This window comes from Pantoea sp. X-Soil-TKNS-1211, assembly GCF_059730495.1.
The window spans coordinates 1-57,362 of the sequence record NZ_AP035953.1; the positions used below are offsets into that span (position 1 = coordinate 1).

The following is a 57,362-nucleotide window of genomic DNA, read 5'->3' on the forward strand; positions in this document are numbered from 1 at the left end:
CGTGATGCTTTTCTGAGCTGTGTATAAGTAGCCATTTTGATCTCAGCTTATACGGATCTGGATCACCGATCATGCACAGCAAACGATCCTGACCAACCTGCTGTTGGCTAACCCTTTTTTCAGGTTATCAACAGAAGCGGGCGATCCTAATAAGAGATCTAACAAGAAGATCATCTAAAAGAATAAAGATCCTTTCTTTTAAACCACAGGATCCCACCGCTTTCACCGCAGACAGAATTTCAGTAGAATCCACCGCCCAGGGCAATGATCCCTGTCCGAATATTAACGAGGTACCACTTCATGTTTTATCCAGATCCTTTTGACGTCATCGTAATCGGTGGTGGTCATGCGGGCACAGAAGCCGCGATGGCCGCTGCCCGAATGGGTCAGCAAACCCTGTTACTGACCCATGACATTGATAAGCTTGGACAAATGTCCTGTAACCCGGCGATCGGTGGTATCGGCAAAGGACACCTGGTGAAGGAAGTGGATGCCCTCGGCGGTTTAATGGCAACGGCAATCGACAAAGCGGGCATTCAGTTTAGGATACTAAACGCCAGCAAAGGCCCGGCGGTACGAGCGACCCGTGCCCAGGCTGACCGCGTGTTGTATCGGCAGGCGGTGCGCAGCGCACTGGAAAATCAGCCTAACCTGATGATCTTCCAACAGGCGGTTGATGATCTGATTGTGGAAAACGATCGTGTGGTCGGTGCTGTGACCCAGATGGGTCTGAAATTTCGTGCCAAAACCGTGGTGCTCACCGTTGGCACGTTCCTCGACGGCAAGATTCATATCGGTATGGACAACTACAGCGGTGGTCGTGCTGGCGATCCGCCATCCATTCCGCTGTCAAAACGCCTGCGTGCTCTGCCGCTGCGTGTTGGCCGCCTGAAGACAGGTACACCGCCGCGTATTGATGCCCGCACCATCGACTTCAGTCAGCTGGCTCCCCAGCATGGTGATAACCCGATGCCGGTGTTCTCCTTCATGGGCAGTGTGTCACAGCATCCACAGCAGGTGCCGTGCTGGATCACCTACACCAACGAACAAACCCATGATGTGATCCGTAACAACCTCGATCGCAGCCCGATGTATGCCGGAGTGATCGAAGGGATCGGGCCACGTTATTGCCCGTCGATCGAAGACAAAGTGATGCGATTTGCCGATCGAAATGCACATCAGATCTTCCTCGAGCCGGAAGGGCTGACCAGCAACGAAATTTACCCGAACGGTATTTCGACCAGTCTGCCATTTGATGTGCAGATGCAAATCGTCCGTTCGATGAAAGGCCTGGAAAACGCGAAAATCGTGCGTCCGGGTTATGCCATTGAGTACGACTTCTTCGACCCACGCGATCTGAAGCCGACGCTGGAGAGCAAATATATCCAGGGTCTGTTCTTCGCCGGCCAGATCAACGGCACCACCGGTTACGAAGAAGCGGCGGCGCAGGGATTACTGGCTGGTCTGAATGCCGCCCGTCAGTCAGCTGACAAAGAGGGTTGGGCGCCGCGTCGCGATCAGGCTTACATGGGCGTACTGGTTGACGATCTCTGTACGCTGGGAACCAAAGAACCGTACCGTATGTTTACCTCGCGTGCTGAATATCGTCTGATGCTGCGTGAAGACAACGCCGATCTGCGTCTGACCGAAGCCGGTCGCGAAATGGGTCTGGTGGATGATACTCGCTGGGCGCGTTACAACCAGAAACTGGAAGCGATTGAGCTGGAACGCCAGCGTCTGCGTGATTTGTGGGTGCATCCGAAATCAGAAAACGTGGCGGAAGTTAACAGCATTATCGGCGCACCGCTGACCAAAGAGGCCAGCGGTGAAGATTTGCTGCGCCGTCCTGAAATGACCTATGCGTTACTGACATCGCTCAATAGCTATGGCCCGACGCTGGCAGACGAACAGGCGGCGGAGCAGGTCGAAATCCAGGTGAAATACGAAGGTTACATTGCTCGCCAGCAGGAAGAGATTGATCGTCAGCAGCGCAATGAGAATACCTTGCTGCCTGTTGATCTTGATTATCGTCAGGTGAGTGGTTTATCGAATGAAGTGATTGCCAAACTCAACGATCACAAACCCAGTTCGATCGGCCAGGCATCCCGCATTTCGGGTATTACACCTGCTGCAATCTCCATTTTGCTGATTTACCTGAAAAAACAGGGTCTGCTGCGTAAAAGCGCCTGATTTACCACGGGGCGGGCCAACTCGCCCCCGTTTATGGAATTCTCGTCGTGATTAACAAACTTTCCGCGCTGCTGAAAGCGGCAAACATTTCCCTCTCCGATCAACAAAAACAACAGCTGGTTGGTTATGTTGAGCTGCTGCATAAATGGAATAAAGCCTACAACCTGACATCGGTGCGCGATCCGCAGCAGATGCTGGTGCGCCATATTCTCGACAGCATTGTGGTGGAGCCGCATTTACAGGGTGAGCGCTTCATTGATGTCGGCACAGGACCGGGATTACCGGGCATTCCGTTGGCGATTGTGCGTCCGCAGGCACATTTTACGCTGCTTGATAGCCTGGGTAAGCGCGTGCGTTTTCTGCGCCAGGTGCAGCATGAGTTAGGACTCACTAACATCACGCCAGTGCAGAGTCGTGTTGAAGAGTTCCCGGCCGAGCCGCCTTTTGATGGCGTAATCAGCCGTGCTTTTGCTTCGCTTGAGGATATGGTGAACTGGTGCCATCATCTGCCTGCGGCACAAGGACACTTTTATGCCCTGAAAGGGGTGCGTCCGGATGATGAAATAACCACCTTACCAGCGGGTTTTGTAGTGCAACAGGTTTGTCCGTTGCTGGTCCCTGAGCTGGACGGTGAGCGTCATTTGGTGGTCATCGCTCGTCAATAGCCCCTGAAATGGTATGGATTAACACCAATCTATACCATTTGAGTTACTCCAGCGGCTGGATAAAAAATCAGCAATCAAACGCCAGACGATAAAGAGATTTATTCAGCAGGGCAGGGGAAGTGAGTTAACATTCCCGTTGGAAATTATCCGAAAAACTCTGTTACATTTAACGTTTAATTCACATTTCATTATCAGTTAGATCACTTCTCTGGGTGTATTTACGGAAAAGGATAGTCACGCCGGAAAATATAACTCTGCAATAAATCGGCGTGCGTAATATCAGTTTTACGTTTTTATTGCGCCGGGAGATGTCAATAGAGTGTTTTTATCGTTAATCCAATCGATATGGCCTGAATATATTTTTATCTTTTTGAAAAACATGAAATTACACCTGCATTGAAATCGATATTTCTTTGTTCAAAACAAAATCGCATCATGCCCATATGCTTATAATGTGATCTAAAGCACGCTTTAAAAGCAAGTCGCAGGCGCAATTTCACCTGCAGAATCCCTCTATCCTGGATGTGAATCTTTTGAAAAATAGCCCTCCGGAAAGAAATTTAAATAATTGTTCACCTTTTCGCTACTTAGCGATTGAAATCGCAGGTGCGGCCCGTATAATTTGCACGGCTTTTGCTGCTTGACTCAAATGAGTAAAGGCAGTCTTATACGACACGCGACATACCCCGTTTGGGGCAGGAGAGTTCAGCACCATGTCAGTGTCTCTTTACAGTGTGAAATTGGCCCGAACCGTGCTGCTTATTCAGCTGGTGACTTTTGTCGTAATCGGTGCGTTGTTTACCCTGAAAGATGTCATCTGGGGTGCCTCTGCCATCGCTGGTGGAGTGGCGGCCTGGCTGCCGAATGTGTTGTTTATGTTTTTAGCCTGGCGCCTGCAGGGGCAAACACCGGCCAAAGGGCGTGTAGCCTGGAGCTTCGCCTTCGGTGAAGTGTTAAAGGTGTTCGCCACCATTATTTTTCTCATTGTGGCGTTGGGTGTGTTTGGAGCGGTCTTCTGGCCTCTCGCAATCACCTGGTTATCGGTGCTGGTGGTGCAGATCGTCGCACCGGCTGTAATTAACAACAAAGGGTAAGAGGCATCATGGCTGCAGGAGAAATCTCTACTCCGCAAGAATACATAGGTCACCACCTGAATAACCTTCAGCTGGACCTGCGTACTTTCGAGTTAGTGAATCCGCACGACGCTCCCGCGACGTTCTGGGTATTAAATATCGATTCCATGTTTTTCTCTCTGGTGCTGGGACTGATCTTCCTGGTGTTGTTCCGTAAAGTGGCAAAAAGCGCCACCAGCGGTGTGCCAGGGAAATTACAAGCGGCTATCGAACTGGTTGTCGGTTTCGTTGATAACAACGTTCGCGACATGTACCACGGTAAAAGCAAACTTATCGCCCCGCTGGCTCTGACGATTTTCGTCTGGGTCTTCCTGATGAACTTCATGGATCTGCTGCCTATCGACCTGCTGCCGTTTATCGGTGAGCACTACTTAGGTCTGCCGGCGCTGCGCGTCGTGCCGTCTGCGGACGTGAACATCACGCTGTCTATGGCGTTGGGCGTATTTATTTTGATTCTGTTCTACAGCATCAAAATGAAAGGTGTAGGTGGCTTCGCCAAAGAGCTGACGCTGCAGCCTTTTAATCACCCGATCTTCATCCCCATCAACCTGATTCTTGAAGGTGTTAGCCTGCTGTCCAAACCGGTTTCACTCGGTCTGCGACTGTTCGGCAACATGTATGCGGGTGAGCTGATCTTTATCCTGATTGCCGGTCTGCTGCCGTGGTGGTCGCAGTGGGTGTTAAATGTGCCGTGGGCCATTTTCCACATCCTGATTATTTCGCTGCAGGCTTTCATTTTCATGGTCCTCACGATCGTCTATCTGTCGATGGCATCTGAAGAACATTGATTTTTTATCTCAACTACTTAGCTTTTAACTGAAACAAACTGGAGACTGTCATGGAAAACCTGAATATGGATCTGCTGTACATGGCTGCCGCTGTGATGATGGGCCTGGCGGCAATCGGTGCTGCGATCGGTATCGGCATCCTCGGAGGTAAATTCCTGGAAGGCGCAGCGCGTCAGCCGGATCTGATCCCTCTGCTGCGCACGCAGTTCTTTGTTGTAATGGGTCTGGTGGATGCTATCCCGATGATCGCTGTTGGTCTGGGTCTCTACGTGATGTTTGCTGTCGCCTAAAGCCTGTAGCCTTGTTTCTCACGGCACCCGGTGTGGTGAGAAACGGATTCTGCCGCTTATCATTGATAACGGCAGAGCAAGTTAACTTAATAAGAGGCATTGTGCTGTGAACATTAATGCAACAATCCTCGGCCAGGCCATCGCGTTCATCCTGTTTGTCGCGTTCTGCATGAAGTACGTATGGCCGCCGATTATGGCTGCCATCGAAAAGCGTCAGAAAGAAATTGCTGACGGCCTTGCTTCTGCTGAGCGCGCGAAGAAAGATTTGGATCTCGCGCAGGCCAATGCGACCGACCAGCTGAAAAAAGCCAAAGAAGAAGCCCAGGTCATTATCGAGCAGGCGAACAAACGCCGTGCACAGATTCTGGACGAAGCGAAAACTGAAGCCGAAACTGAACGTAACCGCATCGTGGCGCAGGCGCAGGCAGAAATCGAAGCCGAGCGTTCACGTGCCCGTGAAGAGCTGCGTAAGCAAGTCGCGTTGCTGGCATTAGCTGGCGCCGAGAAGATCATCGAACGTTCCGTGGATGAAGCTGCTAACAGCGACATCGTTGATAAACTGGTCGCTGAACTGTAAGGAGGGAGGGGCTGATGTCTGAACTGATTACTGTAGCTCGCCCCTACGCCAAAGCAGCTTTTGACTTTGCTGTTGAGCATCAAAGTATCGAACGCTGGCAAAATATGCTGGCGTTTGCCGCAGAAGTGGCTGGCAACGAACAGATGGCAGATCTCCTTTCTGGTGCTTTAGCACCGGAAGCCTTATCTGCTTCTTTCATCGCAGTCTGTGGTGATCAACTGGATGAATACGCCCAGAACCTGATTAAGGTGATGGCGGAAAACGGACGTTTGACAGCGCTTCCAGCTGTACTGGAACAGTTCATTCAACTGCGTGACGCGCACGAAGCGACGGCCGAAGTTGATGTGATTTCTGCCAGTACGCTGAGTGACAGCCAGCTGACTAAAATCAGCGCCGCGATGGAAAAACGTCTGTCACGCAAAGTTAAGCTGAATTGCAAAATTGATAAGTCTGTAATGGCAGGCGTGGTCATCCGTGCGGGTGATCTGGTGATTGATGGCAGCGTGCGCGGCCGTCTTGAGCGTCTGGCAGACGTCTTGCAGTCTTAAGGGGACTGGAGCATATGCAACTGAATTCCACCGAAATCAGCGAACTGATCAAGCAGCGCATTGCTCAGTTCAATGTCGTGAGCGAAGCTCACAATGAAGGTACTATTGTTTCTGTAAGTGACGGTATCATCCGCGTACACGGCCTGGCCGATGTAATGCAGGGTGAAATGATTGCCCTGCCGGGTAACCGTTACGCTATCGCCCTGAACCTCGAGCGTGACTCTGTAGGTGCGGTGGTGATGGGTCCGTACGCTGACCTCGCCGAAGGCATGAAGGTGAAGTGTACTGGCCGTATTCTGGAAGTGCCGGTGGGTCGTGGCCTGCTGGGTCGCGTCGTGAACACCCTAGGTGCTCCGATCGACGGTAAAGGCGCAATCGACAACGACGGCTTCTCGCCGGTTGAAGTGATTGCACCGGGCGTTATCGACCGTCAGTCCGTTGACCAGCCTGTTCAGACCGGTTACAAATCTGTCGATGCGATGATTCCAATCGGCCGTGGTCAGCGTGAGCTGATCATCGGTGACCGTCAGACCGGTAAAACTGCGATGGCAATCGATGCCATCATCAACCAGCGCGATTCAGGCATCAAATGCGTGTACGTCGCGATTGGTCAGAAAGCCTCTACCATCTCTAACGTGGTACGTAAGCTGGAAGAGCACGGTGCACTGTCTAACACCATCGTAGTTGTCGCTTCTGCTTCCGAATCTGCGGCACTGCAATACCTGGCGCCGTATGCCGGTTGTGCGATGGGCGAATACTTCCGTGACCGCGGTGAAGATGCGCTGATCGTGTACGATGACCTGTCTAAACAGGCTGTTGCTTACCGTCAGATTTCTCTGCTGCTGCGTCGTCCGCCGGGTCGTGAAGCATTCCCTGGCGACGTGTTCTACCTCCACTCTCGTCTGCTGGAGCGTGCATCACGCGTTAGCGCTGACTACGTTGAGCGCTTCACCAAAGGTGAAGTGAAAGGCCAGACCGGTTCACTGACTGCACTGCCGATTATCGAAACTCAGGCAGGTGACGTTTCTGCGTTCGTTCCGACCAACGTGATTTCAATCACCGATGGTCAGATCTTCCTGGAATCTAACCTGTTCAACTCCGGTATTCGTCCGGCAGTTAACCCGGGTATCTCGGTATCCCGTGTGGGTGGTGCTGCTCAGACCAAGATCATCAAGAAACTGTCCGGTGGTATCCGTACCGCACTGGCACAGTATCGTGAACTGGCTGCGTTCTCTCAGTTCGCTTCCGATCTGGACGATGCGACCCGTAAACAGCTGAGCCACGGTCAGAAAGTGACCGAGCTGCTGAAACAGAAACAGTATGCGCCGATGTCTATCGCGCAGCAGGGTCTGGTGCTGTTTGCTGCGGAACGTGGCTTCCTGAACGACGTTGAGCTGGCCAAAATTGGTAGCTTCGAAGCAGCGCTGCTGGCGTTTGCTGACCGTGACCACGCCGAGCTGATGGCTGAAATCAACCAGTCTGGTAACTTCAACAACGAAATCGAAGAGAAGCTGAAGGGCCTCCTCGAAACGTTTAAAGCAACCCAGTCCTGGTAATGTCTGGCGGCTTGTCTGAAAAGGCAGGCCGCAAGGCTTTGAGGAGAAGCTAATGGCCGGCGCAAAAGAAATACGTACCAAGATCGGAAGCGTGAAAAACACGCAGAAGATCACCAAAGCAATGGAAATGGTCGCCGCCTCCAAGATGCGTAAAACGCAGGAACGCATGGCGGCCAGTCGTCCGTATGCAGATACCATGCGCAAAGTGATTGGTCACCTTGCGTTAGGTAATCTGGAATACAAGCACCCTTACCTGGATGAGCGTGACGTTAAGCGCGTCGGCTACCTGGTCGTTTCGACTGACCGCGGGCTTTGTGGTGGTTTGAACATTAACCTGTTCAAGAAAGTGCTGGCAGAGATGAAAGCCTGGACCGATAAAGGCGTACAGAGCGATCTGGCTATTATCGGCTCAAAAGGGCTTGGGTTCTTCGGTTCTGTTGGTGGCAACATCGTGGCGCAGGTCACAGGCATGGGTGATAAGCCTTCACTGTCTGAACTGATCGGCCCGGTAAAAGTGATGTTGCAGGCTTATGATGAAGGCCGCATCGACAAGCTGTATATCGTCAGCAACAAATTTAATAACACCATGTCTCAGACTCCGACCATTACCCAACTGCTGCCGTTACCGCCAGCGGAAGGTGAAGAAGAGATGAAGGCGAAGACCTGGGATTACCTGTACGAACCCGATCCGAAGGCGCTGCTGGATACTCTGCTGCGTCGTTATGTCGAATCGCAGGTTTATCAGGGTGTGGTGGAAAACCTGGCCAGTGAGCAGGCCGCACGTATGGTGGCGATGAAAGCCGCAACCGATAACGGCGGAAATCTGATCAAAGAGCTGCAGTTGGTTTACAACAAAGCTCGTCAGGCCAGCATCACCCAGGAACTTACCGAGATCGTCTCGGGAGCCTCCGCGGTTTAACCAGGTTTGGAATTAGGTAGAGGATTCAAGATGGCAGCTGGAAAGATTGTCCAGATTATCGGCGCCGTAGTTGACGTCGAATTCCCTCAGGATGCCGTACCGCAAGTGTACAGCGCTCTTGAGGTTAAGAATGGTGATGCTCGTCTGGTGCTGGAAGTTCAGCAGCAGCTGGGTGGTGGCGTGGTTCGTACCATCGCCATGGGTACTTCTGACGGCCTGAAGCGCGGTCTGGAAGTCACCGACCTGAAAAAACCGATCCAGGTTCCGGTTGGTAAAGCGACCCTCGGCCGTATCATGAACGTGCTGGGTGAGCCGATCGACATGAAAGGCGACCTGAAAGAAGAAGACGGCAGCGCAGTAGAGGTTTCCTCTATTCACCGCGCAGCACCTTCTTATGAAGATCAGTCTAACTCGCAGGAACTGCTGGAAACCGGCATCAAGGTTATCGACCTGATGTGTCCGTTCGCTAAGGGCGGTAAAGTCGGTCTGTTCGGTGGTGCGGGTGTGGGTAAAACCGTAAACATGATGGAGCTGATCCGTAACATCGCGGCTGAGCACTCAGGTTACTCGGTATTTGCCGGTGTGGGTGAGCGTACTCGTGAGGGTAACGACTTCTACCACGAAATGACTGACTCCAACGTTATCGATAAAGTAGCGCTGGTGTATGGCCAGATGAACGAGCCGCCGGGTAACCGTCTGCGCGTAGCTCTGACCGGTCTGACCATGGCGGAAAAATTCCGTGATGAAGGCCGTGACGTTCTGCTGTTCATCGACAACATCTACCGTTACACCCTGGCCGGTACAGAAGTTTCTGCACTGCTGGGTCGTATGCCTTCAGCAGTAGGTTATCAGCCGACGCTGGCTGAAGAGATGGGTGTGTTGCAGGAGCGTATTACCTCCACCAAGACCGGTTCAATCACCTCTGTACAGGCCGTTTACGTTCCTGCGGATGACTTGACTGACCCGTCTCCGGCGACCACCTTCGCCCACCTGGACTCAACTGTTACTCTGAGCCGTCAGATCGCCTCTCTGGGTATCTACCCAGCCGTTGACCCGCTGGATTCCACCAGCCGTCAGCTGGATCCGCTGATCGTTGGTCAGGAGCACTACGATGTTGCGCGTGGCGTGCAGTCTCTGCTGCAACGTTACCAGGAACTGAAAGACATCATCGCCATCCTCGGTATGGACGAGCTGTCTGAAGACGACAAACTGCTGGTGGCACGTGCGCGTAAGATTCAGCGCTTCCTGTCTCAGCCATTCTTCGTTGCTGAAGTCTTCACCGGTTCTCCAGGTAAGTACGTAACGCTGAAAGACACCATCCGTGGCTTCAAAGGCATTATGGAAGGTGAATTCGACCATCTGCCAGAGCAGGCTTTCTACATGGTTGGCGCGATCGACGAAGCCGTGGAAAAAGCGAAGAAACTGTAATAACGGTTTCCCGGGAGGAATGATATGGCTATGACTTATCACCTGGATGTTGTCAGCGCGGAGCAACAAATGTTCTCCGGCCTGGTGCAGAAAATCCAGGTGTCAGGTAGCGAAGGTGAGCTGGGGATTTACCCTGGTCACGCCCCGCTCCTGACTGCCATTAAGCCTGGTATGATTCGCATCGTTAAACAGCACGGCGAAGAGGAGTATATCTACCTCTCTGGCGGCGTGCTGGAAGTACAGCCGGGTAGCAGCACCGTTCTGGCCGACACCGCGATTCGTGGTGAAGACCTGGACGAGGCGCGCGCGCTGGAAGCGAAACGTAAAGCAGAAGAACACATGAGTAGCAGCCACGGCGACGTGGACTATGCTCAGGCTTCTGCCGAACTGGCGAAAGCTATCGCGAAACTGCGTGTTATCGAGCTGACTAAAAAAGCGATGTAATCAGGCTTTATGCGTCACGAAATGCCAGCCCATTGGGCTGGCATTTTTTTTTGCCTGCGGTTCCGAAAAAACAAAAACAACGCGATAAATCGCGTCGCTACGGCGTCGCGAGCTTTTGCACCTGGCGTAGCGGCGCAATTTATTGCGCACTGCCTTTCGTCATCCTCTAATTTCGATCCGAGAAAAATGTAGTAATCTCAGAGGTAAACCTTAAACTTTCGAAAGCTAAAACTAAGCAGGATAGTTATGTCTACTAGTGCGATGAGTGTGGTGATTCTTGCTGCTGGCAAGGGCACCCGTATGTATTCGGATCTCCCCAAAGTTCTGCACACCCTGGCAGGAAAACCCATGGTTCAGCATGTGATTGACGCCGCCACCGGGCTGGGCGCACAGCAAATCCATCTGGTTTTCGGTCACGGCGGCGATCAACTCAAAGCTCAGCTTTCCGGCCACACCCTGAATTGGGTGCTACAGGCGCAACAGCTTGGTACCGGGCATGCGATGCAGCAGGCCGCGCCTTATTTTGCTGATGACGAAGACATTGTGATGCTGTACGGCGATGTACCGTTGATCTCGCTGGAGACGTTACAACGCCTGCGTGCAGCCAAACCGGCTGGCGGTATCGGCCTGCTTACCGTGGTGCTGGATAATCCGACCGGCTATGGCCGTATCGTGCGTGAAAATGACACCATCACCGGTATCGTGGAACAAAAAGATGCTTCGCCAGAGCAGCTGAAGATTCGGGAGATCAATACCGGCATCCTGATTGCCAATGGCGGCGATCTCAAACGTTGGCTCTCACAGTTGAACAACAACAACGCGCAGGGCGAGTTCTACATTACCGACATTATTGCCATGGCACATCAGGAAGGGCGTCTCATTCAGGCTGTGCATCCGGCACGTATCAGCGAAACCGACGGTGTGAATAATCGCCTGCAACTGGCCGCGTTGGAGCGCGCATACCAGGCTGAACAGGCCGAAAAACTGTTGCTGGCGGGTGTGATGTTGCGTGATCCGGCACGTTTCGATCTGCGTGGCACACTCAAGCACGGACGCGATGTTGAAATTGATACCAATGTGATTATCGAAGGCAACGTCACGCTGGGCGATCGTGTGAAAATCGCAGCAGGTTGCATCATCAAAAACAGCGTGATTGCTGATGATTGTGAAATCAGTGCGTATTCAGTGATCGAGGATGCAAATCTGGCTGCGGCCTGCACCGTTGGTCCCTTTGCGCGTCTGCGTCCCGGAAGCGAACTGGGGGAGAAGGCGCACGTCGGCAACTTTGTGGAAATGAAAAAAGCCACCCTCGGTAAAGGTTCTAAAGCCGGTCACCTCTCCTACCTCGGCGACGCTGAGATTGGTGATGATGTGAATATTGGCGCGGGCACCATCACCTGTAATTACGATGGTGCGAACAAATCCAAAACCATCATTGGTGACAACGTGTTTGTGGGTTCCGATACTCAGCTGGTGGCCCCGGTTACGGTTGCCAGTGGTGCGACTATCGCCGCAGGCACTACGGTAATGAAAGACGTACCCGCCGCTGTTCTGGTCTACAACCGTAAAGAACAAAACCAGAAAGCAGGCTGGAAACGCCCGGAAAAGAAAAAGTAATTTTTAATGGCCGACAAAGATCGGCCTGTTAGCAGTAACTATAACTACATCCCCACTCTCTACAAGGCTCGGGGAACCGGTCATGCCGGATATCAGGTCAGATGACAACGCAATGGCAGAAAGCCATGAAGTCAGGAAACTATTATGTGTGGAATTGTTGGTGCAGTAGCACAGCGCGACATTGCAGAGATTCTGTTGGAAGGTCTGCGTCGTCTTGAGTATCGCGGTTACGATTCGGCGGGTTTGGCCGTCGTTGACGCCCAAGGCCATGTGACGCGCCTGCGTCGCCTTGGCAAAGTGCAAAAGTTGGCTGAAGCGGCTGAACTGCAGCCGTTGATTGGCGGCACCGGTATCGCCCATACCCGCTGGGCTACCCACGGTGAACCCTCAGAAGCCAATGCGCATCCGCATATCTCTGAGCACATCATCATTGTGCATAACGGCATCATTGAGAACCATGAACCGTTGCGTGCGCAGCTGATTGAACACGGCTACGTGTTTGCGTCAGAAACAGACACCGAAGTGGTGGCGCATCTGGTGCACTGGGAACAGAAGCAAGGCGGTTCGCTGCGTGAAGTGGTGCTGCGGGTGATTCCGCAACTGCGCGGTGCTTATGGCATGGTGATCATGGACAGCCGCGATCCCTCACTGCTGGTGGCAGCCCGTTCCGGCAGTCCGTTGGTGGTTGGCCGTGGCGTCGGTGAAAACTTTATTGCCTCCGATCAGCTGGCTCTGCTGCCGGTGACACGTCGTTTCATCTATCTGGAAGAGGGCGATATCGCTGAGATTACCCGCCGCGAAGTGACTATTGTTGATCGCAATGGCACGCCGGTAACTCGCGCCGAGATTGAATCCAACGTCCAGTATGATGCCGGTGACAAAGGGATTTACCGCCACTACATGCAGAAAGAGATTTATGAACAGCCGATGGCGATCAAAAACACCTTAACCGGTCGTTTCAGCCACGGTGAAGTCGATCTCAGCGAGCTTGGTCCGCAGGCGGAAACCTTGTTGAGCAAGGTTGAGCATATCCAGATTATCGCCTGCGGCACCTCATACAACTCCGGTATGGTTTCGCGTTACTGGTTCGAATCACTGGCAAACATACCCTGTGATGTCGAAATTGCCTCTGAATTCCGCTACCGCAAATCGGCGGTGCGTAAAAACAGCCTGCTGATCACCTTATCGCAGTCGGGTGAAACCGCCGATACGCTGGCGGCGCTGCGTTTGTCGAAAGAACTGGGTTACCTCGGTTCGTTGGCTATCTGTAACGTCGCCGGTTCCTCGCTGGTGCGTGAATCTGATTTGTCGCTGATGACCAAAGCGGGCACCGAGATCGGTGTCGCCTCCACCAAAGCCTTTACCACTCAGCTCACGGTGTTGTTGATGCTGGTGGCGAAACTGGGCCGGTTGCACGGTATGTCTGCTGACACTGAACACGAGATTGTTCATGCGCTACAGGCGCTGCCGAGCCGTATTGAGCAGATGCTGGCGCAGGATAAAGTGATCGAAAACCTGGCTGAAGGTTTCTCCGACAAACATCATGCGTTGTTCCTTGGCCGTGGCGATCAGTATCCGATCGCCATGGAAGGCGCGCTGAAGCTGAAAGAGATTTCCTATATTCACGCAGAAGCCTATGCAGCCGGTGAACTGAAACATGGCCCACTGGCGCTGATTGATGCCGATATGCCGGTTATCGTGGTGGCACCCAATAATGAGCTGCTGGAGAAGCTGAAATCCAACATTGAAGAGGTGCGTGCACGCGGCGGCTTGCTGTATGTGTTTGCCGATCAGGATGCCGGATTTAGTGACAGCGATGGCATGAAGATTATCTCCCTGCCGCATGTAGAAGAGGTGATCGCACCTATTTTCTATACCGTGCCGCTGCAACTTCTTTCCTACCATGTGGCGTTGATCAAAGGCACTGATGTCGATCAACCACGTAACCTGGCGAAATCGGTGACTGTTGAGTAGGTCTGCTATTCGCTAATCTGATCCAGATTATTTAAGGGTTATGCATTTTCAAATGCATAACCTTTTTTGTTTGTGACACGAGGGTGGAATGATTTTGTTCTCATCATTGATGCACTGCTTTCATTGTAAAATCCATTCATTATTTCGCGTGGATCTCAGGCTCGCGTGTTCGAACTTATTTACCCATCCTACGCTTCACGCGCGCGCAAAATCTATGAGTCTTATGCTGCGGTGGTTCAACACGCGACGCCATGGCTGAGTTTACATAAAGCCATCCGTGAGATTATTGTGGATTTTGTTTATCAGGGACGGGGATATCGCACGGTTCTGGAGCCTTGCATGGCAAATGACTTCGATTCACTGATCCATTTTATTGAAACCGATCATCGTACTCGGAGATACGAAAGAGGTCGCCAGCGTGCAAATTATTTACGGAGAAACAGGAATTGATTCATATAAAACATCTCGCTTTTTTATCGATAGTCTGCGGTATTTTCTCCAGCAACATGGCCTGGGCCGATGATTGTGATAACGCCGCAAATGATATTGAAGTTCATCAATGTCTGGAAAATAAGAAAGACAATGCGGAAAAAGTTCTTAATGCTGAGTACGCTAAAGCAAAAGATCGTATAAAGCAGGGGCTACGTGACTCACCGTCTGACACCGAGGCTTATCTGGATATTTTTGTCAAAGCGCAGCGTAGCTGGCTGGACTTAAGAAAGTATCAGTGTGAGATGGAGGCTTTTGGTGCGGATAAAACCAAAAATCCATACCTTGATGCTATCAATGATTGCACCGCCAAAATGGATAATGAAAGAACACATATCCTGATGCAGATCCCTTATGATGGTCTGAGTGGTTAGGCAAATGTAAAGCAAACGGGGCTGATGTGTGCCGACTCGACACATTAGCTCCGTCTCAGAAAAACAATCTTAACAGCCTGTTATTCAACGTCTCGTCGTCTTATACCGAAGTCGGTACCTTTGTCATAAAATTGTCATATTTCGTACATTTGACTGTCATCAAACTGTCCTATTTTCCCTCCAGCAGCAATCAATGACTCCTACTAAAATGGCATAGAGCCTGATTTTTTTAACTCCCCTGGAGGGAACATGACACTGATGCGTAGCACCGTAGCCCGAATCCTCGCCGCCACCTTCGCAGTAAGCGCGGTCTCTGCTTTTGCAGCAACCGATCTGACTGGCGCAGGCGGGACGTTCCCGGCACCGGTTTATGCCAAGTGGGCAGCAGAGTACCAGCAAGCCACCGGTAGCAAAGTAAACTATCAGGGTATTGGTTCTTCAGGCGGCGTGAAGCAAATCATCGCCAAAACCGTCGATTTCGGTGCGTCAGATGCGCCGATGAAAGATGAAGATCTGCAAAAAAATGGCCTGTTCCAGTTCCCGACCGTGATCGGTGGTGTGGTACTGGCGGTTAACATCCCTGGCGTGAAGTCTGGTCAGCTGACCCTCGACGGTAAAACCGTTGGCGACATTTACCTGGGCAACATCAAAAAGTGGAACGATCCGGCCATCACCAAGCTGAACCCGGGCGTGAAACTGCCAGACACTAACATCAACGTGGTACGCCGCGCTGACGGTTCCGGTACTTCTTTCGTCTTCACCAGCTACCTGTCTAAGGTGAACGAAGAGTGGAACAGCAAAATTGGTAAAGGCAACACCGTAAACTGGCCGACCGGTCTGGGCGGTAAAGGTAATGACGGCGTGGCAGCATTCGTACAGCGTCTGCCGGGTTCAATCGGTTACGTCGAATATGCCTATGCCAAGCAGAACAACCTGACGTACACCAAACTGCACGATGCTGACGGCAAGTCTGTCGCACCGAGTGAAGCCAGCTTTGCGAACGCGGCCAAAGGCGCGAACTGGAGCGAATCTTTCGCCCAGGACCTGACCTTCCAGAAAGGCAACGATGCATGGCCGATCACCTCCACCACTTTCATCCTGGTTTACAAAGATCAGGCGAATGCTGAGAAAGGTAGTGAAGTGCTGAAATTCTTCGACTGGGCATACAAAAATGGCGGAAAAACCGCGACCAGCCTGGATTACGCAGCGCTGCCAGAAAGCGTGACCACGCAGATTCGTGATGCCTGGAAAGCCAACATCAAAGATTCTTCCGGCAAAGCGCTGTACAAGTAAGTGAATGACCTGGCCAGCCGACAGGCTGGCCACCCTGACTTCCCCTGAGAACAGAGACTTCTATGGCTGCCACTAAGCCGACGTTTAAAGCCCCTGGCAAACAAGGTGACATGATCTTCGGCGCGCTGGTAAAACTGGCTGCGCTGATTGTGTTATTGCTGCTGGGTGGAATCATCGTCTCCCTGATTTTCTCCTCCTGGCCCAGCATCCAGAAATTTGGTTTCTCATTCCTGTGGACCAAAACCTGGGATGCGCCTAACGAACAATTTGGTGCGCTGGTGCCGATTTATGGCACTGTCGTGACCTCACTGATTGCGCTGATCATCGCTGTGCCGGTGAGCTTTGGTATCGCCCTGTTCCTGACCGAACTGGCGCCAGGCTGGTTGCGTCGCCCGCTCGGCACCGCAATCGAGTTGCTGGCAGCGATCCCCAGCATCGTCTACGGCATGTGGGGCTTGTTTATCTTCGCGCCGCTGTTTGCCGAATATTTCCAGACGCCGGTTGGCGACATCATGTCGAATATCCCGATTGTGGGCGCGCTCTTCTCCGGCCCGGCTTTTGGTATCGGCATCCTGGCGGCAGGTGTCATTCTCGCCATCATGATCATCCCGTACATCGCTTCGGTGATGCGTGATGTGTTCGAACAAACCCCGGTGATGATGAAAGAGTCGGCCTACGGCATTGGCTGCACCACCTGGGAAGTGATCTGGCGCATCGTGCTGCCGTTCACTAAAAACGGCGTGATCGGCGGTGTGATGCTCGGTCTGGGCCGTGCGCTGGGTGAAACCATGGCAGTGACCTTTATCATCGGCAACACCTACCAGCTCGACAGCGCATCGCTGTTTATGCCGGGCAACAGCATCACCTCGGCACTGGCGAATGAATTTGCTGAAGCGGAATCTGGTGTCCATGTGGCAGCGTTGATGGAACTGGGGCTGATCCTGTTTGTGATCACCTTTATCGTGCTGGCGATCTCCAAACTAATGATCCTGCGTTTGGCGAAGAGTGAAGGAGCCCGTTCATGACAACTCTTGAATTGCAGGCGCGCGCCGAACTGGAAGCCTCACGCCGTAAAATGCAGGCATGGCGTAGTACCAAAAACAAAATCGCCCTGACCCTGTCGCTGTTGACGATGGCTTTTGGCCTGTTCTGGCTGGTCTGGATTCTGTTTACTACTGTGTCGCGTGGTATCGATGGCCTCTCCTGGTCGCTGTTTACCGAATCCACCCCACCACCGAATACGGCGGGCGGTGGTCTGGCGAACGCCCTGGCGGGCAGTGGTTTACTGATTTTCTGGTCAACCTTCTTCGGTACGCCGCTGGGTATCATGGCGGGGATCTACCTTGCCGAATATGGTCGCAAGCATTGGCTGGCGGAAGTGATTCGTTTTATCAACGATATCCTGCTATCTGCACCGTCAATTGTGGTGGGGTTGTTTGTTTACACCATTGTGGTAGCGCAGATGCAGCATTTCTCTGGCTGGGCGGGGGTAATAGCGCTGGCGTTGTTGCAGATTCCTATCGTGATCCGCACCACCGAGAATATGCTGCGCCTGGTGCCTGATACCATGCGTGAAGCCGCATATGCGCTAGGGACGCCGAAATGGAGGATGATTTCAGCTATCACCCTGAAGGCATCGGTATCCGGCATTATTACCGGGGTGCTGCTGGCAATTGCGCGTATCGCCGGTGAAACCGCCCCGCTGCTGTTTACCGCACTGTCAAACCAGTTCTGGAGCACCGACATGATGCAGCCGATCGCCAACCTGCCAGTGACCATCTTTAAATTTGCCATGAGTCCGTTTGCGGAATGGCAAAGCCTGGCGTGGGCGGGGGTGCTGCTCATTACCCTGTGCGTGCTGCTGCTGAACATCCTGGCACGTGTGATTTTCGCCAAGAGCAAACACTAATTTCCCGGCGCGGCTGTGGCGGCGCGGTACATGAGAGACGAGCAATGAGTATGGCAACTTCTTCTGCCGGCAAAATTCAGGTGCGCAATCTGAACTTCCATTACGGGAAATTCCATGCGCTGAAAAATATCAATCTGGACATCGCAAAGAACCAGGTCACCGCGTTTATCGGGCCATCCGGCTGCGGTAAATCGACCCTGCTGCGTACCTTCAACAAAATGTACTCGCTCTATCCTGAGCAGCGTGCGGAAGGTGAAATTCTGTTGGATGGTGACAATATTCTGGCCTCAAACCAGGATATCGCCCTACTGCGCGCCCGCGTGGGCATGGTGTTCCAGAAGCCCACGCCGTTCCCGATGTCGATTTACGACAACATCGCGTTTGGTGTCCGTCTGTTTGAAAAGCTGTCACGTGCCGATATGGATGAGCGTGTGCAGTGGGCGCTGAGCAAAGCAGCGCTGTGGAATGAAACCAAAGACAAGCTTCATCAGAGTGGTTACAGTCTCTCCGGTGGTCAGCAGCAGCGTTTATGCATTGCTCGAGGCATTGCCATTCGTCCGGAAGTGTTGCTGCTGGATGAGCCATGCTCGGCGCTGGATCCGATCTCCACTGGCCGTATCGAGGAGTTGATCACCGAGCTGAAGCAGGATTACACCGTGGTGATTGTGACCCATAACATGCAACAGGCGGCGCGCTGTTCCGATCATACCGCCTTTATGTATCTGGGTGAGCTGATTGAATTCAGCGATACCGATACGCTGTTTACCAAGCCAGCGCAGAAGCAGACAGAAGACTACATTACCGGTCGTTACGGCTGATTTGACGGAGACGCACATGGATAATTTAAATCTGAACAAACATATCTCCGGTCAGTTCAACGCTGAGCTGGAACACATTCGCACTCAGGTGATGATCATGGGTGGTATGGTGGAGCAGCAGCTTACCGATGCCATTACCGCGATGCACAACCAGGATGGCGAACTGGCGCAGCGTGTCATCGACGGCGACCAGAAGGTCAACATGATGGAAGTGGAGATTGATGAGGCCTGCGTGCGCATCATCGCCAAACGCCAGCCTACCGCCAGCGATTTGCGTTTGGTGATGGCGATCATCAAGACCATCTCTGAGCTGGAGCGTATTGGCGACGTGGCGGAAAAAATCAGCCGCACCGCGCTGGAGAAATTTGGCCAGCAACATATGCCGCTGCTGGTAAGCCTTGAATCACTTGGCCGCCATACCGTGCAGATGCTGCATGACGTGCTGGATGCTTTTGCGCGTATGGATCTCAACGCGGCGATCGATATTTACCGTGAAGATAAGAAGGTGGATAAAGAGTACGAGGGTATTGTGCGTCAGTTAATGACCTACATGATGGAAGACCCGCGAACTATCCCTAGCGTGTTGACCGCGCTGTTCTGCGCCCGTGCCATTGAGCGTATCGGTGACCGTTGCCAGAATATCTGCGAAATCATCTTCTATTTTGTGAAGGGCCAGGATTTCCGTCACGTTGGTGGCGACAAGCTGGATGAGCTGTTGTCTGGCGACGATGGCAGCAATAAACCTTCATGATAACCCTGTGGCTGCTGGTTTAACTGGCAGCCATCTCCATTTCTGATTGGTCTCAAGTCTTTCTGCTCTTTATACTTGGCGCACTTTTTACTGCAAGGTGCTGCTGCATGTCCCTCTCCCCACACAAGAAACAAAGCGTAACCCCGGCAAAAGCGATGCTCGCGGCAGTCAGTGGCTATGCGATGGACGGCTTCGATCTGCTGATCCTCGGCTTTATGTTACCAGCGATTAGCCTGTCACTGGCGTTAGATCCCTCCCAGGCTGGTTCGCTGGTCACCTGGACACTGATCGGTGCCGTGGTTGGCGGTATTGTCTTTGGTCATTTGAGTGACCGCTTTGGCCGTATCCGCATTCTCACCGTCACCATTTTGATGTTCTCGATTTTCACCGGGTTGTGTGCGGTGGCGCAGGGATATTGGGATCTGCTGGCGTATCGTACCCTTGCCGGGATGGGGCTGGGTGGTGAGTTTGGTATCGGCATGGCGCTGATTGCCGAAGCCTGGCCGCAGGAGAAGCGCAACCGCGCATCGGCGTGGGTTGGCATTGGCTGGCAGCTGGGGGTATTGCTGGCGGCCTTTATTACGCCACCATTGCTGAGCGTGATTGGCTGGCGTGGGATGTTCCTGGTGGGTCTGCTGCCTGCATTGGTGTCATTTGTGATTCGTCGCAGCATGGGCGAGCCAGAGGGCTTTACCCGACATGTGGCAACCACGCCGCAGTTGTCGTTTGCGGCGCGAATTCGGTTGTTGTTTAGTGACCGCGCCACCAGCAAAGCCAGTCTCGGGATCTTCATTCTTTGCTCGGTACAGAATTTTGGCTATTACGGTCTGATGATCTGGATGCCGAGTTATCTCTCTTCCAGCTTCGGTTTTAGCCTGACCAAATCCGGTCTGTGGACCGCTGTCACCGTGGTGGGCATGACTTTCGGCATCTGGTTATTTGGTGTGCTGGCGGACCGCTTTGCACGCTGGAAAATCTTCCTGCTGTATCAATTTGGTGCGGTAGTGATGGTGGTTATTTACGCTCAGCTGCGCGATCCCACTGTGATGTTATTTACCGGTGCGCTAATGGGGATGTTTGTGAATGGCATGATTGGCGGTTATGGTGCGCTGATTTCCGATACTTTCCCAACCCAGGCGCGTGCCACGGCGCAGAATGTGTTATTTAACCTCGGACGCGGCGTGGGTGGTTTTGGTCCGTTGGTGATTGGGTTACTGGCGACCCATATTTCCTTTACGGCGGCAATTACACTGCTGGCGCTGATTTATCTGCTGGATATCGCCGCCACGCTGTTTTTGCTGCCGAAAACGCAGGGCAATGAGGATTCACTCGGCGCGATCGGCTAGATGCATTCCCTGGCGGCGCATTTATCGCGCCGCCAGGGGATCGGATGCGAAGAGTTACACCAATGCCCAACCGCGCGCGCGCCACAAGTCCGGGAGTTGCGCCATATCATCAAATCGGGTCACCAGCGGGTGATCAAGTTCTGGGTTGTGTGCATCGGCGCAGTAATAAAACACCGGAATGCCTGCGGCGATACCCGCACGGGCACCAGCTTCAGAGTCATCCACGAGAATGCACTTCTCAATGGGCACCTGCATTTGTTCCGCCGCGTGATACATCAGCTCCGGGTCTGGTTTCCAGTGATTGATGTCATAACCGCTGTAAAGACGTGCCGCAAAGTATGGCAACATGCCGGTCAGCCCCAGTGAATGCTGCATCTTCTTTACCGTACCATTTGAGACGACGCACATCGGCACTTTGACCTGCTCCACCAGCGATTTCGCTCCGGCGATCGGTTGCAGCTCTAAATCGAATAAACGAGCCACCTCCGCGCGATATGCGGTTTCCACCTCATCCAGCGGCAATTCAGTCTGATGTTCCGCTGAAACATCACGAATGATGTCGTACAGTTTTACCCCTTTGTATTTTTCAAACATCTCCTGAAGCGAGAGTTCAATACCGTAGCGGGCAAAGGTGTTGACGTAGGACTGTGTACAGATCACCTCGCTGTCGACCAGTGTGCCGTCACAATCAAAAAAAACACATTCAACTGACATCAGACATCATCCTTTTGCTAAACAAGAAGCTGTCACTCTAACTCACTGTGCGCACCGAGCAAACGCTTGCGAAAAATCAGTGTGCTGGTCAGTTAAAATCTATAGGATACGCGCGTTAAATTTTTCAGCGGAATAAGCTATGAACAAGCAAGGTCTGTTGCAGCGTGTTTTTAAGCTGCAGGAGCACGGCACCACCGTGCGTACGGAAGTGATCGCCGGTTTCACCACCTTTCTGACGATGGTTTACATCGTTTTCGTTAATCCGCAGATTCTGGGTGCCGCAGGTATGGATACTCAGGCGGTGTTTGTCACTACCTGTTTGATCGCGGCGTTCGGCAGCATCCTGATGGGACTGGTGGCGAATCTGCCGGTAGCGTTGGCCCCGGCCATGGGACTGAATGCTTTCTTTGCCTTTGTGGTGGTCGGCGCGATGGGGTATTCGTGGCAGATCGGCATGGGTGCGATCTTTTGGGGGGCGTTGGGGCTGTTAATTCTCACGCTGCTGCGCGTGCGTTACTGGATGATTGCCAATATCCCGCTGAGTCTGCGTGTTGGCATTACCGCTGGCATCGGGCTTTTTATCGCCATGATGGGGCTGAAAAATGCCGACATTATCGTGTCGAATGCCGACACTCTGGTGGCGGTGGGGAACCTGACCTCACATAGCGTATTACTGGGTGCGCTCGGCTTCTTCATCATCGCGATTCTTGCCTCGCGTAACATTCATGCGGCAGTTCTGGTGTCGATTGTGGTAACAACTGTGATTGGTCTGCTGCTTGGTGATGTGAAGTTCACCGGCATTTTCGCGGCGCCACCGTCTGTGAGTTCAGTGGTGGGGCAAGTTGATCTCAAAGGCGCTCTCAATATCGGCATGGCCGGGGTTATTTTCTCCTTTATGCTGGTCAACTTGTTTGACTCATCCGGCACCTTGATTGGCGTGACGGATAAAGCGGGCCTGACCGATGCAAAAGGCACCTTCCCGCGTATGCAGCAGGCGCTGTTTGTGGATAGCGTCAGCTCGGTGGCGGGTTCACTGATTGGAACCTCTTCCGTCACCGCCTATATAGAAAGTTCGTCTGGTGTGGCGATTGGCGGACGCACCGGGCTGATGGCGGTGATCACCGGTATTCTGTTCCTGCTGGTGATTTTCCTGTCACCGCTGGCAGCAATGGTGCCGTCCTATGCAGCGGCGGGAGCGTTAATCTACGTTGGCGTGCTGATGACTGCGTCGCTGTCACGGGTGCGTTGGGATGATCTCACTGAAGCGGTTCCGGCGTTTGTCACTGCGGTGATGATGCCATTCAGTTTCTCCATCACGGAAGGTATCGCGCTGGGCTTTATCGCGTATTGTGTGATGAAGCTCGGGACCGGTCGTTGGCGGGAAATCAGCCCGTGCGTGGTGGTGGTGGCGCTGTTATTTGTGCTGAAAATCGTCTTTGTCGATGCCCACTAAAACCGGACAGGCCGCATAAGCGGCCTGTTTTGTCAGAGATGCCCCATTTCCTGTGGCGTGGTGCGTTCGCTGGGTAAACTGGTCAGCCGTAGTGTGCGCGGCCCAATATTCGGTTTACTCATCTCCACGTCGCGCAACGGCATCCACTGATGGTGGGTATCAATTTCCCACAGTCGTAGTCGTTCGGTGCCGGGGGAGAGTGCGCACGACCAGACCAGCGTTGGTTCTGCATCGCACACCGCCTGAATATCAGGAAAGATGCTGGAACGCAGACGACCTGCTGCCGGGTGTAGCCGCAACGAATCGATACCACTTTGAGCCTCTCCGGTGAGTTTGAGGATACTTTGGCGCAGGGTCCAGATTTGCGTCACCGCTTCCATAAAATCCTGCTGCGCATTAATCCAGGCTTTCTCACCGGAAGAGAGATCCTGTGTCAATGTATCCTGAGTCTGACGGCTATGGGCGCGTACAATCTCCATATCCAGCCCGGCCCGGCCGCCTTCTTCGGCCAGCAATACACCCACCATATTTCCGGCGTAAGCAATGCTGAAATCAGGCAGGGCGGAATCGGCAAAACAAGGGCGACCACTGCTGGTTGTCACCAACGGTGGTAATTCATTGATACCGTAGACGCGCAACATAAGCTGCGCCAGCAACCCGCGTGCGGCAAGAAAGCGTCCCCGACGTTTGTCAGGCAGGCGCTGTGCGTTATTAATCACATCCTGTGGGACCCGCATTGTCTCAGAGGAGAGAGGCGGGTTACCCGTCCAACGAACAAAATGACTAGCCATCTGTCGCTCCGTGAAAATGGTCGGATAATCATCAGGTCTATTGTAAGAATTTTCTCATGGCTTTGCATCCGGCATTACATGGAATACCTGAATTTCAGATAACACTGAAGATCATGAAAATGCGCTGGTGCCGCACCAGCAGCCATTTCATAGTAGCATCTTGCTGATAAATGCCTGAATGGATGCTGAATAGCGTGATGTAGTGTAGGATTTGAGCGGTAAAAAAAGCCGACTGATGAGAAAATTATGATCGCGAAATTTCAGTCGAGCTTCATCGCAGAATCACGTACGTCGGAGTTTTTAATGTCAGTTACTTCATCACACCAGGAATCGATTTCTCTGGATGACTTTCGTCATGGTATGCGTCGTCTTAGCTCAGGCGTCTCGCTGGTCACCGCGCAACATGCAGGTGAAAAGCAAGGCCTGATTGCCTCCTCAGTCAGTTCACTGGCGGCGGAGCCTCCAAGTCTGTTGGTGTGCGTCAATAAAAGCGCCTCCAGCCACGCTCATTTTTTGCAGGCAGGCTATTTCGCCGTTAACGTGTTGCGCGAGCAGCATGCCGATCTGTGTGCTCAGTTCAGCCAGTCGGCACGCCGTGCGGAACGCTTCCAGACGGGCGACTGGCAGACGATTACCACCGGCGCGCCAGTGCTTGCCGATGCTTTGGTGAGTTTTGATTGTCAACTGGAAAAAGTGGTGGAATGGCATACCCACAGCGTGCTGCTGGCACGCATTGTCGGCATCAATCTGGCCGGTGAGGCTGCCGAGCCAATGGTCTACTTCAACAGCGGTTTTCATTCGCTGGGTCTGTAGCGGGGCGATTTATCGCGCGAAGTCAGACCGCCTTTGCAATGCTGTAAAACAGCGCGATAAATCGCGCTGTTACGAATTCGTGCAAGCTTTACTCAGGCAAATTTGCACACGTCATTGAAGCCGAGACGCGGCAGACGTGCATGCAGTTTGCTGGCTTCGCCATAGCCGAGATTGATCAGCAAATTAACCTGCCATTTGCTGTCGCTAAAGAAGGCGGCGTTCACTTTGGCCGGATCGAACCCAGACATTGGGCCAGCATCCAGACCGAGCGATCGCGCTGCCATGATCAGATAGCCCGCCTGTAGGCTGCTGTTACGAAAAGCCGTCTCTTTGACCAATTCCGGGTTGCTGGTGAACCAGCTACGCGCATCACCGTGCGGAAACAGCTTAGGCAGATTTTCATAGAACTCGGGATCCGAGGCAACGATCACCGTCGCCGGTGCCTTCATGGTTTTTTCCAGGTTGCCGGAGGAGAGTGCAGGCTTTAACTTCTCTTTCCCTTCCTGGGAGGTAACAAACACAAAGCGACCCGGTGAGCAGTTGGCGGAAGTTGGGCCTAATGCCGTCAGCTGGTAAAGCTGCTTAATCAGATCCTCCGAAATCGGTTTTTCCTGCCAGTAGCTATGGGTGCGGGCCTCATTGAACAGCGCATTCAGAGCAAGGCTGTCGAGCGGTGTACTCATGTTTCTCTCCTTTTCAGGCATCAAATTGAGCCTAATGTTTAGCATGAATAGAGGAATGACCTGGATCAGTCGGTGCACTTTTGGTGGTGATGGGGGATAGCAGAAAGTCGAACCGGCTGGTGAAGATCTTCACCGTTATACTGCAAACAGAGAGGGTTACCAAATAACATTGCTGCAAGTATCCCTGGTTAGCCGTGGTGCAAACCAGGGATAATGAATGTTAAGACAGCTATTTACCAATACAAAAACTGGAGAAAATCCGCCCCAGCAGGTCATCAGACGTGAATTCGCCGGTAATTTCGCTTAACGCCTGTTGTGCCAGACGCAGTTCCTCGGCCAGCAATTCGCCAGCCCAGGCACCCAGCAACTGATCTTTGCCTTGTTGTAAATGGGTTGCTGCCAGTTCCAGCGCCTGTAAGTGACGACGGCGGGCGAGGAAGCCACCTTCCATATTGCCACTGAAGCCCATGGTTTGTTTCAGGTGATCGCGCAGGATATCCACGCCCTCACCCGTTCGGGCAGAAAGGCGAATAAGTGAGTGACCATTTACTTCAGACAGGCCCAGGGATTCACCGGTCATATCGGCCTTGTTACGTACTACGGTGATCGGCAGTTCTACTGGCAGACGTGAAACAAAATCGGGCCAGATCGCCGCCGCTTCGGTGGCATCAGTGGTGGTGCCATCCACCATAAACAGCACGCGATCAGCCTGTTCAATCTCCTGCCATGCACGCTCAATACCGATGCGTTCCACTTCGTCGCTGGCATCACGTAAACCAGCGGTGTCGATGATATGTAGCGGCATCCCATCGATATGAATGTGTTCGCGCAGGACATCTCGCGTTGTCCCGGCAATATCGGTGACAATCGCTGCTTCTCTTCCAGCTAAAGCATTGAGAAGACTCGATTTTCCGGCGTTAGGGCGACCAGCGATTACCACTTTCATCCCTTCGCGCAGCAGGCTGCCCTGACGCGCTTCTGCACGCACCCCATTCAGGTCGCCGATCACCGCATTCAGTTGTGCTTCAATCTTTCCGTCGGAAAGGAAGTCGATCTCTTCATCAGGAAAGTCGATGGCGGCTTCCACATAGATGCGCAGGTAAGTAAGTGCTTCCACAAGTGCGTTGATACGGACAGAAAATGCCCCCTGAAGCGAGTTCACCGCCGAGCGTGCTGCCTGTTCAGAGCTGGCATCAATCAGGTCAGCGATGGCTTCTGCCTGTGCCAGGTCCAGTTTGTCATTCAGGAAGGCGCGTTCAGAAAACTCTCCCGGTTGCGCGATACGTACCCCGGGTAGTGCCACAATGCGCTTCAGCAGCAAGTCGAGGATTACTGGGCCGCCGTGGCCCTGCAACTCCAGCACATCTTCGCCGGTAAAGGAGTTGGGTCCGGGGAACCACAGCGCAATGCCCTGATCCAGCACGCTGCCATCACTATCGGTAAATGGCAGATAGTCGGCATAGCGTGGTTTCGGCAGTTTCCCCAGCACGGCGTGCGCGATGTCTGCGGCTTTGGCACCGGAGATACGCAGAATGCCGACGCCGCCACGGCCGGGGGGCGTCGCCTGGGCGACGATAGTATCGCTGTGGCTCATAATGGGTTCTCATTTCAAAAAAAACAGGGCGGCATAAATGCCGCCCCTTGATTATACGTCGTGACTCGTGGGAGCTGGACGTTATGCTTTCTTCTTGTCGCGGCTATGCAGGCCACGTTTTTCCAGGCCGCGATAAATCAGCTGCTGCTGGAGGATGGTCACCAGGTTGCTGACGATGTAGTACAGCACCAGACCTGATGGGAACCACAGGAAGAAGACGGTAAAGATAACCGGCATGTAAGTCATGATCTTCTGCTGCATCGGATCGGTCACGGTGGTCGGTGACATCTTCTGAATGAAGAACATGGTGATACCCATGATGACCGGCAGGATGTAGTACGGGTCCTGCGCAGACAAGTCATGAATCCACAGAATAAACGGCGCATGACGCAGTTCAACCGAGCCTGACAGCATGTAGTACAGAGCAAGGAAGATTGGCATCTGAATCACCAGCGGCAGACAGCCGCCGAGCGGGTTCACTTTCTCCGCCTTGTACAGCGCCATCATCTCCTGGCTCATCTTCTGCTTATCATCGCCCAGACGCTCACGCATCGCCTGAATCTTCGGCTGCAACATGCGCATCTTCGCCATCGAGGTGTACTGCGCTTTGGTCAGCGGGTACATGATGCCACGAACGATGAAGGTGATAACGATGATGGAGAAGCCCCAGTTACCGATAAAGCTGTGGATAAATTTCAGCAGTTTGAACAGCGGCTGAGAAATGAACCACAACCAGCCGTAATCCACAGTCAGATCCAGGTGAGGCGCAATGGCCGCCATTTTGTCCTGAATTTCCGGGCCAACCCACAGGGTCGCACCAAGATTCTGCTGTGCGCCAGGCGCGATGGTTACCGGTGCAGATTTATAACCGATGGCGGCTACACCGTTACCCAGATTGCTGGTGTACAGAGTGTTGGTGCCTTCAGTACGCGGAACCCACGCGGTAGCAAAATATTGCTGCAACATCGCAACCCAGCCATTGCTGGTGGTGGTGTTCAGGTTCTCGTTTTCATTGATGGTATCGAATTTATATTTTTCGTATTTCGCATCGCTGGTCGAGTACGCTGCGCCACGGAAGGTGTGCAGGGCAAAGTTGTTGCTGCCGGTATCGCGGTGTTTCGGTACTTCAATGGTCTGCTTCAGCTGACCAAACATCGCGACTTCCAGCGGCTGCTGGCTGGCGTTATTGATGTTGTAGTCAACATTCACGGCGAACTCGCCGCGTTTGAACACGAAGGTTTTGGTGTAGACCACTCCGTTTTCGCCGGTCCAGGTGAGCGGTACGCGCAGCTCAGTCTGGCCTTCCGCCATCTCAAAGTGATCCTGAGTGGTGGTGAAAAGCGGACGTGCGCCATTGTTCGGGTTATCCGGACCGTTACGGCCGGTTAAGCCGCTCTGTGCCTGATAGATGAACGCTGGGGTGGTTTCAAGCAGCTGGAACGGTGCATCCGAACCCAGTTTATCCGGATAAGTCAGCAGTGCAGCCTGCTCGATATCGCCACCGCGGGTGTTGATGTTCAAAGACAGGACATCAGTCTTAACGGTGATCGTTTTGCCCTGGCCGCTGCCGGGAACGCCGGAAGTGGCGGCATCACCCGCTGTGCTGTTAGTGGTCTGCGTGGTCTGGGTTTGCTGCGGCTGAGGAGCATGGTCCGTCTGCCAGGCTTGCCAGATCATAAAAGACACGAACAGAAAAGCGATGAGAAAGAGATTGCGTTGCGAATCCATCGTTAATGTTCTCTGGTTTCAAAGTTTTTTCGGCGGCACAGGATCGTCGCCACCCGGGTTCAAAGGGTGGCATTTTAATACGCGTTTAATCGTCAACCAACTGCCTTTTATTACGCCGAAGCGACGTAAGGCCTCAATTCCATACTGCGAACAGGAGGGATGGAACCGGCAATGAGGTCCCAGCAGTGGGCTGATGGCGCGTTGATACACGCGTATCAGGCCGATCAGGAGCCGCGAGCCAGGCGACAGTGACGACGCCATAATTTCTCCAACGCTTCCGCCAGCGCACGGTTATCCAGGTCAGCAACCCCTTTTTTAGCCACGACCACAAAATCCATCGCTGGCAGTTCATGTTGGCGCAGACGAAAGCTTTCGCGGGTCAATCGCTTGATCCGGTTGCGTTCATGGGCGCGTTTAACATGTTTTTTGGCGACGGTGAGACCGATGCGGGGATGCCCCAGCGAGTTAAGGCGGCCGAGGATGGTGATTTGCGGCGTGCCAGCCCTTTGTGGCTGCTGGAAGACGAAAGTGAAATGAGTGGGAGTTAACAAACGTAACTCCCTGGGAAATGCGAGCTTAACCACGAGGGTTAGCTTTTATTACTTAGAAACGGTCAGACGAGAACGGCCTTTAGCACGACGACGTGCCAGAACCTGACGACCATTTTTAGTAGCCATACGTGCACGGAAGCCGTGAGAACGGTTGCGCTTCAGTACGGACGGTTGAAAAGTGCGTTTCATGGCGATTTCTACCTAAACTTGAAAATTTTCACTGGGTGACGCGTTTTCGGGCCAGTAAATCGACCGACGCCTCAATGTGTCTTTAATAAAGAGGCGGGATTGTAATAATTGTACAGTCCAGAGTCAATTTACTTCGCTGGTCGCGGTACCAGGAAAACCCGGATACAGCCCGCTGATTCCGGGCATTGGGCTGAACGCGACAACGCCGGGGTGGAGAATTATACGGGCTATACGTTAAAGCGCAAGGATCGAGCAGGATCTTCTTGCGATCAATCAGCGGATTTTTTATGTGGAAAACGAGACACGACCAGAAAATTTGTCGCTTTCATCCTGATCCGCGCTCGCTTTTTCGCCAGAAGGCGTAAACTCTTTAGCGCATCCGCACCCTGTGGATAAATTGGATCAAAACTGTGTAGAAAGGGAAGATCTCTCGGCCGCTTTGCGCTATGATCCGCCCTTCCGCTGATGATCCACACCGAGATCGCAGGGAGACCTACCGCGGATAGCGGTCGCAGGCGCTTTCTGATCGCCTGTGTCAAAAAACGAACGTTTCTTTTATTAGCGCCTAAAATTCTTATCGATTTTGTACGAGTGGAGTCCGCCGTGTCACTTACGCTTTGGCAACAGTGTCTTGCCCGTTTGCAGGATGAGCTTCCTGCCACCGAATTCAGCATGTGGATTCGTCCGCTGCAAGCTGAATTGAACGACAATACGCTGGCCTTATATGCACCAAATCGGTTTGTACTCGACTGGGTTCGGGATAAATATCTCAATAGTATCAATGGGCTGCTGAATGAATTCTGCGGTGCGGATGTACCGTTGTTGCGTTTTGAGGTGGGCACGCGTCCGGTGGCGCAGGTCGCGACCAGCCAGCCAGCCATGGCCAGCGTTAGCGCACCGGCTCCGGCGCAAAGCCGCCCGGTTCCGGCACAAACGCTGCGTCCAAGTTGGGACTCGGTGCCCGCTCCGGCGGATGTGACCTACCGTTCCAATGTCAATAACCGCCATAACTTTGACAACTTTGTTGAAGGTAAATCTAACCAGTTGGCGCGCGCGGCGGCACGTCAGGTGGCGGATAATCCTGGTGGTGCCTATAACCCGCTGTTCCTTTATGGCGGTACGGGTCTGGGCAAAACTCACCTGTTACATGCGGTCGGCAACGGCATCATGGCGCGCAAGCCCAATGCCAAAGTGGTGTATATGCACTCCGAGCGTTTTGTGCAGGATATGGTGAAAGCGCTGCAAAACAACGCCATTGAAGAGTTCAAACGTTATTATCGCTCCGTCGATGCGCTGCTGATCGATGACATCCAGTTTTTCGCCAATAAAGAGCGATCGCAGGAAGAATTTTTCCACACGTTTAATGCGCTGCTGGAAGGTAATCAACAGATCATCCTGACTTCGGATCGTTACCCCAAAGAGATCAATGGCGTGGAAGATCGTCTGAAGTCCCGCTTTGGCTGGGGACTGACCGTGGCGATCGAGCCGCCGGAACTTGAGACGCGCGTGGCGATCCTGATGAAGAAAGCCGATGAAAACGACATTCGCCTGCCGGGTGAAGTGGCGTTCTTTATTGCCAAGCGTCTGCGTTCCAACGTGCGTGAGCTGGAGGGGGCGTTGAACCGCGTGATTGCCAACGCCAACTTTACTGGCCGCGCCATAACCATCGATTTCGTGCGTGAAGCGCTGCGCGATCTGCTGGCGTTGCAGGAAAAACTGGTCACCATCGACAATATTCAGAAGACGGTGGCGGAGTATTACAAAATTAAAGTGGCCGATCTGCTCTCCAAGCGCCGTTCGCGCTCGGTAGCACGTCCACGTCAGATGGCGATGGCGATGGCGAAAGAGCTAACCAACCATAGCCTGCCGGAAATTGGTGATGCGTTTGGTGGCCGCGACCATACCACCGTGCTTCACGCCTGTCGTAAAATCGAACAGCTGCGAGAAGAGAGCCACGACATCAAAGAAGATTTCTCTAACCTCATTCGAACTTTATCTTCCTGACGCTATGAAATTTATTGTTGAACGTGAGCAGTTGCTGAAACCGCTGCAACAAGTCAGCGGCCCGCTTGGTGGGCGTCCTACGCTGCCGATCCTCGGAAATTTGCTGCTGCAGGTCAATGAAGGCACCCTGCTGCTGACCGGTACCGATCTGGAAATGGAGATGGTGGCGCGCGTGACGTTAACGCAGCCGCATGAACCCGGTGCGACCACGGTCCCGGCGCGCAAATTCCTCGACATTTGTCGCGGTCTGCCGGATGGTGCAGAAATCACCCTGACTCTGGAAGGCGACAGAATGCTGGTGCGCTCTGGACGAAGCCGTTTTTCGCTCTCCACGCTGCCTGCCAGTGATTTTCCCAATCTGGATGACTGGCAAAGCGAGGTGGAATTCACCCTGCCGCAGGCCACGCTGAAGCGTCTGATCGAAGCCACGCAGTTTTCGATGGCACATCAGGACGTGCGTTATTACCTCAACGGCATGTTGTTTGAAACCGAAGGGGAAGAATTACGTACCGTCGCCACCGATGGTCACCGTCTGGCGGTTTGCTCGATGCCGATTGGCCAGGCGTTGCCCAACCATTCGGTGATCGTGCCGCGTAAAGGGGTGATTGAGCTGGTACGTCTGCTCGACGGTGGCGAAACGCCGTTGCAGGTGCAGATTGGCAGCAGCAACATCCGCGCACACGTTGGCGATTTTATCTTTACCTCGAAGCTGGTTGATGGCCGTTTCCCGGATTATCGCCGCGTATTGCCGAAAAATCCCGACAAAGCACTGGAAGCGGGTTGTGATCTGCTCAAGCAGGCGTTTGCTCGTGCGGCAATTCTGTCGAATGAGAAGTTCCGCGGTGTTCGCATCTATATCACCGAAAATCAGCTCAAAATCACCGCCAACAACCCGGAACAGGAAGAAGCGGAAGAGATGCTGGATGTCAGTTACAACGGCAGCGAGCTGGAGATTGGCTTCAACGTCAGTTACGTGCTGGATGTGCTGAACGCGCTGAAGTGCGAAAACGTCCGTCTGCTGCTGACAGACTCCGTATCGAGCGTACAGATAGAAGATGTCGCCAGTCCGGCAGCCGCTTATGTTGTGATGCCAATGAGACTGTAGGGTCGGCATTTATGCCGACCTGGCTGAGGTTTGCACCATCCCGGGAGCTATTAATGGCTCCCCTACGTTGATCCCCGGACCACTTCATGGCTTTAACCCGCCTCCTGATTAAAGATTTTCGTAACATCGAACAAGTCGATCTGAGCTTAGCGCCGGGTTTTAATTTTCTTGTCGGTGCCAATGGCAGCGGTAAAACCAGCGTGCTGGAGGCAATTTACACCCTCGGGCACGGTCGTGCCTTTCGCAGCCTGCAAGCCGGGCGAGTGATCCGCCACGATCAACAGGCTTTTGTCTTACATGGTCGCATCGAAGGCAGCGAGCGTGAGCTGTCAGTCGGGCTGACGAAAAATCGCGCAGGTGAAAGCAAGGTACGTATCGACGGCAGTGACGGCCATAAAGTCGCCGAGCTGGCGCAGTTGTTACCGATGCAGTTAATCACCCCCGAGGGGTTTACTTTGCTCAACGGTGGCCCCAAATACCGTAGAGCCTATATCGACTGGGGCTGCTTTCACGCCGCACCCGGTTTTTTCAACGCCTGGAGCAACCTGCGCCGTTTGCTGAAGCAGCGCAACGCCGCACTGCGCCAGGTGACGCGTTACAGCCAGATTCGCCCGTGGGATCAGGAACTGGTGCCGCTGGCCGAGCAAATCAGCGCCTGGCGCGCGGAATACAGCGAAGCCATTTGCCGCGAAATCACCGCAACCTGCGCCCAGTTCTTGCCGGAGTTTGAGCTGGCGTTCTCCTTCCAGCGTGGCTGGGACAAGGAGAGCGACTACGGCGAACTGCTGGAACGCAATTTCGAGCGCGATCGCGCGCTCACCTACACCGCCAGCGGCCCGCACAAAGCGGATTTCCGCATTCGTGCCGAGGGTACGCCGGTGGAAGATTTACTCTCACGCGGGCAGTTAAAATTGCTGATGTGTGCGCTGCGCCTGGCGCAGGGGGAATACCTGACACGCAGCAGTGGCCGTCGTTGCCTCTACCTGATTGATGACTTTGCTTCGGAGCTGGATGACGTGCGCCGCCGCCTGTTAGCGGAGCGATTGAAAGCCACGCAGGCACAGGTGTTTGTCAGTGCCATCGGTGTCGAGCATGTAATCGACATGAGTGACGAAAAGGGCAAGATGTTCCGCGTGGAACAGGGTAAAATAGCAGTTCAACCTGAAGATTAAATGAGCGAGAAACGTTGATGTCGAATTCTTATGACTCCTCAAGTATCAAAGTTCTGAAAGGGCTTGATGCGGTACGCAAACGCCCTGGCATGTATATCGGCGATACGGATGACGGCACCGGTCTGCATCACATGGTATTCGAGGTCGTGGATAACGCCATCGACGAAGCGCTCGCCGGTTACTGTAGTGACATCATGGTCACCATTCATGCCGATAACTCGGTATCGGTGCAAGACGATGGTCGTGGCATCCCGACCGGCATTCACCCGGAAGAGGGCGTGTCGGCGGCAGAAGTGATCATGACGGTCCTGCATGCGGGCGGTAAGTTCGACGACAACTCGTATAAGGTGTCCGGTGGTCTGCACGGCGTAGGTGTTTCCGTCGTGAACGCCCTGTCGCAGAAACTGGAGCTGACCATTCGTCGCGATGGCAAAGTGCATCAGCAAACTTATGTCCACGGCGTGCCACAGGCACCGCTGGCGGTAGTGGGCGATACCGATGCCACCGGTACGCGCGTGCGTTTCTGGCCGAGCCATGACACCTTCACCAACGTGACTGATTTCGAGTACGACATCCTGGCGAAACGCCTGCGTGAACTGTCGTTCCTCAACTCGGGCGTGTCAATTCGCCTTGAAGACAAGCGCGATGACAAAAAAGATCACTATCACTACGAAGGTGGTATCAAGGCGTTTGTTGAGTATCTCAACCGCAACAAAAACCCGATTCACCCGAACGTGTTCTACTTCTCCACGGAGAAAGACGGCATTGGCGTGGAAGTGGCATTGCAGTGGAACGACGGTTTCCAGGAAAACATCTACTGCTTCACCAACAACATTCCACAGCGCGATGGCGGTACGCACCTGGCGGGCTTCCGTGCGGCGATGACGCGTACCCTGAATGCCTACATGGACAAAGAAGGTTACAGCAAAAAAGCCAAAGTCAGCGCTACCGGTGATGATGCGCGTGAAGGTCTGATCGCTGTGGTTTCGGTAAAAGTACCGGACCCGAAATTCTCCTCGCAGACCAAGGATAAGCTGGTTTCCTCAGAGGTGAAATCGGCGGTTGAACAGCAGATGAACGAACTGCTGGCTGAGTACCTGCTGGAAAATCCGTCTGACGCGAAAATCGTGGTTGGCAAAATTATTGACGCTGCGCGTGCGCGTGAAGCGGCGCGTCGTGCCCGTGAGATGACTCGCCGTAAAGGTGCGCTGGATCTGGCCGGTCTGCCGGGCAAACTGGCGGATTGTCAGGAACGCGACCCGGCGCTGTCCGAAATCTACCTGGTGGAGGGTGACTCCGCAGGCGGTTCGGCCAAGCAGGGACGTAACCGTAAGAACCAGGCAATCCTGCCGTTGAAAGGTAAGATCCTCAACGTTGAGAAAGCGCGTTTTGACAAGATGCTCTCTTCGCAGGAAGTGGCGACGCTGATCACCGCGCTGGGTTGCGGCATTGGCCGTGACGAATACAACCCGGACAAACTGCGCTATCACAGCATCATTATCATGACCGATGCGGACGTCGACGGCTCGCACATTCGTACGCTGTTGTTGACCTTCTTCTATCGCCAGATGCCGGAAATCGTGGAACGTGGTCACGTCTACATTGCACAGCCGCCGCTGTACAAAGTAAAAAAAGGTAAGCAGGAACAGTACATTAAAGACGATGAAGCGATGGATCAGTACCAAATCGCCATTGCCCTTGATGGTGCAACCCTGCACACCAACGCCAGCGCCCCGGCGCTGGGTGGCGAACCGCTGGAAAATCTGGTGGCGAGCTTCAACAGCACCCAGCGTATGATCAAACGTATGGAGCGTCGCTATCCGCTCGCGCTGCTGCGCGCGCTGATTTACCACCCGACTCTGAGCGATCTCAGCGATGAAGCGGCGGTGAAAGGCTGGCTGGATGGGCTGGTGGCATATCTGACCGAGCGTGAAGCGCACGGTAGCACCTACGTTGCTCAGGTCCAGGCTAACCGTGAACAGAACCTGTTCGAGCCGGTGCTGCGTGTACGTACCCACGGCGTGGATACCGATTATCCACTGGACAGCGAATTTATCGCTGGCCCGGAATACCGCAAAATCTGCGACCTCGGTGAAAAGCTGCGTGGTCTGGTTGAAGAAGATGCGTTTATCGAACGTGGCGAACGCCGCCAGCCGGTAACCAGCTTCGAACAGGCGATTGACTGGCTGGTAAAAGAGTCGCGTCGTGGTCTGTCTGTTCAGCGTTACAAAGGTCTGGGCGAGATGAACCCGGAGCAGCTGTGGGAAACCACCATGGACCCGGACAGCCGCCGCATGTTGCGCGTCACCATTAAAGACGCCATCGCCGCCGACCAGCTGTTCACCACGCTGATGGGTGATGCGGTAGAACCACGCCGCGCCTTCATCGAAGAGAACGCGCTGAAAGCCGCTAACATCGACATCTGATGTGCCAAAACCCTTCCCAATCGGGAAGGGTTTTTTGTTTGTTACCCGCCTGACATTCCCTTTTTTGCTTAAAAAACATCTGCGTTAGCTTTTGTTTGCTTCCGTTTTTTCCCGTGCGCTGCGATCCGCGTCACTTACATCTGCGGGCCACTCCCTTACGCTTTGGGCGAAGCGGAGGGGATGACGCATGTTTTTGGAAGAACGACGTAATCAAATACTTAAATGGTTGGATGAACAGGAACGCGTAACGGTTAACGGGCTGGCAAGTCAGCTCGGTGTAACACGCGAAACCATTCGTACCGATCTCAGCGCACTGGCGCGTCAGGGATTGGTTCAACGCTGCTATGGCGGGGCGATTGCCTTGCGTCGCAACCTCCAGGAAAAGTTGATCAGCGAAAGCGGTGGTAATTTTGAAGTGTTGCTGGAGCGCTTGCAGGCGCGGAAGCCGACAACAGCATCAGCGGTAAAAAACGGCAAAGTCTGCATTCTTGGTGCCTTCAATGTCGACATCGTGGCAAAAGTTGCGCGTTTTCCCCGTGGCGGAGAATCGCTGTTGGCGCTCGGTAGCACCCTCGGTCCGGGCGGCAAAGGGGCTAACCAGGCGATGGCGGCCAGCTGCGCCGGTACGCGGGTGCATTTTGTCGCCAAAGTCGGCACCGATCAGTTCAGCAAATTTGCGTTCGACCATCTGTCGGCGTCGGGCATCCACTCATTCCGTCTGTACCAGACAGATAGCGAGCCAACCGGTAGCGCTATCATTTACGTCTCGCAGGAGAATGGCGAGAACATGATCGCCATCTATTCCGGCGCGAACAAGACCTTCACCGACGACGAAATCGCCGAGATGACTCATGAGTTGTCAGATGCCAGCGTGTTGCTGCTGCAACTGGAAAACAACTTTGAAGCCACACGCAGCGCGATTCGCCTCGCCCATACGCTGGGCGTGCGGGTGATTATGAATCCCGCACCGTTTTCCGCCGAGGTGCTGAGCTGCCTGGCGATGATCGATGTGCTCACCCCGAATGAAACCGAAGCCTCGCTGCTGTCCGGTATTGAGATCGTCGATTTAGCCAGCGCGCGTGCTGCGGCACAGGCCATTGTTGAGCTGGGCGCGCGGCGCGTCATCATCACCATGGGGTCACGCGGTGCGTTACTGCTTGATAACCAACAATTTCATCATATTCCGGCTTTCCCGGCACTGAGTGTCGATACCACCGGTGCAGGTGATGCCTTTAACGGTGCGCTAGCCGCCGCGTTGGCACAGGGGCAAAGCCTGTTGCAGGCTGCCACCTGGGCATCCGCTTTTGCCGCGCTGGCCGTGGAGCGCGAAGGTGCCAGCAATATGCCGGATCGCCAACAAGTTATGGCCCGACTTCATCAACGATAACACATCACAGCGGTGGAACCGCTGGCAGGAGAGAACATGAAAAAAATCGAAGGCATTGTGCCGGTTATGCTGACTCCGTTTACGGCCGACAACCAGGTGGATTATCCGGGACTGGAACGCCTGATTAACTGGTATCTGGCGGAAGGTGTCGATGCATTATTCGCGGTATGTCAGTCGAGCGAAATGCAGTTCCTCAGCCTCGAAGAACGCGTGGCGCTGGCGAAGTTTGTCGTGGAAAAAGTGCAGGGCCAGGTGCCGGTGATTGCGTCCGGCCATATCAGCGACGATCTGGCGCAGCAAACCGCCGAGTTGCAGGCGATGGCTAACACTGGCATTGATGCGCTGGTGCTGGTTACCAACCATCTCGACCCGAAAAATGAAGGCAGTGCCACCTTCTATGCGCACCTTAATCACCTGCTGGATGCGCTGCCTGCCACCCTGCCGTTGGGCCTGTATGAATGCCCGGCACCGTACCGTCGTCTGTTGAGCGATGAAGAGTTCAGCTTCTGCGCCAACAGCGGCCGTTTCGTGGTACTGAAAGATGTGAGCTGCGATCTGCCGACGGTACAGCGCCGCGTGCAGCTGGCGGAAGGTACGCCGCTGGCGGTGATCAACGCCAATGCCGCCATCGCCTGGCCCGCTATGCAGGCCGGTTCCAAAGGTTTCAGTGGCGTCTTCACCAACTTCCATCCGGGCCTGTATCACTGGCTTTACCACCACGGCGCGCAGCAGGCGGAGAAAGCCCATGAGCTCTCTTTGTTCCTGTCGCTCAGCGCGGTGACGGAAACCCTCGGCTACCCGAAAAACGCCAAAATCTACCATCAGCGTCTTGGCACCTTCGCCAGCGAGCACTGTCGCGTAAACAAAGACAACGTACTGGAGAAATTCTGGGGACTGGGCGTGTTGCTCGACCAGATCCGCGATGGCAGCCAGATTTGGCAGCAACGTATCGAAAACTAAAACCTCTGCGAGCGGCGTGATAAATCGCGCCGCTACGGTTGTACCCGAACCCACTAATGATAACGACAGGGAAAATACCATGATTGTATGTGATAGCCAGGATTGGGCGCGTGAGCGCCATGCCTTCCACCCCATCGTCGACCAGGCGTTACGTTGGATAGCCGACACCGATTTTAGCCAACTGGCGACCGGCAAGTATGATTTGCTGCCGGATAACCAGATGTTCTGCCTGGTGCAGGAGATGGACACTGAACCGGCCAGTGCACGCCGCGCCGAGTCGCATTTTAGCTACGTTGATATTCAATACCTGTTGGCCGGACGTGAGAACATTGGCGTAGCGCGAGCGCATCCGCAACATGTCATCACCGAAGATCTGCGCGCCGAGCGCGACGTGGTGTTTTATCAGGACACCATTGATGAATCGATGATCACCCTGACGCCAGGCATGTTCGCGCTGTTTTTCCCGCATGACGTGCATCGTCCTTGCTGTGCTGCACCTGATGCGCAGCCGATCCGTAAAGCGGTGATCAAAATTAACCTCAGCCTGTTTAACGCGGTGGGGGCAACCCAATGAAAACCTCGGTGAATACCTTATCCGGCGCCGCGGTGGCGCAGCCCACGCTGGTTGGAAAATTACGCTGGGGTATCATCACCATCCTGCTGCTGGCAGCGGTGGTGAACTACCTCGATCGTGCCAATCTGAGTATCGCCAATACCACCATTGCCGCTGAGTTTGGTTTCTCGCAGACTGAGATGGGTTTGCTGTTGTCGGCATTTCTCTGGCCTTATGCGCTGGCAAACCTGCCTGCGGGTTGGCTGGTGGATAAGTTCGGCCCGAAGCGCATGTTTTCCTGGGCGCTGGGATTATGGTCCAGTTTTACCGTGCTGGCGGCGTTCGTAAACAGCTACAGCTTCTTCTATGGCCTGCGTATGCTGTTGGGCGTGTCTGAATCCCCGTTCTTTACCTCCGGCATCAAAATCACCCATCGCTGGTTTGGTGATAATGAACGTGGCCTGCCGACGGCGATCATCAATACCGGTTCGCAAATTGCTAACGCCATTGCGCCGCCAATTCTTACCGTGCTGCTGCTGACTTTTGGCTGGCGTGGGATGTTCGTTGCCATTGGCCTGATGGGGATTCCGTTGATGCTGGCGTGGTGGAAATTCTACCGCGATCCGGATGCGCGTGAAGATGCGCTGCTCCATGCCGGCCAGCGCAGCGTCGCCGCCCCGGAGGAGAAGGCGCAGGCGAGTTGGGGCGCGTTGTTCCGTCACAGCACCACCTGGTTTATGGTGATCGGTAACTTCTCCATCATGTTCACCATCTGGGTGTACCTCACCTGGCTGCCGGGATATCTGGAAAAATCCCTCGGTTTCAGCCTGAAAGCGACCGGCTGGATTGCCTCGATTCCGTTCCTGTGTGGCATTCTGGGTGTGCTGGTGGGCGGCATGCTTTCAGATCGTCTGGTGCGTAGCGGCGTGCGTGCCATCACCGCGCGTAAAATCCCGATCGTGACCGGTGCAGCGCTGGCGGCTTGTTTTGTCGCACCGATTCCTTTTGTCGATAGCACACCGTTGGCGATTGGCCTGCTGGCGCTCGGTTATTTCTGTTCGCAGATGCCGCAGGGCGCGCTCTGGACGCTGGCGAGTGATATCGCCCCGAAATCACAGGTGGCGTCACTGGGCGCGATCCAGAACTTCGGTGGCTTCCTCGGCGCGGCAATGGCACCGATCGTCACCGGTATCATTCTCGATACCACCGGCAAGTTCACCAACGTGTTCTTGCTGGGGGCGGGATTGCTGATGATTGGTGCGCTGAGCTACGGCCTGTTTGTGCGTAAGCCATTACAGGCGAAATGATACGCAAGGTGTCGTCTGACGTCGATAAACTGGTCAATGTGAGCTGAATCGCGCTAGCATGGATGCAAACTCTGAATTAACGAGGATGTTATGGCGATAAAACTGATTGCGATCGATATGGACGGCACCTTGCTTAATCCGCACCACCAGATCACCCCGGTAGTAAAATCGGCGATTGCGCGGGCGCGCGATAAAGGCGTCGCCATCGTGCTGGCAACTGGCCGCCCGTTTGTTGGTGTCGAGCGCTACCTGCAAGAGCTGGATTTACAGCAGCCGGGCCAGTATTGCATCAGCAATAATGGCGCGTTGGTACAACGTGCTGATACGGGAGAAAGCGTTGCAGAAGTCACGCTGAGTTTTGATGATTTTCTCTACGTCGAGCAATTGGCGCGCGAACTTGGTGTCCATTTCCATGCTTTTGACCACTCCTCGTTGTATACGCCGAACAAAGATATCAGTGAGTACACCATCCACGAAGCCAGCCTGACCGGCATCCCAGTGCGTTATCGTGCCGTGGAAGAGATGGACCCGGCCACCCGCTTCCCGAAACTGATGATGATCGACAAACCTGCGCTGTTGGATAAGGCGGTAGCTGCGCTGCCGTCCCGCGCCCGCGACCGTTACACTATTTTGAAAAGTGCACCTTACTACCTCGAAATCCTCGATCCGCGCGTCAACAAAGGCTATGGCGTGAAAATGCTGGCGGAAAAACTCGGCCTGCAAGCCGCAGAAGTGATGACGATTGGCGATCAGGAAAATGACCTGGCGATGATTGAATATGCCGGAACCGGGGTGGCAATGGGCAATGCGATTGATTCAGTCAAAAGCATCGCGCAATTCATCACCAAAACCAACGCGGAAGATGGCGTGGCTTACGCGATCGAAGAGCTGGTGCTGTAACCTTTCTTTTAACTCTACATCAAACGTAACGGCGCGATTATCGCGCCGTTTTTCATTTAGATAATAAAAATTGGCGCTATCGTGACGCAATTTCTTGCGCATGGATTGTCTATTTTGTGATCCAGATTGTAGTACAACTTTATAAGTTGGTACTACAATTCACGCCAGAGGTTGAGGCGGTGCGTGAAAGCAGTAATCTGGTAGCTCATCGCCTTTCTATGAATGGAACATCATGACGCAAGAACAATTAAGCAAAACCGAACGCATCATTCTGACGCTGGGTGAAGAGATTGTGGCAGGGAAGTATGTACCCGGTGGAGCATTGCCCGCTGAGGCGGATCTCTGTGAACGCTTTGCCACCTCTCGCAACATTATCCGCGAAGTGTTTCGCTCGCTGATGGCGAAACGTCTGGTGGAGATGAAACGCTATCGCGGTGCTTTTGTGACCGCGCGCAATCAGTGGAACTACCTCGACAGCGACGTGCTGCAATGGGCGTTGGCGCACGATCAGGACCCGCGCCTGATTGCGGCGATGAGCGAGGTGCGTGTGTTGGTGGAACCGCAAATTGCACGCTGGTCCGCTGAACGGGCCACCTCTAACGATCTGGCCGCGATTGAGCAAGCTTACAACGACATGGTGGCTAATCATCTCGACCGTGATGCCTTCAACGAGGCAGACATTCGTTATCACGAAGCAGTGTTGGCCTCGGTACATAACCCGGTTTTACAGCAGCTTAACGTAGCGATCAGCCAGCTGCAAAAAGCGGTGTTCGCGAAAACCTATATGCCGGATGAAGGCAACATGCCGCGTACGCTGGCTGAGCATAAAGCGCTGTTTGACGCCATCCGCCACCAGGACGCCACTGCGGCCGAACAGGCGGCCAAAGCGATGATTGCCAGCTCGACGGCACGACTGAAGGAGATTATGTGACCAGCTATATCGCGATTGACTGGGGGTCCACTAACCTGCGGGCCTGGCATTATCAGCAAGGGGAATGCATCGATGAACGCCGCTCTGAAGCGGGAGTCACGCGCCTGAATGGACGTACTCCGGCAGAGGTGTTTGCCAGCGTTACTGCAGGCTGGCCGGTGGATGAGGTGCCGGTGGTCATGGCCGGAATGGTCGGCAGCAACGCGGGCTGGTTGTCAGTACCCTATCTTAGTTGCCCGGTCGCGTTGTGTGAGATCGCCGGACAACTGACGCGCGTCGAGGATAAAGCGTGGATCGTGCCGGGATTGTGTATCGAACGTGAGGACAATTACAACGTCATGCGCGGTGAAGAGACGCAATTGCTGGGAGCGCTGGCGCTGCATCCTGCCGCGTTATATGTCATGCCGGGCACCCATGCCAAATGGGTACAGATGGCACAGGACCGCGTAATTGACTTTCGTACCGTGATGACGGGTGAGCTGCATCATCTGTTGTTGGCGCAATCGCTAATTGGCGTTGGCCTGCCGCAACAGGAAGAGAACCCTGAAGCCTTTCGTGCGGGCCTGAGTATCGGCAGCCAGGATCGTTCCATTCTGGCGCGGTTGTTTGAAGTGCGTGCCTCACATGTGTTGGGCGCACGCGATCGTCGCCACATTAGTGAGTTTCTCTCCGGCCTGTTGATTGGTCATGAGGTCGCGCTGATGACGACAGACACTGTGACACAACCGATCACCATTATCGCTGGCAGCGCGTTGGCGCAGCGTTATCAGCAAGCGCTGCATTTTATCGGACATGATTCAGTCACGCTGGAAGGCGATCGTGCGTTCCAGCACGGAATAAGGAGCATTGCCCATGCATTGGCAAACTAAGTTACCGTTGATCGCCATCCTGCGCGGTATCCGGCCAGATGAAGCAGAAGCGCACGTTGGCGCATTAATCGAAGCCGGTTTTGATGCCATTGAAATCCCGCTGAACTCACCAGACTGGGCCAGCAGCATCGGTGCGATGGTGAAAACCTTTGGCGATAAAGCGCTGATTGGTGCTGGTACGGTGCTGACACCCGGCCAGGTTGATCAACTGGCAACGCTCAACAGTAAGTTGGTGGTGACACCGAATACCGATGCCACGGTGATCCGCCAGGCGGTGGCCTGCGGTATGACGGTTGCTGCCGGATGCGCCACGGCGACGGAAGCCTTTACCGCACTACAAGCCGGTGCGCAGGCACTGAAAATTTTCCCCTCCTCAGCCTTTGGCCCTTCGTATATCAAAGCGTTAAAAGCGGTGTTACCCGTGGAGGTGCCGGTGTTTGCGGTCGGTGGCGTGACGCCGGAAAACTTGCATGAATTTATGACTGCGGGCTGTATCGGCGCAGGCTTAGGTAGCGATCTCTATCGTGCCGGTCAGCCGTTGTCACGCACCGTAGAGAAGGCTCACGCATTTATTGCTGCTTATAAGGACGCTGTACGATGAAAATTACCAAACTGACTACTTATCGCCTGCCACCTCGCTGGATGTTCCTGAAAATCGAAACTGATGAGGGCATTGTCGGTTGGGGTGAACCGGTGATTGAAGGTCGCGCGCGCAGTGTAGAAGCGGCGGTGCATGAACTGTCCGAGTATCTGGTGGGCCAGGATCCAGCGCGCATCAACGATTTATGGCAGGTGATGTATCGCGGCGGTTTCTATCGCGGGGGTCCCATTCTGATGAGCGCGATTGCCGGTATTGATCAGGCGCTGTGGGATATCAAAGGTAAGGCGCTTGGCGTGCCGGTTTATCAATTACTGGGCGGTCTGGTGCGTGACAGCATCAAAGCCTATAGCTGGGTTGGCGGTGACCGTCCGGCAGAAGTGATTGATGGTATTAAGAAATTGCGCACCATCGGTTTTGATACCTTCAAACTGAACGGCTGCGAAGAGATGGGTATCATCGATAACTCGCGCAAAATTGATGCGGCGGTGAATACCGTGGCGCAGATCCGTGAAGCCTTTGGTAACGAGATTGAATTTGGCCTCGATTTCCACGGTCGCGTGAGTGCGCCGATGGCGAAGGTGCTGATCAAAGAGCTGGAGCCTTACCGCCCGCTGTTTATTGAGGAACCGGTGCTGGCGGAGCAGGCGGAATATTATCCACGTCTGGCGGCACAAACCCATCTGCCGATTGCCGCGGGTGAACGTATGTTTTCGCGCTTCGAATTCAAACGCGTGTTGGATGCGGGTGGGCTGGCAATCCTGCAACCGGATCTGTCCCACGCGGGCGGTATCACCGAATGCTTTAAGATCGCGGCGATGGCGGAATCCTACGATGTGGCGCTGGCTCCTCATTGCCCGCTGGGACCGATCGCGCTGGCGGCCTGCCTGCATGTCGATTTTGTTTCGCGTAACGCGGTGTTCCAGGAGCAGAGCATGGGTATTCACTATAATCAGGGCGCAGAACTGCTCGATTATGTGATTAATAAAGATGATTTTAAAATGGATGACGGCCATTTTTATCCATTAAATAAACCGGGTCTCGGTGTGGAAATTAATGAGGAACTGGTTATTGAACGCAGTAAAAATGCACCGGACTGGCGTAACCCATTATGGCGCTTCCCGGATGGAACTGTTGCTGAATGGTAATTTGAAAACCCGTTAAAATTATTAAATTCCTGACAAATATGTGCCGTTAATATCAGGCACAGGGTTTCGCTCACGTTTTAATTATTCGCGCCGCAATGCCTTACTGCGTGGGGCTTGCTGCGCACTTCATTTACCGCCAGGGGCGGTTGTTACCGATATTAAAGCCCTAAGTGTACGGAGAAACATTATGGATCTCTCTGCTGTTCAAGCCAAACCAACGCGTCGTCGTTATATTACTTTGTTGATGATATTTATTACGGTGGTGATTTGTTATGTCGATCGCGCTAATTTAGCCGTCGCATCTGCCCATATTCAGCAAGAATTTGGCATCAGCAAAGCGGAAATGGGTTATGTCTTTTCTGCCTTTGCCTGGTTATATACGCTGTGTCAGATTCCCGGCGGTTGGTTTCTCGATCGTGTTGGTTCACGCTTAACCTATTTTATCGCTATTTTCGGCTGGTCTCTGGCAACGCTATTTCAGGGCTTTGCCAGCGGCTTATTATCGCTGATTGGCCTGCGCGCCATTACTGGCGTGTTCGAAGCCCCGGCGTTTCCCACCAACAACCGCCTGGTAACCAGTTGGTTCCCGGAGCAGGAGCGTGCCTCCGCGGTGGGGTTTTATACCTCCGGACAATTTGTTGGTCTGGCATTTCTGACGCCGCTGCTGATCTGGATTCAGGAACTGTTGAGCTGGCACTGGGTGTTTATCATTACCGGCGCGATTGGCCTGGTGTGGTCACTGGTGTGGATTAAGGTTTATCAGGCACCGAGCCAGAGCAAAGGCATCAATCAGGCCGAACTGGAATATATTCGGGAAGGCGGCGCTATGGTGGATGGTGATGCCACCACGACCAAGAAAGCGCGTAGCAAAGTCACCGCCGCAGACTGGAAACTGGTGTTCCATCGTAAATTATGTGGCGTCTATCTGGGGCAGTTCGCCGTTACCTCAACCCTGTGGTTCTTCCTCACCTGGTTCCCGAATTATCTGACGCAGGAAAAACACATTGGTGCGTTGACCGCCGGGTTTATGACTACGGTACCGTTCCTCGCCGCTTTTGTTGGGGTGATTCTGTCCGGCATAGTGGCCGACCGCCTGGTACGAAACGGCCGCTCGCTGGGCTTCGCGCGTAAAACCCCGATCATCTGCGGCCTGCTGATCTCCACCTGCATCATGGGGGCGAATTACACTAACGATCCGCTGTGGATTATGGTGCTGATGGCGCTGGCCTTCTTTGGTAACGGCTTCGCGTCAATCACCTGGTCGTTAGTGTCGTCACTGGCCCCGGTACGCCTGATTGGCCTGACCGGCGGTATGTTTAACTTTATCGGTGGCCTCGGTGGTATCAGCGTCCCGCTGGTGGTGGGCTATCTGGCACAGGATTACGGTTTTGCCCCAGCATTGATCTATATCTCGGTGGTGGCATTGATCGGTGCCCTGTCTTATATCCTGCTGGTGGGTGATGTGAAGCGCGTGGGATAATCCTTTCTGGCCCTGCCGCCATGCTGGCCCGGCAGGGCAGAATCGCGTAGTTTGTCTGGCAACTGTTGGATGTAAGGTTGCCCCATGTCAGAAAAACAACTCACCTTTGCAGAACGTCATCATCAGCTGACCAATATCAATGTCTGGACTGCCGACAGCCAATGGCTGGCGTTTGATGTCCGGCCTTCCGGCGCTTCTTTTACCAGTCTGACCATTGAACGCGTCAATGTGGCAAGCGGCGCAGTTGAGGTGCTGTACCAGGCACGCGACGGCGCGCATGTTGGTGTGGTCACTGTCAGCCCGGATCTGCCGCCTCGTTATGTCTGTATCCATGGCCCGGAGCATCCCGATGCGCACTGGCATTACGATTTTCATCATCGGCGTGGTGTGATTGTGCAGCAGGGCATTGCGGAAAACCTGGATGCCTGCGATATCACCGCCCCCTTTACGCCCGGTGCGCTGCGCGGCGGTTCGCATGTCCACGTGTTCAGCCCGGACGGTTCGCGCCTGAGTTTTACCTACAACGATCATGTGATGCATGAAAAGGAGGTGGGGGAAGACCTGCGTAACGTCGGTGTCGCCGTGCCGTTGCACCCGGTATGCCCGCCAAAGCAGCATCCGCGTGAGTATGAGGGAAGTCATTATTGTGTGCTGGTCAGTCAGACACAGCGTGATCCCCAGCCGGGTAGTGACCAAATCGATCGTGCCTATGAGGAGTGCTGGATTGGCGATCGCGGTTATCAGAAGCCGGACGGCAGTTGGCAGCGCTGGGCCATCGCGTTTATCGGTGATACTCGCTCGGCCAGTGGCGAAAAAGTACCAGAAGTGTTTGTGGTGGATCTACCGACTGCGCTGGCGGATTACGCGAAGTCAGGCTCCAACCCTTTACAGGGGACACCCGACAAATTGCCAGCGCCGCCGCTTGGGGTGCAACAACGACGTGTTACCCATACGCAGGGGCTGGCGCTCCAGCCACGCCATTGGTTGCGTGCTGCACCGGATGGCAGCGCCATCGCTTTTTTAATGGCGGACAAAAACGCGGTGGTGCAGCTCTGGACGGTATCACCTAATGGTGGCGCACCACGTCAGGTGACGCAGCTCGCCAGCAGTATTCAGTCAGCTTTTAGTTGGCAGCCTTCCGGTAACGCCATCAGCTTTGTGTGTGACAATAGCGTGATGCGTTGTGAATTGGTGAGCGGTAAATGTACCCGGTTGACACAGCGCAGTGACCAGCCGCCATCCGGTGATGCCGTGGTCTGGTCGCCGGATGGAGAAAAGATCGCCTATATGCGAGACATCAACGGCTGGCGGCAGCTGTTCTGCGTCAGTGCGACTCCACAGGCATAGACGCGGCGGTTGCCAGGCTGGCCTGCGTACCGGCCAGTTTCTCACTTTGCCGTACGCGTTCGCGCGGCGAGTCGATTGACTTGTCATCGTCGTGGCGGAAGTAGTCCCACGGCAGCAGGAGGGTGTCCATCACTGCTGAGAAAGGTAAATCGATAGCGACCAGCGGTTTCATCGCCCAACTGGTTTGGTCATCCGTCAGCATCTCCGCGCTGGCGCGGGTGCCGGGATAATAGCCCTGGCTCGCGCCAGTGTGAGACATAAGACTGGAGCAACCGGAGGTCATACCTGCGCCACAGATCAACAGACCAGGCAGCAAAAAGCGTTTCATCATTTTCATCATCTTCTTCATCCCTTCAGTCATGGCATGGCCCTGGCTGGAGTGTGTCACCTGATTAAGCATCACTCTGAGTTGATGTCTTTCTGTCCAGGCGAATAATGACCTGAGTGTATGCTATTTCATCAAAATTGCTGCAAGAAATTCCTTGTGAAACCTTGAAAGCGGCAAAAAAGCGCCCACTTTTAAGGAACGGTCACGCTGCTTTTGCCGACAGGAATCGCAGCGGGCTGAACAACCTGTCCATAGTGGAAGGTTGCCAAAACTTGCTGATTTTCAGGAGTCCTAATATGCGTAATTTTGATCTCTCTCCGCTTTATCGTTCTGCAATTGGTTTCGATCGTCTGTTCAATCTGCTGGAATCAAATCAGAACCAGGCCAATGGTGGCTATCCTCCGTATAACGTCGAGCTGGTGGATGAAAACCACTACCGTATCACCATTGCCGTTGCGGGCTTTGCCCAGAGCGAGTTAGATATCACGTCTCACGACAACATGCTGGTGGTGCGCGGCGCACATCCCGAAGAACAACAGGAGCGCAAATACCTGTACCAGGGCATCGCCGAGCGTAACTTTGAGCGTAAATTCCAGCTGGCTGACCATATCGTGGTGCGCGATGCGCGTCTGGAAAATGGTTTGTTAAGCATCGATCTGGAACGCATCGTCCCTGAAGAGGCGAAACCGCGTCGGATTGAAATTCTGAAATAACGACGAGAAAAAGCCGCAGTAATGCGGCTTTTTCATATATGGGTAGCGGCGCGATTTTTAATGAACGCGATAAATCGCGCCGCTACGGATGGAGTAATTACGTCCTCACCAGAAATCGCTGACTCACCATCCCGCCAAATACATTAATCAGCAGGCCAAGAATTATCACCGATGCGCCTAACATTTGCTGCATCGACAGGGTTTCCCCCAAAATCAGTGCCGCGCTAAGTATCCCGACTACCGGCACCAGTAACGATAATGGCGCGATACGCCAGGTTTCGTAGCGGCTGAGCAGATTGCCCCAGATGGCATAGCCAACAATGGTGGCGACAAACGCGAGGTAAATCAGCGCCAATATGGTTTGCAGGGAAATGTTCAGCAGGCTGCTGACGATCACCTCTTGTCCCTCAAACCACCATGAGCAGGCGAAGAACGGCACCATCGGCACCAGCGCGCTCCACACCACCAGCGACATCACCGGAACCTTACGGTTACGCAAAATAATCTTGTTGGTGATATTGCCTAACCCCCACGACAACGCCGCAGCCAGCGTCAGCATCATGGTGGTCAACGTAATGCCTGCGGTGGTTTGCCCCTCCATACCTGCGGTGGCGAGCATAAACATCCCGAGTGTGGCGACCACAATCCCGGCGATATGGTTCCAGCGCAGCTTTTCCGCCAGCAACAGCGCGCCGAGCAGCAAGGTGAAAAACGCCTGCGCCTGCACCACCAGCGACGCCAGCCCGGCGGGCATGCCGAGTTTGATAGCGAGAAACAGAAAGGCAAACTGACCAAAGCTGATGGTCATGCCATACACCACCAGCCAGTGCAGCGGGATGCCAGGCCGTTTAACGAAGACGATCGCCGGGAATGCCACCAGGGTAAAACGCAGTCCCGCCAGTAAAAAGGGGGGCATGCCATGCAGCCCCAGCTTAATCACCACAAAATTGACGCCCCAGGCGAGTACGACACACAGGGCTAATAAGAGATCTTTGACTGACATAACGCTTCCTTTTGCCGCGATCAGACGGTCGCCATCACGGGGGTGGCGATTTCTGCACAGCATTCATCGCCCACTACACGAAAATAATCATCCACATCCAGTGCTACCGAACGTTCCAGTTCACCGGCGTTAAACCACAGGGTGCCGACATCTTTCAGACGTGTATCAACACGCAACGCCAACCGGTCATCAAAACTAAACGGCGGTACAGCGCCCATCACGCATTGCGTCAGATCCTGGGCTTTCTCTGGCGCGGCGAAGCTCGATTTCTTGCCGCCAATGGCACGCGCCGCGCTTTTAAAGTTAATCTTGCAATCACCAGGCACAATCGCCAGCAGGTAACGGGACTCCGACCCCTCCGGCATGGTCACTTCCAGCACCATCGCTTTCGCCGCCTGATTCAACGCGTTGCCGCGGATCTCGCTAATGACATCGGTCTGACCGATTGCCTCATGCTCAACCACACGGAAATTCGCCTGATGCTGCTCCAACTGGGCGATCAATTTTTCATAGGTTGTCATCTTTATCTCCTCGTATGACGGGCCACGGGTTAACTCCAGGCAATCGCGTGCTTCATCTTTTTGTCGGTCAGACCAAAGAAGAAGCCCATAGTGATGCGCGTATCGCCTTCCACCCGATCAATTTCATGATAAAAAGCAGGGTTAAACAGATAGATATCACCGCTGCGCGGTGAGAATTCGCAGATTTCGCAGTGCTCAATGACGCCGCTTTGGTAACCCAGTTCGCCGGGTGTTTTGAAACGCTCGTCCACCGGCTGCCATTGCTTATTGAAGATGCGCAGCTCGCCACCGGCGTTACATTCTTGCAGGCACACCACGCAGCTCAACTGATGCAAAATATCGGTGACCGCCAGGCCGCTGCCTGCCGCATCGCGCACAATGTTGTCGTTATGCAAGGGATTGGCGACACCGTTGGCATGGAAACGCACAATCGAACCCGCGTAGTCGCCGTGCCGGGGATCGGTAGCGGTTTTCAGGCTATCCAGCCGCAAGGCGTGTTTCACCCAGTTGTAAACCTGGTCGCGCAGGCAGGGCAGCGACGGTGGCAAGGCGGGCTGAATATCGCGTAATTCGGTGAAATAGTTTTCTGGCGCAGCGGTGTGCTTTGCCAGATAGGGGCCAAGGGTGGTCAACGCACCATTGGGATAGTGCGACACCCGCACCTTCTCGCGACACAGTTGCAGGTCCTCCACCACCGATTCACGCACTTCCGGGGTCAGAAAATTACGTAGCACCAACAGCGGCACACGCGCAGTCACAATGTCATCCAGCCAGGTACTTTCCACAAACATTTTGGGGCTAATAACGCGTATCTGATTGAAAATGGCCATGCTGTTCACTCCGACAAAGGAATTTCATGAAGTTCATGGTTGCTCATACGACGCCAGTCTGACGCCGTGCCCAGTGCTGCAATGGGTTCAGAAGAGATAAAGGTGCTGTTGTTATGCTGACAGTGGTGCAGGGTGAAATAATCGGGATAAGGGGTGTCATCAGGATGCCATTGCCACGCCCAGGCTTTCTCTCGGGTAACAAAAATCGCGTTGGCTGCACTGCCGCCTGGTGCCACCTGCGCCATCTTGTTGTGCAGATAATCCCGGGTAAAATCGGCAGGCGTGGCCTGCTCAACGATATATTCAAGGTATTCCGCTGAGTCAAAGCGCGACTCAGCCATACCGAGCTGCTGGTAAACTGTCGGCAGAAAGCCGTTGTGCATCATGTACCACTGCGTCTGACCACTGGTACGCCATAGCGGATGCGAAAATTCGATCCCGTGGTTTTTGCTCAATGTGGCATGGCGCACATGCACCGCGAGAAAACGACCGCGCAGGCGATCGACATCAATACCCGGTAGCGCATCGGCAAACATGCCGGTGCCATGCAGCGTGCGGATCTTCCCTTGTTCCAGCCATAACACGCCCCAGCCGTTTGGATGCTGTTTGATCGGGCCGTCATGGGTTGCGGTTTCTCCACAGCTCATGGCGCGTGCCGCCTCCAGCACTGCGACGGCATCAAACTGACCGTGCGCCAGAATCATTCTGCACATAGTAAATCCCCCCGCGTGGCAAAAGACGGAACGTCAAGAATCTGATGGAAGGTCGCCAGAATGTCGTCGCGGCTGTTTCCCGCCAGACGGAGGGTGGCGAGGATGCCTGCATGGCGGGTCAAATCGGCATACAGCGAAGAACGCGGCGAGACCTCCAGCGCAGGCAGATTAAGTGGCGGCAACAGCTGACCACGCTGCTGCTGCGCGATCCAGCTTTCCGCCTGGTGATATTGCAGCGGCTTGCGCAGACGCAGACGGCCCACCGCCGGTGTCTGTTGACTGAAATGCAGCTCAGGCATACCGCGTCCTGCTTCGATCTGAAACGCCACCTCAGCCCAGTTGATGCCGGTTACTTCTTCGACCAGGTTCACCACCCCCATACCTGACAGGCGGAAACCCATTTCGAGAAAATGCGGTTCGCCATTGACCATGATGAAATCGATATGAAAGGCACCCTGGCGGTAGCCAAAGGTTTCACAACAGAAACTCATTAGGCTGGCAAAGGAGGCGGGCAGTTGCTGTGCGGCCATTGCCACATGGCCGGACTCATAAAAGCTGATGCTGCCTTCAACATCGCTGTGATGCTCAATCACTTTCTGACAACAGGTCAGGGCCACCGCGTGACCGTTATCCACCACGCCCTGCAACGAATATTCGTCGCCGCACAGCCAGCTTTCGACGATAAACCCTGAGAAGCCGCGGCCGCCGTAATTCATGGTGTCGATCAACTTGTTGATCACAGCATCCAGTTGACTGGCCTCGTCGACCAGCCAGATACCAAGACCGCCGCCGCCATCGACCGGCTTGATCACGCAAGGATAGAGCAACGCGTCGCGTGCATCCCGGATGCTGAGCGGAGAGGCAAAAAAGCGAAATTCCGGTTGCGGGAAACGCGGCCATGCCTTGCGCAGCGCCATACGTTGTGCGTATTTGTCCGGCGGGATAAAGCAGGGACCGGCATCCGGGCCAGCCAGCATCTCGCGCACTCTCCCGGCACTGGCGTTATAGGCTTCAAAACCGGCCAGTACCACTTGTGGATGTTCCAGCAGCCCGGCATGCAGGCACGCCTGCAACACATCCCAGGGGTTTTCCGGTCGATCCAGCCGCACAATTAAGTCGAATGGCAGAGTCATGTTGAGTGACTGGTAATCGACAAAGTCACCCATCTCCGCCAGGACGGTGAAATAGCCCTCGCGCTGCGCCACCGCGCAGTACGGATTTTGTCCGTCACGGGTGGCACCAATCTGCAGGAAAATCTTTCTCATCGCTTAGCCTTACCGGGTTAGCGCCCGGAAATCACTTCTGTGACGATGTCCTGCAGGACACCATTGTTTACCTGGATCACCGCTTTGTGCGGGTCGAAGCGCAGCACGCGTGACAGGGCATCCTGCTGTTGGTTATCCAGCAAGGAACTCACCTGGGGGCTACGCCAGCAATGACGCATCTGTGCGATAGTCAGGCCGGAGAGTTGCTCCAGCTGTTGTGCCAGCAGCAGATCGTTGCTGATGCCTGCCAGCAAGGCGCGCACCGCCTGTTCTTCCGGTGCGTGCGGCAGCTGTTGCAGCCAGGTTTTCAGCTGTCGGCCACTGGCGATAAACGGCGAATAGATCATGCATACCAGTTGGGTTTCATCGAGACCAAATGCCTGCTCGGCAAACTGCGCCGCCCGCTGGCGCGCCTGCGCAATTGCCGCGTCGTCCTGATAACGGGCCGCCATTTCGTTGATCAACTGCGGGGGGAAATCCTTTTGCTGCATCAACCCCAGCGCAAAGCGTGCATATTCGCGCACGCCTTCGGCATAGCTCCGCTGCAACAGCGTTTCTGCGCGCAGGCCGCGAATATGTGCCATCAACGTCGGGTTGCCGCAGTCTGATTCAGAGAAGCTGAACATCAGTTCATCGAAGCGGAACTGCATAAACTCGGTGAGCAGCGTCCAGTGCGCGCCCGCTTCATAGGCGGTGTCCTGGTAGATATTGAAGAACAGCGGATCGCGCGCCAGCTGCCAGGTGATACGGTGCGCGGGAGTGACCTGATCGGCACCGTAAACATCACTGAAGTAGCGTTGCGCCACGCCATCCAGGGTTTGCAGAAATCCGCTGAAGCCGCGTGATTTATCCGCCACCGGCGCATCAAATAGCCGGGAGAGATGCCGCGCCCAGGCGAGGTAAGCGGTTTGTTCTTGCGGTGAATCGCCGGTGATAATCATATCCACCCCGCCATCGTAGTGCGCCGCGAGGCCAAAGGAGTTCACCATGCTGAGGTTGCAAGCGTTGCAAAAGGTGGAGCGTGCATCGGCGCGGAAGCGGTGGCCGTTCATCAGCACATCGCTGCGATTCTGCTGGCGTACCGCGTCCGGCATCGGCAAATGACGTGAAAAAGGACGAATCTGTAATCCGTCGGTCACCAGACATTCGGTAAAGTCATCATGGTGGATATGCAGCGCGCGATAGACGCGATCGATGTTCTCCATCACGCTGTCATTCATTGCGGCATGGCGGTTGGTGCTGATGCGGAGCTGAAAGGTGCTGCCACGTTGTTGCCAGATCAGCCCCTGAATATAGCGGACATACGCCACCATATAGCTGCTGTCTTTGCCGCCGCCGTAGGCGAGTAGCACGCGGTTGTTTTCGGGATGATGCGTATCGGGAAGTGCAGCGAGCAAACGGCGGGAACAAGCCTGGGCAGATGCGAGAATGGCGGGGGATAGATATCCTTCAATTTCTCTCATCATGGTGGACAGATTATTCATTTTTCACTTTTTCCTTTGGCTAATAAAATCGCTATTGCCATCAACACGGCAATATTGCGGGTAACGGGCCACGAAGGTGCTTGGGAATGAATGTCTCAGTCTTATGCTGCGCGGCTGTGTGCCAGCCACCGATACGCAGAGTTATTGATTTAACAGATGCAGCCTAAACTACTTTGAATGTAATCTGATGGATACGCACAGATCAGCACGATATGGGGTGGAACAGATGGCGGGTGAGACGGAAGAACAGGAGAGTCAGAGTAGTCGTTACCGTCAGATAGCAGAACAGATCAAACAGGCGATTCACAGCGGATCGTTGCCGCCAGACAGCCGTTTACCCTCAGTGCGCACGCTGGCTACGCAATACAACGTCAGCATGACCACCGCGCTAAAAACATTACGCACGCTTGAGGATGAACACTATGCGGTGGCGCGTCCTAAGTCCGGCTTTTTTGTGGCACCGCGCAAGGTGGACAAAAAACTGCCCATGGTCAGTCACGAGCAGCCGCGTGAAATCGCCCCGCTGGATGAGCAGACCGAACTGCATCTGGCGATGGTCGGCTCGGATTGTCGGGTCAGGCTGGACCTGGCAAACGGTGATATCTCGCTGTATCCGGTAAAGAAAATTGGTCTGCTGATGCGCCAGATGGGCTACAGCAAACCGGCACTGCTCGGTAATACCGTCAAGGGCACCGGCTACGCGCCGCTGAAGGCGGAAATTGCCCGCCGCGCAGTGGATTATGGCTGCAATATCAACGCTGATGACATCCTGATCACCAACGGCTGCATTGAGGCCATCTCGCTGTCGCTACGTGCTACCACGCGCCCCGGTGATATCGTGGCGGTGGAGTCACCCTGTTATTTCGTGCTGTTGCAGATGCTGCATAACCTCAATTTGCGGGTGATTGAAGTGGAAGCGGGCGCGGAAGGGTACGTCAACGTGGAAAAACTGACCCGGTTGTTCCAGCGCAAAGTGGTACAGGCGTATCTCAGCCTCAACAACATCAATAATCCGCTCGGTAAAAGTATTCCCAATGAACAAAAGGCTTACATCGCGCGTCAGGCTGACGAAAACGATGTGGTGATTATTGAGGATGATATCTTTGGCGATACCGCCTTTGGCGAACGTCGTCCGTTCCCGATGCGCGCCTTCAGCCCGAACGTGATTCTGTGCAGCGGCTTCTCGAAAACCGTGGCACCCGGCATCCGCATTGGCTGGGTACACAGCGTCAATTACATGCGCAAAATCGCCTCGCTGAAATACACCTCAACCATGGGTACCTCGGTGCTGTCGCAGGCGGCGATTGCCGAGTTGCTGCGCAATGGTGGCTACGATGCCCATCTGCGTAAACTGCGACGCGAACTGGCGAATCAGATTCACCATATGCGCCAGGCGGTGCTGCGCTATTTCCCGGCGGGCACACGGGTGTCTGATCCCGAAGGTGGCTACGTGCTGTGGGTGGAGATGCCGATGCAGGCGCTGAACGTGCGTGCACTGTTTCTCAAGGCGCGTAACGCCGGGATTGGCATTGCACCGGGGCATATTTTTGCCACCGATCACCGCTATGATCATTGCTTCCGACTGAACGCCGGGTTTGGCTGGAATGAGGAAGTGGAGCAGGCGATTCGACAGCTGGCACAGTGGTGCCAGCTGTCGTTAGTGGAAGCGAAGCAGGATTAGGCGCGCCAGGCGTCTTCGATCTCTTCCGCCAGAATTTGCACCGCACGTTCAATCGTTTCCGCGTCCGGTACATAGTTCATGCGCATACATTGATGGGTATGCGGCCACTCCTGTTCCAGTCCAGGGAAGAAGAAGTGACCCGGCACCATCAGCACGCCGCGCGCCTTCAGCCGCTGGTACAACGCTTCAGTGCTGATGGGCAGATCGCGGAACCACAGCCAGAGGAAAATCGCGCCTTCCGGTTTGTGAATCAGGCAGCGATCTTCCGGCAAATAGCGACGCAGGATGGTGATGGTCTCGCTGACCTTGTGCTGATAAAACGGTTTGATCACCTGTTCTGACAGGCGCAGTAAATCACCACGCACAATCATCTCGTTAGCCATCGCCGGGCCGATGCTGCCTGGCGCCAGGCTGATGATGCCGTTCATGTTGCCAATGGCGCTGATGGTGTTCTCATCGGCGACGATAATGCCGCAGCGCGCTCCCGGCAGGCCGAGTTTCGACAAGCTCATGCACAGGATAATGTTGGGATTCCACAGTGGACGCGCTTCGCTAAAGATAATGCCGGGGAAGGGCACACCGTAGGCGTTATCGATTAACAATGGGACTTCGTGTTGCTGTGCCAGCGCATCCAGCTGCAACAGCTCGTCGTCAGTGATGACGTTACCGGTAGGGTTAGTCGGGCGCGACACACAAATCAGGCCGATATCGTCATTCAACGGCAGATGGTCGAAATCGACGTGGTATTTGAACTGGCCTTCCGGCAGCAATTCGATATTTGGTTTGGCAGAAACAAACAGCCCTTCCTCCAGCCCGGCATCGGCGTAACCAAGGTATTCCGGGGCCAGCGGGAACAGCACGCGCTTTTTGCTGCCGTCAGCGCGGTGTCCGGCGAACAGGTTAAACAGGTAGAAAAACGCGCTCTGGCTGCCGTTGGTCAGCGCGATGTTCTGCGCGGTTAACGGCCAACCAAACTCCTCGCGCAACATGTTCGCCAGCGCATCAAGCAGCA

Annotated in this window: 55 protein-coding genes and 1 pseudogene (1 of these 56 running past the window's edge); 40 read left to right on the top strand and 16 right to left on the bottom strand. The window is 54.2% G+C overall.

Annotated features, from left to right (window positions below):
- The first annotated feature begins 300 nt into the window (after nucleotides 1–300).
- From mnmG to AC6I8W_RS00105, 21 genes are all read left to right on the top strand, one after another.
- Nucleotides 301–2,190: a tRNA uridine-5-carboxymethylaminomethyl(34) synthesis enzyme MnmG gene (gene mnmG / locus AC6I8W_RS00005; RefSeq protein ID WP_497836465.1), complete on the top strand. Its 1,890-nt coding sequence runs from the start codon at nucleotides 301–303 to the stop codon at nucleotides 2,188–2,190.
- A 47-nt stretch (nucleotides 2,191–2,237) separates the two neighbouring features.
- Nucleotides 2,238–2,855: a 16S rRNA (guanine(527)-N(7))-methyltransferase RsmG gene (rsmG, locus tag AC6I8W_RS00010; protein WP_497836466.1), complete on the top strand. Its 618-nt coding sequence runs from the start codon at nucleotides 2,238–2,240 to the stop codon at nucleotides 2,853–2,855.
- A 713-nt stretch (nucleotides 2,856–3,568) separates the two neighbouring features.
- Nucleotides 3,569–3,949, top strand: a complete 381-nt coding sequence (gene atpI / locus AC6I8W_RS00015; RefSeq protein ID WP_021183628.1) for a F0F1 ATP synthase subunit I — start codon at nucleotides 3,569–3,571, stop codon at nucleotides 3,947–3,949.
- Nucleotides 3,950–3,957: 8 nt separating this feature from the next.
- Nucleotides 3,958–4,776, top strand: coding sequence for a F0F1 ATP synthase subunit A (atpB, locus tag AC6I8W_RS00020; protein ID WP_013511097.1), 819 nt, complete (start codon nucleotides 3,958–3,960; stop codon nucleotides 4,774–4,776).
- 50 nt (nucleotides 4,777–4,826) lie between these two features.
- Nucleotides 4,827–5,066 (top strand): F0F1 ATP synthase subunit C, encoded by a 240-nt coding sequence (atpE, locus tag AC6I8W_RS00025; RefSeq protein ID WP_003849523.1) that lies wholly within the window; start codon nucleotides 4,827–4,829, stop codon nucleotides 5,064–5,066.
- A 106-nt stretch (nucleotides 5,067–5,172) separates the two neighbouring features.
- Nucleotides 5,173–5,643, top strand: a complete 471-nt coding sequence (gene atpF / locus AC6I8W_RS00030) for a F0F1 ATP synthase subunit B (protein WP_013511098.1) — start codon at nucleotides 5,173–5,175, stop codon at nucleotides 5,641–5,643.
- Between the two features lie 14 nt (nucleotides 5,644–5,657).
- Nucleotides 5,658–6,191 carry a F0F1 ATP synthase subunit delta gene (atpH, locus tag AC6I8W_RS00035; RefSeq protein WP_497836467.1) on the top strand — a complete coding sequence of 178 codons (534 nt, stop codon included), beginning with the start codon at nucleotides 5,658–5,660 and terminating at the stop codon, nucleotides 6,189–6,191.
- Between the two features lie 14 nt (nucleotides 6,192–6,205).
- Nucleotides 6,206–7,747 (top strand): F0F1 ATP synthase subunit alpha, encoded by a 1,542-nt coding sequence (gene atpA, locus AC6I8W_RS00040; RefSeq protein ID WP_497836468.1) that lies wholly within the window; start codon nucleotides 6,206–6,208, stop codon nucleotides 7,745–7,747.
- 52 nt (nucleotides 7,748–7,799) lie between these two features.
- The gene (gene atpG, locus AC6I8W_RS00045) at nucleotides 7,800–8,666 is read left to right on the top strand and encodes a F0F1 ATP synthase subunit gamma (RefSeq protein WP_021183630.1); all 867 of its coding nucleotides are present in this window, start codon (nucleotides 7,800–7,802) and stop codon (nucleotides 8,664–8,666) included.
- A 30-nt stretch (nucleotides 8,667–8,696) separates the two neighbouring features.
- Nucleotides 8,697–10,094, top strand: coding sequence for a F0F1 ATP synthase subunit beta (atpD, locus tag AC6I8W_RS00050; RefSeq protein ID WP_497836469.1), 1,398 nt, complete (start codon nucleotides 8,697–8,699; stop codon nucleotides 10,092–10,094).
- A gap of 24 nt (nucleotides 10,095–10,118) precedes the next feature.
- Entirely contained in the window at nucleotides 10,119–10,538 is a 420-nt protein-coding gene (locus tag AC6I8W_RS00055) for a F0F1 ATP synthase subunit epsilon (RefSeq protein WP_497836470.1), read from the top strand.
- A gap of 246 nt (nucleotides 10,539–10,784) precedes the next feature.
- Entirely contained in the window at nucleotides 10,785–12,155 is a 1,371-nt protein-coding gene (gene glmU / locus AC6I8W_RS00060; protein ID WP_497836471.1) for a bifunctional UDP-N-acetylglucosamine diphosphorylase/glucosamine-1-phosphate N-acetyltransferase GlmU, read from the top strand.
- 144 nt (nucleotides 12,156–12,299) lie between these two features.
- Nucleotides 12,300–14,129 (top strand): glutamine--fructose-6-phosphate transaminase (isomerizing), encoded by a 1,830-nt coding sequence (gene glmS, locus AC6I8W_RS00065; protein ID WP_497836472.1) that lies wholly within the window; start codon nucleotides 12,300–12,302, stop codon nucleotides 14,127–14,129.
- A 141-nt stretch (nucleotides 14,130–14,270) separates the two neighbouring features.
- Complete coding sequence (locus AC6I8W_RS00070) at nucleotides 14,271–14,579, top strand: DUF8812 domain-containing protein (protein WP_497838243.1); 309 nt, start codon at nucleotides 14,271–14,273, stop codon at nucleotides 14,577–14,579.
- Nucleotides 14,576–14,992: a lysozyme inhibitor LprI family protein gene (locus AC6I8W_RS00075; RefSeq protein WP_497836473.1), complete on the top strand. Its 417-nt coding sequence runs from the start codon at nucleotides 14,576–14,578 to the stop codon at nucleotides 14,990–14,992. Before AC6I8W_RS00070 ends, AC6I8W_RS00075 begins: the two co-directional genes overlap by 4 nt.
- Before the next feature lie 249 nt (nucleotides 14,993–15,241).
- The gene (gene pstS, locus AC6I8W_RS00080) at nucleotides 15,242–16,285 is read left to right on the top strand and encodes a phosphate ABC transporter substrate-binding protein PstS (RefSeq protein WP_497836474.1); all 1,044 of its coding nucleotides are present in this window, start codon (nucleotides 15,242–15,244) and stop codon (nucleotides 16,283–16,285) included.
- Nucleotides 16,286–16,347: 62 nt separating this feature from the next.
- The gene (gene pstC, locus AC6I8W_RS00085) at nucleotides 16,348–17,310 is read left to right on the top strand and encodes a phosphate ABC transporter permease PstC (RefSeq protein WP_013511107.1); all 963 of its coding nucleotides are present in this window, start codon (nucleotides 16,348–16,350) and stop codon (nucleotides 17,308–17,310) included.
- Entirely contained in the window at nucleotides 17,307–18,194 is an 888-nt protein-coding gene (pstA, locus tag AC6I8W_RS00090; RefSeq protein WP_497836475.1) for a phosphate ABC transporter permease PstA, read from the top strand. Before pstC ends, pstA begins: the two co-directional genes overlap by 4 nt.
- Before the next feature lie 44 nt (nucleotides 18,195–18,238).
- Nucleotides 18,239–19,012, top strand: coding sequence for a phosphate ABC transporter ATP-binding protein PstB (gene pstB, locus AC6I8W_RS00095; protein ID WP_013511109.1), 774 nt, complete (start codon nucleotides 18,239–18,241; stop codon nucleotides 19,010–19,012).
- A 16-nt stretch (nucleotides 19,013–19,028) separates the two neighbouring features.
- The gene (phoU, locus tag AC6I8W_RS00100; protein ID WP_497836476.1) at nucleotides 19,029–19,763 is read left to right on the top strand and encodes a phosphate signaling complex protein PhoU; all 735 of its coding nucleotides are present in this window, start codon (nucleotides 19,029–19,031) and stop codon (nucleotides 19,761–19,763) included.
- 107 nt (nucleotides 19,764–19,870) lie between these two features.
- Entirely contained in the window at nucleotides 19,871–21,109 is a 1,239-nt protein-coding gene (locus tag AC6I8W_RS00105) for an MFS transporter (RefSeq protein ID WP_497836477.1), read from the top strand.
- 54 nt (nucleotides 21,110–21,163) lie between these two features.
- Here AC6I8W_RS00105 and yieH read toward each other — a convergent pair whose 3' ends face one another.
- Complete coding sequence (gene yieH / locus AC6I8W_RS00110; RefSeq protein ID WP_497836478.1) at nucleotides 21,164–21,823, bottom strand: 6-phosphogluconate phosphatase; 660 nt, start codon at nucleotides 21,821–21,823, stop codon at nucleotides 21,164–21,166.
- Nucleotides 21,824–21,962: 139 nt separating this feature from the next.
- Here yieH and AC6I8W_RS00115 point away from each other — a divergent pair, with 139 nt between their 5' ends.
- A complete protein-coding gene (locus AC6I8W_RS00115) occupies nucleotides 21,963–23,276 on the top strand; it encodes an NCS2 family permease (RefSeq protein WP_497836479.1) in 1,314 nt (437 codons plus the stop codon).
- A gap of 32 nt (nucleotides 23,277–23,308) precedes the next feature.
- On the opposite strand, the gene AC6I8W_RS00120 is transcribed toward AC6I8W_RS00115, so the two are convergent.
- Nucleotides 23,309–24,067 (bottom strand): 4'-phosphopantetheinyl transferase family protein, encoded by a 759-nt coding sequence (locus tag AC6I8W_RS00120; RefSeq protein ID WP_497836480.1) that lies wholly within the window; start codon nucleotides 24,065–24,067, stop codon nucleotides 23,309–23,311.
- A gap of 303 nt (nucleotides 24,068–24,370) precedes the next feature.
- On the opposite strand from AC6I8W_RS00120, the gene AC6I8W_RS00125 reads away from it, so the two are divergent.
- Nucleotides 24,371–24,880 carry a flavin reductase family protein gene (locus AC6I8W_RS00125; RefSeq protein WP_497836481.1) on the top strand — a complete coding sequence of 170 codons (510 nt, stop codon included), beginning with the start codon at nucleotides 24,371–24,373 and terminating at the stop codon, nucleotides 24,878–24,880.
- Nucleotides 24,881–24,972: 92 nt separating this feature from the next.
- On the opposite strand, the gene AC6I8W_RS00130 is transcribed toward AC6I8W_RS00125, so the two are convergent.
- From AC6I8W_RS00130 to rpmH, 6 genes and pseudogenes are all read right to left on the bottom strand, one after another.
- Nucleotides 24,973–25,563, bottom strand: a complete 591-nt coding sequence (locus tag AC6I8W_RS00130) for a malonic semialdehyde reductase (protein WP_497836482.1) — start codon at nucleotides 25,561–25,563, stop codon at nucleotides 24,973–24,975.
- A 229-nt stretch (nucleotides 25,564–25,792) separates the two neighbouring features.
- Nucleotides 25,793–27,157, bottom strand: coding sequence for a tRNA uridine-5-carboxymethylaminomethyl(34) synthesis GTPase MnmE (mnmE, locus tag AC6I8W_RS00135; RefSeq protein WP_497836483.1), 1,365 nt, complete (start codon nucleotides 27,155–27,157; stop codon nucleotides 25,793–25,795).
- Nucleotides 27,158–27,238: 81 nt separating this feature from the next.
- On the bottom strand, nucleotides 27,239–28,885 hold the full coding sequence (yidC, locus tag AC6I8W_RS00140; RefSeq protein WP_497836484.1) for a membrane protein insertase YidC: 1,647 nt from the start codon (nucleotides 28,883–28,885) through the stop codon (nucleotides 27,239–27,241).
- A gap of 2 nt (nucleotides 28,886–28,887) precedes the next feature.
- Nucleotides 28,888–29,146: pseudogene (yidD, locus tag AC6I8W_RS00145) on the bottom strand (membrane protein insertion efficiency factor YidD).
- A complete protein-coding gene (gene rnpA, locus AC6I8W_RS00150) occupies nucleotides 29,110–29,469 on the bottom strand; it encodes a ribonuclease P protein component (protein ID WP_036625704.1) in 360 nt (119 codons plus the stop codon). Before rnpA ends, yidD begins: the two are co-directional and overlap by 37 nt.
- 15 nt (nucleotides 29,470–29,484) lie before the next feature.
- Complete coding sequence (rpmH, locus tag AC6I8W_RS00155) at nucleotides 29,485–29,625, bottom strand: 50S ribosomal protein L34 (RefSeq protein ID WP_003849659.1); 141 nt, start codon at nucleotides 29,623–29,625, stop codon at nucleotides 29,485–29,487.
- Nucleotides 29,626–30,228: 603 nt separating this feature from the next.
- Here rpmH and dnaA point away from each other — a divergent pair.
- The 15 genes from dnaA (at nucleotide 30,229) to AC6I8W_RS00230 (ending at nucleotide 47,812) form a co-directional block, all read left to right on the top strand.
- Nucleotides 30,229–31,629 (top strand): chromosomal replication initiator protein DnaA, encoded by a 1,401-nt coding sequence (dnaA, locus tag AC6I8W_RS00160; RefSeq protein ID WP_497836485.1) that lies wholly within the window; start codon nucleotides 30,229–30,231, stop codon nucleotides 31,627–31,629.
- Between the two features lie 4 nt (nucleotides 31,630–31,633).
- Nucleotides 31,634–32,734: a DNA polymerase III subunit beta gene (gene dnaN, locus AC6I8W_RS00165; protein WP_480366877.1), complete on the top strand. Its 1,101-nt coding sequence runs from the start codon at nucleotides 31,634–31,636 to the stop codon at nucleotides 32,732–32,734.
- A gap of 86 nt (nucleotides 32,735–32,820) precedes the next feature.
- Complete coding sequence (gene recF, locus AC6I8W_RS00170) at nucleotides 32,821–33,906, top strand: DNA replication/repair protein RecF (RefSeq protein ID WP_497836486.1); 1,086 nt, start codon at nucleotides 32,821–32,823, stop codon at nucleotides 33,904–33,906.
- A 17-nt stretch (nucleotides 33,907–33,923) separates the two neighbouring features.
- Nucleotides 33,924–36,332, top strand: coding sequence for a DNA topoisomerase (ATP-hydrolyzing) subunit B (gene gyrB / locus AC6I8W_RS00175; RefSeq protein WP_497836487.1), 2,409 nt, complete (start codon nucleotides 33,924–33,926; stop codon nucleotides 36,330–36,332).
- A 187-nt stretch (nucleotides 36,333–36,519) separates the two neighbouring features.
- Nucleotides 36,520–37,719: a ribokinase gene (gene rbsK / locus AC6I8W_RS00180; RefSeq protein WP_497836488.1), complete on the top strand. Its 1,200-nt coding sequence runs from the start codon at nucleotides 36,520–36,522 to the stop codon at nucleotides 37,717–37,719.
- A 36-nt stretch (nucleotides 37,720–37,755) separates the two neighbouring features.
- Entirely contained in the window at nucleotides 37,756–38,679 is a 924-nt protein-coding gene (locus tag AC6I8W_RS00185; RefSeq protein WP_497836489.1) for a dihydrodipicolinate synthase family protein, read from the top strand.
- Nucleotides 38,680–38,758: 79 nt separating this feature from the next.
- Nucleotides 38,759–39,253, top strand: a complete 495-nt coding sequence (locus tag AC6I8W_RS00190) for a NanQ anomerase/TabA/YiaL family protein (RefSeq protein ID WP_497836490.1) — start codon at nucleotides 38,759–38,761, stop codon at nucleotides 39,251–39,253.
- The gene (locus tag AC6I8W_RS00195; RefSeq protein WP_497836491.1) at nucleotides 39,250–40,539 is read left to right on the top strand and encodes an MFS transporter; all 1,290 of its coding nucleotides are present in this window, start codon (nucleotides 39,250–39,252) and stop codon (nucleotides 40,537–40,539) included. Before AC6I8W_RS00190 ends, AC6I8W_RS00195 begins: the two co-directional genes overlap by 4 nt.
- Nucleotides 40,540–40,629: 90 nt before the next feature.
- A complete protein-coding gene (yidA, locus tag AC6I8W_RS00200; protein ID WP_497836492.1) occupies nucleotides 40,630–41,439 on the top strand; it encodes a sugar-phosphatase in 810 nt (269 codons plus the stop codon).
- 232 nt (nucleotides 41,440–41,671) lie between these two features.
- Nucleotides 41,672–42,370: a FadR/GntR family transcriptional regulator gene (locus AC6I8W_RS00205; RefSeq protein ID WP_497836493.1), complete on the top strand. Its 699-nt coding sequence runs from the start codon at nucleotides 41,672–41,674 to the stop codon at nucleotides 42,368–42,370.
- On the top strand, nucleotides 42,367–43,239 hold the full coding sequence (locus AC6I8W_RS00210) for a 2-dehydro-3-deoxygalactonokinase (RefSeq protein WP_497836494.1): 873 nt from the start codon (nucleotides 42,367–42,369) through the stop codon (nucleotides 43,237–43,239). The genes AC6I8W_RS00205 and AC6I8W_RS00210 overlap by 4 nt, the downstream gene beginning before the upstream one ends.
- A complete protein-coding gene (locus AC6I8W_RS00215; RefSeq protein ID WP_497836495.1) occupies nucleotides 43,223–43,840 on the top strand; it encodes a 2-dehydro-3-deoxy-6-phosphogalactonate aldolase in 618 nt (205 codons plus the stop codon). Before AC6I8W_RS00210 ends, AC6I8W_RS00215 begins: the two co-directional genes overlap by 17 nt.
- Nucleotides 43,837–44,985, top strand: coding sequence for a galactonate dehydratase (gene dgoD, locus AC6I8W_RS00220; RefSeq protein WP_497836496.1), 1,149 nt, complete (start codon nucleotides 43,837–43,839; stop codon nucleotides 44,983–44,985). Before AC6I8W_RS00215 ends, dgoD begins: the two co-directional genes overlap by 4 nt.
- A gap of 187 nt (nucleotides 44,986–45,172) precedes the next feature.
- Nucleotides 45,173–46,465 carry an MFS transporter gene (locus AC6I8W_RS00225; protein WP_497836497.1) on the top strand — a complete coding sequence of 431 codons (1,293 nt, stop codon included), beginning with the start codon at nucleotides 45,173–45,175 and terminating at the stop codon, nucleotides 46,463–46,465.
- Nucleotides 46,466–46,549: 84 nt separating this feature from the next.
- Nucleotides 46,550–47,812, top strand: a complete 1,263-nt coding sequence (locus AC6I8W_RS00230; RefSeq protein WP_497836498.1) for a YidR family protein — start codon at nucleotides 46,550–46,552, stop codon at nucleotides 47,810–47,812.
- On the opposite strand, the gene AC6I8W_RS00235 is transcribed toward AC6I8W_RS00230, so the two are convergent.
- A complete protein-coding gene (locus AC6I8W_RS00235) occupies nucleotides 47,790–48,149 on the bottom strand; it encodes a YceK/YidQ family lipoprotein (RefSeq protein ID WP_480371695.1) in 360 nt (119 codons plus the stop codon). The genes AC6I8W_RS00230 and AC6I8W_RS00235 overlap by 23 nt on opposite strands.
- A gap of 287 nt (nucleotides 48,150–48,436) precedes the next feature.
- Here AC6I8W_RS00235 and ibpA point away from each other — a divergent pair, with 287 nt between their 5' ends.
- Complete coding sequence (gene ibpA / locus AC6I8W_RS00240; RefSeq protein WP_013507211.1) at nucleotides 48,437–48,853, top strand: small heat shock chaperone IbpA; 417 nt, start codon at nucleotides 48,437–48,439, stop codon at nucleotides 48,851–48,853.
- 97 nt (nucleotides 48,854–48,950) lie between these two features.
- Here the strand turns inward: ibpA and AC6I8W_RS00245 are convergent, their stop codons facing one another.
- The 6 genes from AC6I8W_RS00245 to AC6I8W_RS00270 are packed head-to-tail and all read right to left on the bottom strand — an operon-like array spanning nucleotide 48,951 to nucleotide 54,669.
- Nucleotides 48,951–49,856, bottom strand: coding sequence for an EamA family transporter (locus AC6I8W_RS00245; protein WP_497836499.1), 906 nt, complete (start codon nucleotides 49,854–49,856; stop codon nucleotides 48,951–48,953).
- 20 nt (nucleotides 49,857–49,876) lie between these two features.
- Entirely contained in the window at nucleotides 49,877–50,377 is a 501-nt protein-coding gene (locus AC6I8W_RS00250; protein ID WP_497836500.1) for a YbaK/EbsC family protein, read from the bottom strand.
- Nucleotides 50,378–50,406: 29 nt separating this feature from the next.
- Nucleotides 50,407–51,207, bottom strand: coding sequence for a 2OG-Fe(II)-dependent halogenase WelO5 family protein (locus AC6I8W_RS00255; RefSeq protein ID WP_497836501.1), 801 nt, complete (start codon nucleotides 51,205–51,207; stop codon nucleotides 50,407–50,409).
- Between the two features lie 5 nt (nucleotides 51,208–51,212).
- Nucleotides 51,213–51,920, bottom strand: a complete 708-nt coding sequence (locus AC6I8W_RS00260) for a class II glutamine amidotransferase (RefSeq protein ID WP_497836502.1) — start codon at nucleotides 51,918–51,920, stop codon at nucleotides 51,213–51,215.
- On the bottom strand, nucleotides 51,908–53,185 hold the full coding sequence (locus AC6I8W_RS00265) for an ATP-grasp domain-containing protein (RefSeq protein ID WP_497836503.1): 1,278 nt from the start codon (nucleotides 53,183–53,185) through the stop codon (nucleotides 51,908–51,910). The genes AC6I8W_RS00260 and AC6I8W_RS00265 overlap by 13 nt, the downstream gene beginning before the upstream one ends.
- A gap of 17 nt (nucleotides 53,186–53,202) precedes the next feature.
- Nucleotides 53,203–54,669: a hypothetical protein gene (locus AC6I8W_RS00270; protein ID WP_497836504.1), complete on the bottom strand. Its 1,467-nt coding sequence runs from the start codon at nucleotides 54,667–54,669 to the stop codon at nucleotides 53,203–53,205.
- A 226-nt stretch (nucleotides 54,670–54,895) separates the two neighbouring features.
- Between AC6I8W_RS00270 and AC6I8W_RS00275 the strand changes: the two genes are divergently transcribed.
- Nucleotides 54,896–56,350: an aminotransferase-like domain-containing protein gene (locus AC6I8W_RS00275; protein ID WP_497838244.1), complete on the top strand. Its 1,455-nt coding sequence runs from the start codon at nucleotides 54,896–54,898 to the stop codon at nucleotides 56,348–56,350.
- Here AC6I8W_RS00275 and AC6I8W_RS00280 read toward each other — a convergent pair.
- A protein-coding gene (locus AC6I8W_RS00280; RefSeq protein WP_497836505.1) for a valine--pyruvate transaminase crosses the window boundary here: on the bottom strand, nucleotides 56,347–57,362 show its 3' portion. Its footprint extends 232 nt past the window's final position; only the last 1,016 of its 1,248 coding nucleotides appear in the window; its start codon lies beyond the right edge, outside the window — the gene reads right to left on this strand; it ends in the stop codon at nucleotides 56,347–56,349. The two genes, AC6I8W_RS00275 and AC6I8W_RS00280, sit on opposite strands and share 4 nt — an antisense overlap.

Bases quoted from the DNA above. Each gene is read 5' to 3' on its own strand.
- AC6I8W_RS00115 (WP_497836479.1), top strand. From the start codon at position 21,963: ATGAACAAGCAAGGTCTGTTGCAGCGTGTTTTTAAGCTGCAGGAGCAC.
- AC6I8W_RS00190 (WP_497836490.1), top strand. From the start codon at position 38,759: ATGATTGTATGTGATAGCCAGGATTGGGCGCGTGAGCGCCATGCCTTC.
- atpI (WP_021183628.1), top strand. From the start codon at position 3,569: ATGTCAGTGTCTCTTTACAGTGTGAAATTGGCCCGAACCGTGCTGCTT.
- mnmG (WP_497836465.1), top strand. From the start codon at position 301: ATGTTTTATCCAGATCCTTTTGACGTCATCGTAATCGGTGGTGGTCAT.
- AC6I8W_RS00130 (WP_497836482.1), bottom strand. From the start codon at position 25,563: ATGAGTACACCGCTCGACAGCCTTGCTCTGAATGCGCTGTTCAATGAG.
- AC6I8W_RS00185 (WP_497836489.1), top strand. From the start codon at position 37,756: ATGAAAAAAATCGAAGGCATTGTGCCGGTTATGCTGACTCCGTTTACG.
- rbsK (WP_497836488.1), top strand. From the start codon at position 36,520: ATGTTTTTGGAAGAACGACGTAATCAAATACTTAAATGGTTGGATGAA.
- atpG (WP_021183630.1), top strand. From the start codon at position 7,800: ATGGCCGGCGCAAAAGAAATACGTACCAAGATCGGAAGCGTGAAAAAC.
- ibpA (WP_013507211.1), top strand. From the start codon at position 48,437: ATGCGTAATTTTGATCTCTCTCCGCTTTATCGTTCTGCAATTGGTTTC.
- pstC (WP_013511107.1), top strand. From the start codon at position 16,348: ATGGCTGCCACTAAGCCGACGTTTAAAGCCCCTGGCAAACAAGGTGAC.
- atpB (WP_013511097.1), top strand. From the start codon at position 3,958: ATGGCTGCAGGAGAAATCTCTACTCCGCAAGAATACATAGGTCACCAC.
- recF (WP_497836486.1), top strand. From the start codon at position 32,821: ATGGCTTTAACCCGCCTCCTGATTAAAGATTTTCGTAACATCGAACAA.
- AC6I8W_RS00215 (WP_497836495.1), top strand. From the start codon at position 43,223: ATGCATTGGCAAACTAAGTTACCGTTGATCGCCATCCTGCGCGGTATC.
- AC6I8W_RS00125 (WP_497836481.1), top strand. From the start codon at position 24,371: ATGTCAGTTACTTCATCACACCAGGAATCGATTTCTCTGGATGACTTT.
- AC6I8W_RS00250 (WP_497836500.1), bottom strand. From the start codon at position 50,377: ATGACAACCTATGAAAAATTGATCGCCCAGTTGGAGCAGCATCAGGCG.
- yidA (WP_497836492.1), top strand. From the start codon at position 40,630: ATGGCGATAAAACTGATTGCGATCGATATGGACGGCACCTTGCTTAAT.
- dnaN (WP_480366877.1), top strand. From the start codon at position 31,634: ATGAAATTTATTGTTGAACGTGAGCAGTTGCTGAAACCGCTGCAACAA.
- gyrB (WP_497836487.1), top strand. From the start codon at position 33,924: ATGTCGAATTCTTATGACTCCTCAAGTATCAAAGTTCTGAAAGGGCTT.
- atpD (WP_497836469.1), top strand. From the start codon at position 8,697: ATGGCAGCTGGAAAGATTGTCCAGATTATCGGCGCCGTAGTTGACGTC.
- pstB (WP_013511109.1), top strand. From the start codon at position 18,239: ATGAGTATGGCAACTTCTTCTGCCGGCAAAATTCAGGTGCGCAATCTG.
- yidC (WP_497836484.1), bottom strand. From the start codon at position 28,885: ATGGATTCGCAACGCAATCTCTTTCTCATCGCTTTTCTGTTCGTGTCT.
- AC6I8W_RS00235 (WP_480371695.1), bottom strand. From the start codon at position 48,149: ATGAAAATGATGAAACGCTTTTTGCTGCCTGGTCTGTTGATCTGTGGC.
- rpmH (WP_003849659.1), bottom strand. From the start codon at position 29,625: ATGAAACGCACTTTTCAACCGTCCGTACTGAAGCGCAACCGTTCTCAC.
- AC6I8W_RS00230 (WP_497836498.1), top strand. From the start codon at position 46,550: ATGTCAGAAAAACAACTCACCTTTGCAGAACGTCATCATCAGCTGACC.
- AC6I8W_RS00055 (WP_497836470.1), top strand. From the start codon at position 10,119: ATGGCTATGACTTATCACCTGGATGTTGTCAGCGCGGAGCAACAAATG.
- AC6I8W_RS00270 (WP_497836504.1), bottom strand. From the start codon at position 54,669: ATGAATAATCTGTCCACCATGATGAGAGAAATTGAAGGATATCTATCC.
- glmS (WP_497836472.1), top strand. From the start codon at position 12,300: ATGTGTGGAATTGTTGGTGCAGTAGCACAGCGCGACATTGCAGAGATT.
- mnmE (WP_497836483.1), bottom strand. From the start codon at position 27,157: ATGAGCCACAGCGATACTATCGTCGCCCAGGCGACGCCCCCCGGCCGT.
- pstA (WP_497836475.1), top strand. From the start codon at position 17,307: ATGACAACTCTTGAATTGCAGGCGCGCGCCGAACTGGAAGCCTCACGC.
- AC6I8W_RS00255 (WP_497836501.1), bottom strand. From the start codon at position 51,207: ATGGCCATTTTCAATCAGATACGCGTTATTAGCCCCAAAATGTTTGTG.
- dgoD (WP_497836496.1), top strand. From the start codon at position 43,837: ATGAAAATTACCAAACTGACTACTTATCGCCTGCCACCTCGCTGGATG.
- atpH (WP_497836467.1), top strand. From the start codon at position 5,658: ATGTCTGAACTGATTACTGTAGCTCGCCCCTACGCCAAAGCAGCTTTT.
- AC6I8W_RS00205 (WP_497836493.1), top strand. From the start codon at position 41,672: ATGACGCAAGAACAATTAAGCAAAACCGAACGCATCATTCTGACGCTG.
- phoU (WP_497836476.1), top strand. From the start codon at position 19,029: ATGGATAATTTAAATCTGAACAAACATATCTCCGGTCAGTTCAACGCT.
- AC6I8W_RS00265 (WP_497836503.1), bottom strand. From the start codon at position 53,185: ATGAGAAAGATTTTCCTGCAGATTGGTGCCACCCGTGACGGACAAAAT.
- atpE (WP_003849523.1), top strand. From the start codon at position 4,827: ATGGAAAACCTGAATATGGATCTGCTGTACATGGCTGCCGCTGTGATG.
- AC6I8W_RS00275 (WP_497838244.1), top strand. From the start codon at position 54,896: ATGGCGGGTGAGACGGAAGAACAGGAGAGTCAGAGTAGTCGTTACCGT.
- AC6I8W_RS00260 (WP_497836502.1), bottom strand. From the start codon at position 51,920: ATGTGCAGAATGATTCTGGCGCACGGTCAGTTTGATGCCGTCGCAGTG.
- AC6I8W_RS00225 (WP_497836497.1), top strand. From the start codon at position 45,173: ATGGATCTCTCTGCTGTTCAAGCCAAACCAACGCGTCGTCGTTATATT.
- yieH (WP_497836478.1), bottom strand. From the start codon at position 21,823: ATGTCAGTTGAATGTGTTTTTTTTGATTGTGACGGCACACTGGTCGAC.
- AC6I8W_RS00245 (WP_497836499.1), bottom strand. From the start codon at position 49,856: ATGTCAGTCAAAGATCTCTTATTAGCCCTGTGTGTCGTACTCGCCTGG.
- AC6I8W_RS00195 (WP_497836491.1), top strand. From the start codon at position 39,250: ATGAAAACCTCGGTGAATACCTTATCCGGCGCCGCGGTGGCGCAGCCC.
- AC6I8W_RS00105 (WP_497836477.1), top strand. From the start codon at position 19,871: ATGTCCCTCTCCCCACACAAGAAACAAAGCGTAACCCCGGCAAAAGCG.
- glmU (WP_497836471.1), top strand. From the start codon at position 10,785: ATGTCTACTAGTGCGATGAGTGTGGTGATTCTTGCTGCTGGCAAGGGC.
- AC6I8W_RS00120 (WP_497836480.1), bottom strand. From the start codon at position 24,067: ATGGCTAGTCATTTTGTTCGTTGGACGGGTAACCCGCCTCTCTCCTCT.
- atpA (WP_497836468.1), top strand. From the start codon at position 6,206: ATGCAACTGAATTCCACCGAAATCAGCGAACTGATCAAGCAGCGCATT.
- pstS (WP_497836474.1), top strand. From the start codon at position 15,242: ATGACACTGATGCGTAGCACCGTAGCCCGAATCCTCGCCGCCACCTTC.